52 protein-coding genes and 1 riboswitch (2 of these 53 running past the window's edge) are annotated in these 57,671 nt (G+C 69.9%); of the genes, 36 read left to right on the forward strand and 16 right to left on the reverse strand.

Annotation, left to right across the window (positions count from 1 at the left end; all coding sequences use genetic code 11):
• Window positions 1-708: the 5' portion of a LacI family DNA-binding transcriptional regulator gene (locus tag OG883_RS12275; RefSeq protein ID WP_266539065.1), read on the reverse strand. Its footprint begins 333 nt before the window's first position; only the first 708 of its 1,041 coding nucleotides appear in the window; its start codon is at window positions 706-708; its stop codon lies beyond the left edge, outside the window.
• Window positions 709-889: 181 nt separating this feature from the next.
• On the reverse strand, window positions 890-2,425 hold the full coding sequence (locus OG883_RS12280) for a M1 family metallopeptidase (protein WP_266539068.1): 1,536 nt from the start codon (window positions 2,423-2,425) through the stop codon (window positions 890-892).
• Window positions 2,426-2,615: 190 nt separating this feature from the next.
• On the opposite strand from OG883_RS12280, the gene OG883_RS12285 reads away from it, so the two are divergent.
• The 4 genes from OG883_RS12285 to OG883_RS12300 all read left to right on the forward strand — a co-directional run bounded on the left by OG883_RS12285 (window position 2,616) and on the right by OG883_RS12300 (window position 8,103).
• Window positions 2,616-4,616, forward strand: coding sequence for a Xaa-Pro dipeptidyl-peptidase (locus OG883_RS12285; protein ID WP_266539071.1), 2,001 nt, complete (start codon window positions 2,616-2,618; stop codon window positions 4,614-4,616).
• A complete protein-coding gene (locus tag OG883_RS12290; RefSeq protein ID WP_266539074.1) occupies window positions 4,613-5,911 on the forward strand; it encodes a M14 family metallocarboxypeptidase in 1,299 nt (432 codons plus the stop codon). Before OG883_RS12285 ends, OG883_RS12290 begins: the two co-directional genes overlap by 4 nt.
• Before the next feature lie 126 nt (window positions 5,912-6,037).
• The gene (locus OG883_RS12295; protein WP_266539077.1) at window positions 6,038-7,735 is read left to right on the forward strand and encodes a BCCT family transporter; all 1,698 of its coding nucleotides are present in this window, start codon (window positions 6,038-6,040) and stop codon (window positions 7,733-7,735) included.
• A gap of 77 nt (window positions 7,736-7,812) precedes the next feature.
• Window positions 7,813-8,103 (forward strand): hypothetical protein, encoded by a 291-nt coding sequence (locus OG883_RS12300; protein WP_266539080.1) that lies wholly within the window; start codon window positions 7,813-7,815, stop codon window positions 8,101-8,103.
• Window positions 8,104-8,232: 129 nt separating this feature from the next.
• On the opposite strand, the gene OG883_RS12305 is transcribed toward OG883_RS12300, so the two are convergent.
• Entirely contained in the window at window positions 8,233-9,198 is a 966-nt protein-coding gene (locus tag OG883_RS12305; RefSeq protein WP_266539083.1) for an FAD-dependent oxidoreductase, read from the reverse strand.
• A gap of 118 nt (window positions 9,199-9,316) precedes the next feature.
• Here OG883_RS12305 and OG883_RS12310 point away from each other — a divergent pair, with 118 nt between their 5' ends.
• Window positions 9,317-10,354 (forward strand): oxidoreductase, encoded by a 1,038-nt coding sequence (locus OG883_RS12310; protein ID WP_266539086.1) that lies wholly within the window; start codon window positions 9,317-9,319, stop codon window positions 10,352-10,354.
• A gap of 403 nt (window positions 10,355-10,757) precedes the next feature.
• Complete coding sequence (locus OG883_RS12315; RefSeq protein WP_266539089.1) at window positions 10,758-12,395, forward strand: ABC-F family ATP-binding cassette domain-containing protein; 1,638 nt, start codon at window positions 10,758-10,760, stop codon at window positions 12,393-12,395.
• Window positions 12,396-12,580: 185 nt separating this feature from the next.
• Here OG883_RS12315 and OG883_RS12320 read toward each other — a convergent pair whose 3' ends face one another.
• The 3 genes from OG883_RS12320 to OG883_RS12330 all read right to left on the reverse strand — a co-directional run bounded on the left by OG883_RS12320 (window position 12,581) and on the right by OG883_RS12330 (window position 16,176).
• A complete protein-coding gene (locus OG883_RS12320; RefSeq protein ID WP_266539092.1) occupies window positions 12,581-15,025 on the reverse strand; it encodes a Tex family protein in 2,445 nt (814 codons plus the stop codon).
• 91 nt (window positions 15,026-15,116) lie between these two features.
• On the reverse strand, window positions 15,117-15,251 hold the full coding sequence (locus tag OG883_RS12325; RefSeq protein ID WP_266539095.1) for an LPFR motif small protein: 135 nt from the start codon (window positions 15,249-15,251) through the stop codon (window positions 15,117-15,119).
• A 61-nt stretch (window positions 15,252-15,312) separates the two neighbouring features.
• Window positions 15,313-16,176: a hypothetical protein gene (locus OG883_RS12330; protein WP_266539098.1), complete on the reverse strand. Its 864-nt coding sequence runs from the start codon at window positions 16,174-16,176 to the stop codon at window positions 15,313-15,315.
• Between the two features lie 346 nt (window positions 16,177-16,522).
• Between OG883_RS12330 and OG883_RS12335 the strand changes: the two genes are divergently transcribed.
• Window positions 16,523-17,482: a GlxA family transcriptional regulator gene (locus tag OG883_RS12335; protein WP_266539101.1), complete on the forward strand. Its 960-nt coding sequence runs from the start codon at window positions 16,523-16,525 to the stop codon at window positions 17,480-17,482.
• Window positions 17,483-17,615: 133 nt separating this feature from the next.
• A complete protein-coding gene (locus OG883_RS12340) occupies window positions 17,616-18,251 on the forward strand; it encodes a DJ-1/PfpI family protein (RefSeq protein ID WP_266539104.1) in 636 nt (211 codons plus the stop codon).
• Here OG883_RS12340 and OG883_RS12345 read toward each other — a convergent pair.
• On the reverse strand, window positions 18,238-19,005 hold the full coding sequence (locus OG883_RS12345) for an enoyl-CoA hydratase/isomerase family protein (protein ID WP_266539107.1): 768 nt from the start codon (window positions 19,003-19,005) through the stop codon (window positions 18,238-18,240). The two genes, OG883_RS12340 and OG883_RS12345, sit on opposite strands and share 14 nt — an antisense overlap.
• Before the next feature lie 67 nt (window positions 19,006-19,072).
• On the opposite strand from OG883_RS12345, the gene OG883_RS12350 reads away from it, so the two are divergent.
• Both OG883_RS12350 and OG883_RS12355 read left to right on the forward strand, forming a co-directional pair.
• On the forward strand, window positions 19,073-19,711 hold the full coding sequence (locus tag OG883_RS12350) for an HdeD family acid-resistance protein (protein WP_266539109.1): 639 nt from the start codon (window positions 19,073-19,075) through the stop codon (window positions 19,709-19,711).
• 135 nt (window positions 19,712-19,846) lie between these two features.
• A complete protein-coding gene (locus OG883_RS12355) occupies window positions 19,847-20,317 on the forward strand; it encodes an ATP-binding protein (protein WP_266539112.1) in 471 nt (156 codons plus the stop codon).
• Between the two features lie 82 nt (window positions 20,318-20,399).
• Here the strand turns inward: OG883_RS12355 and idi are convergent, their stop codons facing one another.
• The 4 genes from idi to galE form a co-directional block, all read right to left on the reverse strand.
• A complete protein-coding gene (gene idi, locus OG883_RS12360; RefSeq protein WP_266539115.1) occupies window positions 20,400-20,993 on the reverse strand; it encodes an isopentenyl-diphosphate Delta-isomerase in 594 nt (197 codons plus the stop codon).
• Window positions 20,994-21,129: 136 nt separating this feature from the next.
• Window positions 21,130-22,377, reverse strand: coding sequence for a bifunctional class I SAM-dependent methyltransferase/N-acetyltransferase (locus OG883_RS12365; protein WP_266539117.1), 1,248 nt, complete (start codon window positions 22,375-22,377; stop codon window positions 21,130-21,132).
• A 197-nt stretch (window positions 22,378-22,574) separates the two neighbouring features.
• Window positions 22,575-23,516, reverse strand: a complete 942-nt coding sequence (locus OG883_RS12370; protein ID WP_266539119.1) for a cation diffusion facilitator family transporter — start codon at window positions 23,514-23,516, stop codon at window positions 22,575-22,577.
• Between the two features lie 142 nt (window positions 23,517-23,658).
• The gene (gene galE / locus OG883_RS12375) at window positions 23,659-24,642 is read right to left on the reverse strand and encodes a UDP-glucose 4-epimerase GalE (protein ID WP_266539121.1); all 984 of its coding nucleotides are present in this window, start codon (window positions 24,640-24,642) and stop codon (window positions 23,659-23,661) included.
• Window positions 24,643-24,846: 204 nt separating this feature from the next.
• On the opposite strand from galE, the gene OG883_RS12380 reads away from it, so the two are divergent.
• The 20 genes from OG883_RS12380 (at window position 24,847) to OG883_RS12470 (ending at window position 46,001) form a co-directional block, all read left to right on the forward strand.
• Entirely contained in the window at window positions 24,847-26,772 is a 1,926-nt protein-coding gene (locus OG883_RS12380) for a DUF5941 domain-containing protein (protein WP_266541453.1), read from the forward strand.
• Entirely contained in the window at window positions 26,769-27,515 is a 747-nt protein-coding gene (locus tag OG883_RS12385; protein WP_266539123.1) for a phosphocholine cytidylyltransferase family protein, read from the forward strand. Before OG883_RS12380 ends, OG883_RS12385 begins: the two co-directional genes overlap by 4 nt.
• Complete coding sequence (locus OG883_RS12390) at window positions 27,503-28,564, forward strand: iron-containing alcohol dehydrogenase family protein (protein ID WP_266539125.1); 1,062 nt, start codon at window positions 27,503-27,505, stop codon at window positions 28,562-28,564. Before OG883_RS12385 ends, OG883_RS12390 begins: the two co-directional genes overlap by 13 nt.
• Complete coding sequence (locus OG883_RS12395; protein WP_266539127.1) at window positions 28,542-29,324, forward strand: CDP-alcohol phosphatidyltransferase family protein; 783 nt, start codon at window positions 28,542-28,544, stop codon at window positions 29,322-29,324. Before OG883_RS12390 ends, OG883_RS12395 begins: the two co-directional genes overlap by 23 nt.
• A gap of 20 nt (window positions 29,325-29,344) precedes the next feature.
• The gene (locus tag OG883_RS12400) at window positions 29,345-30,217 is read left to right on the forward strand and encodes a glycosyltransferase family 2 protein (RefSeq protein WP_266541455.1); all 873 of its coding nucleotides are present in this window, start codon (window positions 29,345-29,347) and stop codon (window positions 30,215-30,217) included.
• Between the two features lie 77 nt (window positions 30,218-30,294).
• Window positions 30,295-31,224, forward strand: a complete 930-nt coding sequence (locus tag OG883_RS12405) for an ABC transporter permease (RefSeq protein ID WP_266539129.1) — start codon at window positions 30,295-30,297, stop codon at window positions 31,222-31,224.
• Complete coding sequence (locus OG883_RS12410) at window positions 31,217-32,017, forward strand: ABC transporter ATP-binding protein (RefSeq protein ID WP_266539131.1); 801 nt, start codon at window positions 31,217-31,219, stop codon at window positions 32,015-32,017. The genes OG883_RS12405 and OG883_RS12410 overlap by 8 nt, the downstream gene beginning before the upstream one ends.
• A 386-nt stretch (window positions 32,018-32,403) precedes the next feature.
• On the forward strand, window positions 32,404-33,315 hold the full coding sequence (gene hpnC, locus OG883_RS12415) for a squalene synthase HpnC (protein ID WP_266539133.1): 912 nt from the start codon (window positions 32,404-32,406) through the stop codon (window positions 33,313-33,315).
• Window positions 33,316-33,323: 8 nt separating this feature from the next.
• Entirely contained in the window at window positions 33,324-34,262 is a 939-nt protein-coding gene (gene hpnD, locus OG883_RS12420) for a presqualene diphosphate synthase HpnD (RefSeq protein WP_266539135.1), read from the forward strand.
• Window positions 34,262-34,366, forward strand: coding sequence for a DUF6380 family protein (locus tag OG883_RS46995; RefSeq protein ID WP_353963132.1), 105 nt, complete (start codon window positions 34,262-34,264; stop codon window positions 34,364-34,366). The genes hpnD and OG883_RS46995 overlap by 1 nt, the downstream gene beginning before the upstream one ends.
• Complete coding sequence (hpnE, locus tag OG883_RS12425; protein WP_266539137.1) at window positions 34,363-35,751, forward strand: hydroxysqualene dehydroxylase HpnE; 1,389 nt, start codon at window positions 34,363-34,365, stop codon at window positions 35,749-35,751. Before OG883_RS46995 ends, hpnE begins: the two co-directional genes overlap by 4 nt.
• Before the next feature lie 38 nt (window positions 35,752-35,789).
• Complete coding sequence (locus OG883_RS12430) at window positions 35,790-36,866, forward strand: polyprenyl synthetase family protein (RefSeq protein WP_266541456.1); 1,077 nt, start codon at window positions 35,790-35,792, stop codon at window positions 36,864-36,866.
• 140 nt (window positions 36,867-37,006) lie between these two features.
• Window positions 37,007-39,019, forward strand: a complete 2,013-nt coding sequence (gene shc, locus OG883_RS12435) for a squalene--hopene cyclase (RefSeq protein WP_266539139.1) — start codon at window positions 37,007-37,009, stop codon at window positions 39,017-39,019.
• A complete protein-coding gene (locus OG883_RS12440; RefSeq protein WP_266539141.1) occupies window positions 39,019-39,672 on the forward strand; it encodes a 1-hydroxy-2-methyl-2-butenyl 4-diphosphate reductase in 654 nt (217 codons plus the stop codon). Before shc ends, OG883_RS12440 begins: the two co-directional genes overlap by 1 nt.
• A gap of 5 nt (window positions 39,673-39,677) precedes the next feature.
• Window positions 39,678-40,700, forward strand: coding sequence for an adenosyl-hopene transferase HpnH (gene hpnH / locus OG883_RS12445; protein ID WP_266539143.1), 1,023 nt, complete (start codon window positions 39,678-39,680; stop codon window positions 40,698-40,700).
• 64 nt (window positions 40,701-40,764) lie between these two features.
• Complete coding sequence (gene ispG / locus OG883_RS12450) at window positions 40,765-41,871, forward strand: flavodoxin-dependent (E)-4-hydroxy-3-methylbut-2-enyl-diphosphate synthase (protein ID WP_266541458.1); 1,107 nt, start codon at window positions 40,765-40,767, stop codon at window positions 41,869-41,871.
• A gap of 24 nt (window positions 41,872-41,895) precedes the next feature.
• A complete protein-coding gene (gene dxs / locus OG883_RS12455) occupies window positions 41,896-43,770 on the forward strand; it encodes a 1-deoxy-D-xylulose-5-phosphate synthase (protein WP_266539144.1) in 1,875 nt (624 codons plus the stop codon).
• 3 nt (window positions 43,771-43,773) lie between these two features.
• Window positions 43,774-45,168, forward strand: coding sequence for an aspartate aminotransferase family protein (locus OG883_RS12460; RefSeq protein ID WP_266539146.1), 1,395 nt, complete (start codon window positions 43,774-43,776; stop codon window positions 45,166-45,168).
• Window positions 45,169-45,228: 60 nt separating this feature from the next.
• Window positions 45,229-45,849, forward strand: a complete 621-nt coding sequence (locus OG883_RS12465) for an XRE family transcriptional regulator (RefSeq protein WP_266539147.1) — start codon at window positions 45,229-45,231, stop codon at window positions 45,847-45,849.
• An 8-nt stretch (window positions 45,850-45,857) separates the two neighbouring features.
• On the forward strand, window positions 45,858-46,001 hold the full coding sequence (locus OG883_RS12470) for a DUF6126 family protein (RefSeq protein ID WP_266539149.1): 144 nt from the start codon (window positions 45,858-45,860) through the stop codon (window positions 45,999-46,001).
• Window positions 46,002-46,050: 49 nt separating this feature from the next.
• Here OG883_RS12470 and OG883_RS12475 read toward each other — a convergent pair whose 3' ends face one another.
• Complete coding sequence (locus OG883_RS12475) at window positions 46,051-46,863, reverse strand: tyrosine-protein phosphatase (RefSeq protein ID WP_266539151.1); 813 nt, start codon at window positions 46,861-46,863, stop codon at window positions 46,051-46,053.
• 183 nt (window positions 46,864-47,046) lie between these two features.
• Between OG883_RS12475 and OG883_RS12480 the strand changes: the two genes are divergently transcribed.
• From OG883_RS12480 to OG883_RS12500, 5 genes are all read left to right on the forward strand, one after another.
• Entirely contained in the window at window positions 47,047-49,164 is a 2,118-nt protein-coding gene (locus OG883_RS12480; protein ID WP_266539153.1) for an alpha-galactosidase, read from the forward strand.
• A 60-nt stretch (window positions 49,165-49,224) separates the two neighbouring features.
• Entirely contained in the window at window positions 49,225-50,421 is a 1,197-nt protein-coding gene (locus tag OG883_RS12485; protein WP_266539015.1) for an IS110 family transposase, read from the forward strand.
• A gap of 7 nt (window positions 50,422-50,428) precedes the next feature.
• Entirely contained in the window at window positions 50,429-50,578 is a 150-nt protein-coding gene (locus OG883_RS12490; protein ID WP_266541461.1) for a GH36 C-terminal domain-containing protein, read from the forward strand.
• Window positions 50,579-51,345: 767 nt separating this feature from the next.
• Window positions 51,346-51,501: riboswitch (cyclic di-AMP (ydaO/yuaA leader) on the forward strand.
• A gap of 4 nt (window positions 51,502-51,505) precedes the next feature.
• Complete coding sequence (locus OG883_RS12495) at window positions 51,506-52,489, forward strand: M23 family metallopeptidase (protein ID WP_266539155.1); 984 nt, start codon at window positions 51,506-51,508, stop codon at window positions 52,487-52,489.
• 193 nt (window positions 52,490-52,682) lie between these two features.
• A complete protein-coding gene (locus OG883_RS12500; RefSeq protein WP_266539157.1) occupies window positions 52,683-53,474 on the forward strand; it encodes an SGNH/GDSL hydrolase family protein in 792 nt (263 codons plus the stop codon).
• 98 nt (window positions 53,475-53,572) lie between these two features.
• Here the strand turns inward: OG883_RS12500 and OG883_RS12505 are convergent, their stop codons facing one another.
• From OG883_RS12505 to OG883_RS12520, 4 genes are all read right to left on the reverse strand, one after another.
• Window positions 53,573-54,451 (reverse strand): carbohydrate kinase family protein, encoded by an 879-nt coding sequence (locus tag OG883_RS12505; protein WP_266541465.1) that lies wholly within the window; start codon window positions 54,449-54,451, stop codon window positions 53,573-53,575.
• Window positions 54,452-54,544: 93 nt separating this feature from the next.
• Entirely contained in the window at window positions 54,545-55,165 is a 621-nt protein-coding gene (locus OG883_RS12510; protein ID WP_266539159.1) for a TetR/AcrR family transcriptional regulator, read from the reverse strand.
• A 128-nt stretch (window positions 55,166-55,293) separates the two neighbouring features.
• Window positions 55,294-56,481, reverse strand: coding sequence for a Glu/Leu/Phe/Val dehydrogenase dimerization domain-containing protein (locus OG883_RS12515; RefSeq protein WP_266539161.1), 1,188 nt, complete (start codon window positions 56,479-56,481; stop codon window positions 55,294-55,296).
• A gap of 172 nt (window positions 56,482-56,653) precedes the next feature.
• Window positions 56,654-57,223 (reverse strand): carboxymuconolactone decarboxylase family protein, encoded by a 570-nt coding sequence (locus OG883_RS12520; RefSeq protein WP_266539163.1) that lies wholly within the window; start codon window positions 57,221-57,223, stop codon window positions 56,654-56,656.
• A gap of 269 nt (window positions 57,224-57,492) precedes the next feature.
• Here OG883_RS12520 and OG883_RS12525 point away from each other — a divergent pair, with 269 nt between their 5' ends.
• On the forward strand, window positions 57,493-57,671 hold the beginning of the coding sequence (locus OG883_RS12525; RefSeq protein ID WP_266539165.1) for a PPOX class F420-dependent oxidoreductase. The gene runs 271 nt beyond the window's last position; 179 of the gene's 450 nt are visible here — the first part of the coding sequence; its start codon is at window positions 57,493-57,495; the stop codon falls past the right edge of the window.

A 57,671-nucleotide genomic window follows, 5' to 3' on the forward strand; every position in this document is an offset into this window, starting at 1 on the left:
GCTGTCCGCGGTGAAGGCGCCCTGGCAGACCAGCGCCGGGTCGGCGTCCAGCAGGACGTCGCGGTAGCCGTCGATCCGGTCCAGCGCGGAGGTCTGGTCGCGCGGGCCCGCGATGTGAGCGATGCGCTCGCGCCCGAGGGAGACCAGATGGCGCACGGCCTCACGGGCACCGCCCCGGTTGTCGCAGTCGACATACGGGACGGCGAACTCGGAGGTGGCGCCGGGCCAGCCGGGCCGGCCGCCGAAGACGGTCGGCACCTTGACCCGGCGGATGATGGAGGGCAGTTCGTCGTCGTTGTGGAGCGAGAAGGCCAGTGCGCCGTCGACATGGCCGCCGCCGAGGTAGCGGGCGATCCGGTCGTAGTCGCCGGGCCCCTCCACCCACAGCAGCACCAGCTGGGAGTCGTACGCCGTCAGTTCGCGGCTGATTCCCCGCACCTGCTGCTCGAAGAAGGGGTCCGAGAAGATCCTGAACTCGGGCTCGGCGATGATCACGGCGACCGCGCCGTTGCGCCGCGTGACCAGGGTGCGCGCCGCGTGGTTCGGTATGTATCCGAGCTCCTCCACCGCCTGGCGCACCTTGTCGACCAGCGGCGGACGGACCCCCGCACCACCGTTGACGACCCGGGAGGCCGTGGCCCGGGAGACGCCGGCGCGCGCCGCGACGGCTTCCAGAGTGGGGCGGGCCCCAGTGGTCTGCTCGGGCAAGGCGGGCGCTCCTCGTCTGGTTCGGTCAGCTGCTTCGGACGGCAGCGGGGGAGAACACTGGCGGGACCAGGATATCCGGCTCTCCCGAGCTGCTGAGAGCGCTTCCGGACGCCGGGGGCGGGCGGCCGGGCACGGCGAAGCGCCGCCGCCCCGGGGGGACGACGGCGCTTCCCGTTGCGCGTCAGTGGTCGTCGTGACCGTGATCGTGGATCGTGTTCGTCGCGGCGATCTTCTTCCACGACTTCGGCTGGGCAGGACGGACGGACTGCGCAGGCCTACCGGACTCGGCAGCCTGCGACCGCGCGGTCCGCGCCTTCGCGGCGGCCGGGGCGCCCGGCTTCGACGGCTGGTAGAGCCAGGTGTCCAAGAGCCCGGCCAGCGGCTTGCCCGAGACCTTCTCGGCGTACTTCACGAAGTCGCCGACCTTGGCGTTGCCGTAGGCGTGCTCGGCCGGCCAGCCCTTGAGGATCTGGAAGAAGTCCTCGTCGCCGATCTCGTTGCGCAGTTCCTGCAGAGCCAGCGCACCCCGGTCGTACACGGCGATGTCGAACTGCTTCTCCGGGCCGGGGTCGCCCGGCTTGACCGTCCAGAAGGCGTCGTCGGCCGGGTGCTGGGCGTACACGTAGTCGGCGAGCTCCTGCGCGGTGCCCTCGCCCTCCTTCTCCGACCACAGCCACTGGCTGTAGCGGGCAAAGCCTTCGTTGACCCAGATGTCCTTCCAGCCGTCGACGGAGACGCTGTCGCCGTACCACTGGTGGGCCAGCTCATGGACAACCACGGAGATGTTCGCGCCGTTGGCGAACTGCCGCGGGCTGTAGAACGGCCGGGTCTGCGTCTCCAGCGCGTAACCACTGGTCACATTGGGGACGTACCCGCCGAGCGCATTGAACGGGTACGGGCCGAAGATCTCGGTCAGCCAGTCGGCGACCTCACCGGTCCGCTCGATGCTCGCCCGCGCCGCGCCGTCATTGTCGCCGAGGTCCTTGCTGTAGGCGTTGAGGATCGGCAGCCCGCTCGCGGTCCTGTCCGTCGTGATGTCGAACCTTCCGACGGCAAGAGTGGCCAGGTACGACGCCTGCGGCTTGTTGGAACGCCAGTTGTAGCGCGTCCAGCCGAGCTTCGAACTCTGCGACTGCAGCACGCCGTTGCTGATGGCCTGGGTGCCGTCCGGCACCGAGACCGAGACGTCGTACGTCGCCTTGTCCAGCGGGTGGTCGTTGCTCGGGAACCACCACACCGCGGAGTCCGGCTCCTGGGCGGCGACGCCGCCGTCCGGGGTACGGTGCCAGGCGGTGTACCCGCCGATCTTCAGCTCGGAGGGCTTGCCCGCGTACCGGACGACCACCGAGAGGGCCTTGCCCTTCTGCAGCGGCGCGGCCGGCGTGATCTCCAGCTCATGGTCGCCGCTCGTGGCGACCTTCGCCTTCTTGCCGTTGACCCGTACCTCGCTGACCTTCAGGCCGAAGTCGAGGTTGAAGCGGTTCAGATCCTGCTTGGCGGTGGCGAGGATCGTCGCCGTACCCTCCAGCAGGTCCGTCTTCGGCTGGTACTTGAGCCTCAGGTCGTAGTGGGATACGTCGTATCCGCCGTTTCCACTGGCCGGGTAGTAGGGGTCGCCGAGGCCCGGGGCGCCCGGCGAGGAGTCGGCGGCCGATGCCGGGATCGCCAGCAGCAGAGAGGCCGCGAGCGCGCTCGGGGCGAGGAGTCTGCGGTGCACGGATGCTCCAAATCGTGGGGATGAACGATCTTCTGCGACCCTATTCAGACCCTCTGTTCGGAGTCATGTCCATGGCTCGGTGTTTCACGTGATCGCCATTCGGCCGACATGATGCTCTGTGTCCCATCGGTCGCTTTGGTGCCTCTACTGCCCTCTGTTGCACGGGAGTTGACCGGAGTACCTTCCGCCCATGCCGAAACGTGCGCGGGGCGCCCGCTTGACGTGCAGATCGCTGGTGGTGGCGGCTTCGGCCGCCCTGATGGCCGTGTCCCTGACTCCGACGGGGGCGCAGGGCGCGCCCGTCGGGGAGAGCAGACCCGTCTACTCGGGGGAGAGCAGACCCGTCTACTCGTACGAGAACGCGATCCGCGAGTCCGTCTGGGTGGACACCCGGCTCGACGGCGACGGGGACGGGAAGAGCGACCGGGTCGCCGTCGACATCGTCCGGCCGCGCGAGCCCGCGCAGCAGGGCCGGAAAATCCCCGTGATCATGGATGCCAGCCCCTACTACTCCTGCTGCGGACGCGGCAACGAGAGCCAGAAGAAGACGTACGACGCGCACGGGAATCCTGTCCTGTTCCCGCTCTACTACGACAACTACTTCGTCCCGCGCGGTTACGCCTTCGTCGCGGTCGACCTGGCGGGTACCAACCGCTCCGACGGCTGCGTGGACGTCGGCGGCCGTTTTGACATCCAGTCCGCCAAGGCCGTCGTCGACTGGCTGAACGGCCGCGGCCGCGGCTACACCACCCGCACCGGCGGCGAGCGCGCCGGGGCCGGCTGGAGCACCGGCGACACCGGCATGATCGGTAAGAGCTACGACGGCACGATCGCCAACGGCGTCGCCGCCACCGGAGTCGAGGGGCTGAAGACGATCGTCCCGATCGGCGCCATCTCCTCCTGGTACGACTACTACTTCGCCAAGGGTGCTCCGCTCTACAACTCCGGTCCCGCACGGCTCTCCGACCGTGTCGAGAGTCCGGAAGCCCGCACCCGCTGCCAGGCCGTGCAGCAGCGGCTGGTCGACGGGGCTCCCCGCACCGGTGACCTGACCCGGCTGTGGAGCGAGCGCGACTACGTTCCCGACGCCGACAACGTCGGGGCGAGCGTCTTTGCCGTCCACGGGATGCAGGACCTGAACGTCCGCTCCAAGCACTTCGGTCAGTGGTGGGACGCCCTCGCCGAGGAGGGCGTGGAGCGCAAGATCTGGCTCTCGCAGACCGGGCATGTCGACCCGTTCGACTTCCGGCGCGCCGAGTGGGCCGCAACCCTGCACCGCTGGTTCGACCACTACCTCCTCGGCTACGACAACGGCATCGACCGCGAACCGATGGCCGACATCGAGCGCGCCCCCGACCAGTGGTCCACCGACCGTGTCTGGCCCCTGCCCGCCACCGACACCACCAGCCTCCGCCCCGGCAGGGGCACGGTCGCGGGCGTCGGCACGCTCGCGCTGAAGCCCGCCCGCCCCGGCGTCACCGAGACCTTCACCGACGACCAGCGTCTCGACGAGACCGACTGGGCCGCTCAGAGCGACCGGTCGACCCCGTCCAAGGCCGGGTTCATCACCCCACCGCTGGGCAGCGATCTGCGGCTGTCCGGCTCCTCCAAGGTGACGATCACCGCCACGTCGTCCACCACGAGCGCCCATCTCTCCGCGGTCCTCGTGGATCTCGGGCCCGACACCATCCGTGACTACGCCGCCGCCGGCGAAGGGATCACCACCCTTGCCGATCGCACCTGCTGGGGTGCGAGCACCGGCGGCGACAGCTCCTGCTTCAAGGAGACCCGGGCACACACGGCCGCCGTCGACTACACGATCTTCAGCCGCGGCTGGGCCGATCTGGGCAACCACGCCTCCGACGCCACGGGCCGCCCGCTGACCCCCGGCAGGCCGTACACCATCACCCTCGATCTGCATGCCAGTGACCATGTCGTCCCGGCCGGCCACCGGCTCGCCCTGATCGTCGGCGGCACCGACAGGGACCTCATCGACCCGCCGGCCACCACCCCGGTGCTCACCCTCGATCTGGCCCGTACGGCCGCGAAGCTTCCGGTCGTCGGCGGCGCGCCTGCCTTCGTACGCGCCACCGCCGGGTCCACTGAAGCGACCGACCCCCGCGAGTCCCGTCTCGACGGGGTGGCCGAACCGCGTCCGATCCAGCCGATCCCGGGAGGCAGCACCCGATGAAGCCCCGCATTCCGCTTCGTGTCCGAACCCTCGCCCTCACCCTCTCGGCCGCGGCGCTCGCCGTGCCGCTGGTCAACGCACCCGCCGAGGCGGCGCACACCCCGCTGCCCCGCACCGGCTTCGAGACCAGTAACGGCGCGCGCTGGACCGGCCAGCCCGAGGAGCAGGCGTTTCTCGCGGCCGTGGACCGGGGCAGCAAACGCACCTCGATCGGCAGGATCGGGACGACGAAGCAGGGCCGTCCGCTCCAGCTCGTCCGCATCGGCGCACAGCACGCCTCCCACACCGTGCTGCTGATCTGCAGTCAGCACGGCGACGAGCCGTCCGGCCGCGACGCCTGTCTGAGCACCATCCGCGATCTCGCGTACGCCAAGGACCGGAACACCGAGCGCCTTCTGGCCCGGACCCGGATCCTCGTCGTCCCCACCGCCAACCCGGACGGACGGGCAGCGAACACCCGCGGCAACTCCGACGGGGTCGACATCAACCGCGACCACATCGCGCTGAAGACCGCCGAGGGGCGGGCGACGGCCGCCGTCATCCGGGACCAACGTCCTGATGTCATCTATGACTTGCACGAGTACGGCGCCACCCCGCCGTACTACGACAAGGATCTCTTCGATCTCTGGCCGCGCAACCTCAACACGGACGCGGGTGTCCACCGGGAGTCACAGGCCCTCTCCGGGCAGTACGTCCGTCCGGCCGCGCACCACGGAGGCTTCAGCACAGGTACGTACGGCATCTGGACCGACCCGGTCACCGGCGATCCCATCAAGCAGACCGCGGGCGACGGCCAGGAGCGCATTCTGCGCAACGCATCGGGAGTCAAGAACGCGGTGGGTCTGCTCATCGAGAGCCGCGTCGATCCGCTGACGGAGGAGGAGAGGGCCGATTCCTCGCTGAACAACCGGCGCAGGGTGGGCAGCCAGCTCTCGGCCCTGGGCGGACTGCTCTCCTTCACCGAGGAGCGGCGCGACCGGCTCGAGGCGACGACCACCGCAGCCCGGCTGTCGGGCTTCAGGGACCGGGGCCCGGTCTATCTGGGCGGCGCCGACAACGACCCGGCGACGCCGGAGGAGACCCTGCAGGATCCGCCCTGCGGCTATCGGCTCGATGCGGCCCAGTATGCGGACATAAAGGACGAACTTGCCCTGCATGGTGTGGTGTCGTGGCCGGCCGGGAACGACGGTGCTTTTGTGCCGCTGCGGCAGTCCCAGCGCGAACTGATCCCGCTTCTTCTCGACTCTCGTGCGACATATCACCTGGCACCGGGACAAGCGATCACCGCCTGTTGAAGCAGGTGGCGTGCATCACATGTGGTAGGGGGTAGCGGAGAGCGAAAGCAGGTTCTCCGTACCGCGTGAAAGGTGCCCCTCGTGCCGCAAGACGAACAGCAACCCGGAGACCGGGGGGAACGGCCGGTGACGGCGAATCTCCCCGATCATCCGCAGGAAACCGGGCGCCCCAGGACCGACCGCGTGGTCTTCGGCGTCACCGCCGTCCTGACCCTCGCCTTCGTGGTGTGGGGCTCCGTGGCCACCGACACGCTGGAGGAAGTCTCCAGCTCGATGCTGAGCGGGCTGATCCACAACGGCGGATGGGCTTTCGTTCTCGCCGCCTCCGGCTTTGTGGTCTTCGCTCTCTGGCTCGCGATCAGCCGCTACGGCAAGATCCCGCTCGGGCGGGAGGGCGAGGGCCCCGAGTTCCGCACGGTGTCCTGGGTCGCGATGATGTTCAGCGCGGGCATGGGTATCGGCCTGATGTTCTACGGAGTGAGCGAGCCGCTCGCGCACTTCATCACGCCGCCCCCCGGCACGGACCCCGCCGACGCGGCGGAGGCCATGCAGACGGCCATGGCCACCACCCTCTTCCACTGGACGCTGCACCCGTGGGCGATCTACGCGGTGGTCGGGCTCGCCATCGCCTACAGCACTTTCCGCCGCCGGCGGCGGCAGACGATCAGCTCGGTCTTCGTGCCGCTCATCGGGGAGAAGAAGGCGCACGGCGCTCCCGGCCGGGTGATCGACATCCTCGCGATCTTCGCCACGCTCTTCGGCTCCGCCGCCTCGCTCGGCCTCGGTACCCTCCAGATCGGCAGCGGCTTCCTCGAGCTGGGCTGGATGGAGAAGGTCAGCACCGGGCTGCTGGTGGGCATCATCGCGACACTGACGCTGGCGTTCGTCCTCTCCGCCGTCTCCGGCGTCGAGAGGGGAATCCAGTGGCTGTCCAACATCAATATGGTGCTGGCACTGCTGCTCGTCGTGTTCGTGTTCGTCGCCGGGCCGACCATCATCATCCTCGATCTGCTGCCGACGTCGATCGCCGCCTACTTCGGTGATCTGCCGGAGCTCGCGGGCCGCACCGAGGCGTCGAGCGGCGAGGGTGTCGCCGACTGGCTGGGCAGCTGGACGGTCTTCTACTGGGCCTGGTGGATCTCCTGGACGCCGTTCGTCGGTATGTTCATCGCCCGCATCAGCCGGGGCCGTACGATCCGTCAGTTCGTCGGCGGCGTCATCCTGGTGCCGAGTACCGTCAGCCTGGTCTGGTTCGCGGTCTTCGGCGGTACGGCGATGAAGCTGCAGGAGGGCAAGCGGCTCGGCGAGGAGTCCACGCCCGAGGGGCAGCTGTTCGCCGTGCTTCAGCAGTATCCGATCGCCACCGCGACAAGCCTGCTCGTGATGATCCTCGTCGCCATCTTCTTCGTGTCCGGCGCGGATGCCGCGTCCATCGTGATGGGGACGCTCTCGCAGAAGGGCACCTTCGAACCGGCCAGGCTCGTGGTCATCTTCTGGGGTGCGGTGACCGGCGCCGTCGCGGCCATCATGCTGCTCATCGGCAACGGCAAGGGTGACGCGCTGGCGGGTCTGCAGAATCTGACGATCCTGGTGGCCGCGCCCTTTGTCCTGGTGATGGTGGGCATGTGTGTGGCCCTGATGCGCGATCTGCGCCACGACCCGCTGATCGTGCGGGGCGAGATCGGAGTGGAGGCCGTCGAGTCGGCCGTGATCGCGGGTCATACGAAGTACGACGGCGACTTCGAGATCCGCATCGGGCCGGGTGCGGGGCCAAGTGCGGGGCCGGATGCGGAGGGTGGTCAGAATCCGGTCAAAACTCCTTGATCGAGTCGGTTAAAGTTACTGACTGGTATTGATCAGCCCCGCAACGGGGCTCGCACGACCCGTACTTGGAGACACCCATGCGTCTACGCATCACCACCCTCGCCGTAACTGCCCTGATGGCGGGCGGCTTTGCGCTCGCCTCCGCGCCGGCCCAGGCCGCCCCCGGTGGCACGCAGGCCGTCGCGATGGCCGGCGGTGCCATCACCTGTCACCCCGAGGAGGACCGCGCCCAGGCGCAGAGGACCAAGCAGGCTGCCCAGCGGGCGCGCGTGGCGGGGAGGATCGCGGAGGCCAACCGTCTGAACGCCATCGCCAACGCGTACCTTCAGCGGGCCCAGCAGTGCGAGGACGCTGAGCGCAACATGTAGTCCCCGCTTTCCGTGATGCCGCCCGCCCCGGCCGGACCGGGGCGGGCGGCATCGTCCGGCGCACCCGGGCATACGGCGCCGTTCTTCTTCTCGTTCTCGTTCTGTGCCAGGCCTATGACGGTGTTCGCTCTATGACGCCGCCCGGAGCGCCAGGCGGGCGGCCGTCTCCGCGCAGCCCCAGGCGACCGTGACCCCCGCCCCTCCGTGACCGTAGTTGTGGACCAGCAGGCCGCCGCCGGGCAGCGGCTCCGCCTCGATCCGTACCCCCTGCGCCCTCGACGGGCGCAGCCCCACCCGGTGGCCGAGAATCCGCGCCTTCGCGATCTCCGGACGGATCCGCGCACAGCGGGCCACGATCGCCTCCGCCGTCGCCGGATCGGGCACCAGGTTCCAGTCGTCCTCGTCCGCGGTGCCGCCGAGGATCAGCCGCCCGGGCTGCGGGAAGAAGTACGTCGTCCTGCTCGACCCGTGGTCGACCGAAGTGAACCACTCCTCGATCCCCGGGTTCTCCACCAGCACCAACTGCCCGCGCACGGGCCGTACTCGATCGTCGGGGACGAGATGCCGCGCGTCGATCCCCGTGCAGTTGACCACGACCGGTGCCTCGGCGGCAGCCTCGGCGAAATCGGTCACCGTACGGGTCTCCACCACGCAGCCCGCCGCCTCCAACCGCCGCCGCAGCCAGCCGAGATGAACGGGCATGTCGATCAGCGGGATCCGGGCCCAGAGCCCGCCGTCGTGCCCCGGCGGAAGCTCGTGCGGATACGCGTCGCGCACCCCTTCCACCTGCGCCGACCACGGCCCCAGGTCCGCGGGCCGTTCATTGGCCTGCACGCCCGCGACGAGCCGCACGCCGGTCTGCTCGGGCTGGTCGGCCAGCTTTTCGTACACCCGCAGCGAGGCGATCGACCAGTCGCCGACCAGTTCCTCCGGCTCGATGCGGTACGGCCACCACAGCGCACCCGCCACCGCCGAGGTCGTCTCCCCGGCCGTGTCCCGGGACCAGACCCGCACCCGGGCGCCGCGCTCGGCCAGCACGATGGCGGTCGTCAGCCCGATGACTCCGCCGCCCACCACAATCACATCGGCTCTCATGGCGGGACCGTAGCCGATCGCCGATGTGCCGATCGCCGATGTGCCGATTACCGACTCCCGAATCGCCGATTGCCCAATGCCGTGCTCAGAACGGGTCACAAGTGGGGATACTCAGGACATGTCTGCCGAGTACGCGACCTTCGGGCTGGCGCCGGCGATGCGGGCCGGGGGAGTCCTCGCAGGTGGTGGCTACCAAGTGCACCGGGACTTCATGGACTTCATCGTCGACGGGCGGCCGCTGCTGTTTCAGCTCTCCGACCTCGACGCCGTCTCGCCGCTGGCCTCCGACGTACCACCGGCGATCTTCACCGCCCAGGTGCGCACACTGCTGCTCGACGCGGCGGCGCCGCTGGAGGGCGGCCGCTGTGTGATCTACGGCTGCCCCGAGTGCGAGGACATCCAGTGCGGAGCCGTGACCGCCGTGATCGAGCGCGACGGGGACGACATCGTGTGGCGGGACTTCGCCTGGCAGACGGACGGGAGGGCCGACCTGGAGCGCAACGGCTACCAGGGCATAGGGCCGTTCCGTTTCCGGGGCGTTGAGTACCGGGCCGAGCTGCAACAGCTGCTGCCCGACCCGGACGACAAGGAGTCCGCGGGGCAACGGCGCCGCCGGGTGCTGCTCATCGGCGCGCGCGTGGCCGTGCTCGCCAGGCTCGCCGCGACGCTGCGGACCATCGGCATCGGCGCCGAAATCACCCATGACGCGGCCGGGGTCCCCGCCGACGAGCTGCGGACATACGGCGCGGTCGCCTTCGGGCGCGCGGTCGGGGAGCAGGAACGGGCCGCGGTGCGCACGGCGTTCGAGCGGGCGGGCGCGGAGGTCGCGTACGTGAACGGGCTCGCCCCGATCATTCCGCTGCTGGTCGCACAGATCGAACACGCCCTGGACCGCGCCCCGTCGCAGCTCCGGCGGCTGACCAGGCTGACGGCGGCGGACGGCGTGGCGGGTGTGGAGGTGACCTCCGCGTGCCGGGTGCAGCTGGTCGCGTACCGCCTGGACCGGCTCCACCGCACGCACACACGCGAGCTGTTCGACGGGATGCTGGAGCCGGGTGAGCACCGAATTCCGCTGGACGGGCAGGCGGTGAAGGGGCAGTCCTTCCTTGTGGCACGCACCATGGGGAGCGTGCTGGTCGCGCCGATGATCCACTGACGATGACCCTGGCGAGCCGCGAATCGCCTCGCATGACGCATGGAGAGCCTCCCTGCGCGGCAGGCAGGGCTGTCCGGCGCTGCGAGGCCGGCGGCCGGGTTCCGAGCCGGTTCTTCCGCGCAGCGAACAGGAGCCGCCCTCCGGTGGCTGTCCTCCGCACCGCGAAGCCTGCGACGTTCTCCGGGGGCCGGGCCTTACGTGCTCCCGGGGCCGGGCCTTACGTGCCGCGAGACGCCGGGAGGCGGGGGGCTCGCTCCCGTGTCTCCCTCGCCCTCCTGGGCCGGGCGCCGGGGGCCTGCCCCCGGCTCGGGGAGGGGGCGGGGCGGGGTGGGGAACAGCCCCGCGCAGCGGCCCACCTCCCCGGCACGCCCCGGCCGCCGGCCCGACTAGGATCGGTCTCCTCATGACTGCCACCCTCGTCGCCAAGGATCTCGCCGCCGGACACGGCGACCGCTCGCTCTTCTCCGGGCTCGACCTCGTCGTCGCGCCGGGCGATGTGATCGGGCTCGTCGGTTCCAACGGCGCCGGCAAATCCACCCTGCTGCGTCTGCTCGCCGGCCTCGACCGGCCTGAGCAGGGCGCACTGCGGCTCTCCCCGCCCACTGCCACCGTCGGCCACCTCCCGCAGGAGCCGGAGCGGCGCGCGGGCGAGACCGTACGGGACTTCCTCGCCCGCCGTACGGGCGTCGCCGCCGCCCAGATCGCCATGGACGAGGCGACCCAGGCACTCGTCGACGGTGCGCCGGGCGCCGACGACGCGTACTCCATCAGCCTCGAGCGCTGGCTCGACCTGGGCGGCGCGGATCTCGACGAGCGCGCCGAGGAGGTCGCCGCCTCGCTCGGACTGACCATCGGTCTCGATCAGCCGATGACCGGGCTCTCCGGCGGCCAGGCGGCCCGCGCCGGCCTCGCCTCCCTGCTGCTGTCCCGCTACGACGTCTTCCTGCTCGACGAGCCGACCAACGACCTCGACCTGGACGGCCTCGAACGTCTCGAGACCTTCGTACGGGGCCTGCGTGCCGGTACGGTCGTCGTCAGTCACGACCGCGAGTTCCTCACCCGTACGGTGACCAAGGTCCTCGAACTCGATCTCGCGCAGCAGCAGATCACCCTGTACGGCGGCGGTTACGCGGCGTATCTGGAGGAGCGGGAGACCGCCCGCCGGCACGCCCGCGAGGACTTCGAGGAGTACGCCGACAAGAAGACGGCCCTGGAAGGCCGGGCCCAGATGCAGCGGTCCTGGATGGACAAGGGCGTCAAGAACGCCCGCCGCAAGGCGACCGACAGCGACAAGCTCGGCCGTAAGTTCCGCAGCGAGGCGAGCGAGAAGCAGGCGGCGAAGGCGCGCCAGACCCAGCGGATGATCGAACGGCTCGACACGGTGGAGGAACCCCGCAAGGAGTGGGAACTGCGGATGGAGATCGCCTCCGCGCCCCGCTCCGGCTCGGTCGTCGCCACCCTGCGCAGCGCCGAGGTCCGCCGCGGCGACTTCACCTTCGGCCCGGCCGACCTCCAGATCGACTGGGCGGACCGGGTCGCCATCACCGGCGCGAACGGCGCGGGCAAGTCCACACTGCTGGCCGCCCTGCTGGGCCGGCTCGACCTCGACACGGGTCACGCCTCGCTCGGCTCGGCCGTCGTGGTCGGCGAGGTCGACCAGGCCCGCGGCCTGTTCTACGGCACCGAGACCCTCCTCGACGCCTTCTGCGCGGCCGTCCCGGAGACGGAACCGGCCGAAGTCCGCACTCTGCTGGCCAAGTTCGGGCTGAAGGCGGAGCACGTACTGCGCCCGGCGACCACGCTCTCCCCGGGTGAACGCACCCGCGCCGCGCTGGCACTGCTCCAGGGCCGCGGCGTCAATCTGCTCGTACTCGACGAGCCGACGAACCATCTCGACCTGCCGGCGATCGAACAACTGGAGTCCGCGCTCGACTCGTACACCGGCACCCTGCTGCTGGTCACCCACGACCGCCGCATGCTCGAAGCGGTCCACACCACGCGCCGCATCGAAGTGTCCGACGGAAAGCTCACCGAACACTGACGACGGTGAGTGCGGCCCGGGACGGCGGTCATCCGCGTGTTCCCTTGCTGCCGACGGCACAGGAGTGCCCGGACATACGCGACGCGCGGTCGGGCGGCGGCCCACACCGGTGTGGTGCACCCCCCGGAACACGTGCGGGCGGGCGAGGGACAAACCCCCGCCCGCCCGCGCCGTCGTCCCCGCGCTCAGCCGCGCCTGCCGCCGTTCTTCGGGTCGACCAGGCCCGCGCGGCGCAGTGCGTCCGCCATCGCGCTGTTCGACGGAGCCGCCGCCGGGGCCTGACGGGCTCCGCCACCGCCACCGCCGCCGTTGCCGCCGCGCCGGTCGCGGCCGCCGCCGCCCTGGCGCTGCTGCGGAGGCCGGCCGCCCGCGCCGCCCTGGCCGCCGCGCTCGCGCTTCGGCGTGCTCCCGCCTCCGTCCGCACCCGCACCTGCGCGGTCCGCCGCCTCGTCGTCCAGCCGCAGCGTCAGCGAGATCCGCTTGCGCGGGATGTCGACGTCCAGCACCTTCACCTTCACCACGTCGCCCGGCTTCACCACGTCCCGCGGGTCCTTGACGAAGGTCTTCGACATGGCCGACACATGGACCAGGCCGTCCTGGTGGACACCCACGTCCACGAAGGCCCCGAACGCCGCGACATTGGTCACCACGCCCTCCAGGACCATCCCGGACACCAGATCGCCGATCTTCTCCACGCCCTCCTTGAAGGTGGCCGTCCTGAAGGCAGGACGCGGGTCGCGGCCCGGCTTCTCCAGCTCCCGCAGAATGTCCGTCACCGTCGGCAGACCGAATGTCTCGTCCACGAAGTCCGCCGGCTTCAGCGACCGCAGCACCGGCCCGTTGCCGATCAGCGACGCGACCTGGTCACCCGTGGTCTTCACCATGCGCCGCACCACCGGATACGCCTCCGGGTGCACGCTGGACGCGTCCAGCGGATCGTCGCCGCCCCGGATCCGCAGGAAGCCCGCGCACTGCTCGTACGCCTTCGGGCCGAGCCGCGCCACATCCTTGAGCGCCCTGCGCGAACGGAAGGGACCGTTCGAGTCGCGGTGCGCCACGATGTTCTCGGCCAGACCCGCCCCGATGCCCGACACCCGTGACAGCAGTGGCGCGGACGCGGTGTTGACGTCGACGCCCACGCCGTTCACACAGTCCTCCACGACCGCGTCCAGCGAGCGCGAGAGCTTCACTTCGGACAGATCGTGCTGGTACTGGCCGACTCCGATCGACCTGGGATCGATCTTCACGAGCTCGGCCAGCGGGTCCTGGAGCCGACGGGCGATGGAGACGGCGCCGCGCAGCGACACATCCATGTCGGGCAGCTCCTGAGAGGCGAACGCCGACGCCGAGTACACCGAGGCGCCCGCCTCCGAGACCATCACCTTGGTGAGGTTCAACTCCGGGTGCTTGGCACACAGTTCACCGGCGAGCTTGTCGGTCTCGCGGGACGCCGTGCCGTTACCGATGGCGATCAGATCGACCGCATGCTCCTTGGCCAGCCGCGCCAGCTTCGCGAGCGACTCGTCCCACCTGTTCGCCGGCACGTGAGGGTGGATGACGTCGGTGGCGACGACCTTGCCGGTGGCGTCGACGACGGCGACCTTCACACCCGTACGGAAGCCGGGGTCGAGCCCCAGCGTCGCCCGCGTACCGGCCGGCGCGGCCAGCAGCAGGTCCCGCAGGTTCGCCGCGAAGACCCGTACCGCCTCGTCCTCGGCCGCCGTACGCAGTCGCAGCCGCAGATCGATCCCCAGATGCACCAGGATCCGGGTCCGCCACGCCCAGCGCACCGTGTCCACGAGCCACTTGTCGCCCGGCCGGCCGTGGTCGGCCACCTGGAAGCGGCGGGCGACCATCCCCTCGTACGCGGTGGGCCCGGGCGTCTCGGAGGGCTCCTCCGGCTCCAGCACCAGGTCGAGGACGTCTTCCTTCTCGCCCCGGAGCATGGCGAGCACCCGGTGCGAGGGAAGCGCGGTGAACGGCTCCGCGAAGTCGAAGTAGTCGGCGAACTTCGCGCCCGGCCCCTCTTTGGCGTCGCCTTTGCCCTCCCGCACCTTCGCCACGAGCCGGCCCCGCGTCCACATCCGCTCGCGCAGCTCGCCGATCAGGTCGGCGTCCTCGGAGAAACGCTCCGTCAGGATCGCCCGCGCGCCCTCCAGAGCGGCGGCGGCGTCCGCGACGCCCTTGTCGGCGTCGACGAAGGCCGCCGCGGCGGCGAGCGGCTCCACCGACGGGTCGGCAAGCAGCCCTTCGGCGAGCGGCTCGAGACCGGCCTCGCGGGCGATCTGCGCCTTCGTCCGCCGCTTCGGCTTGAACGGCAGGTAGATGTCCTCCAGCCGCGCCTTGGTGTCGGCGCCCCGGATCTGCGCCTCCAGCGCAGCGTCCAGCTTGCCCTGTTCGCGTACGGACTCCAGGATCGCGGTCCGCCGCTCCTCGAGCTCCCGCAGATACCGCAGCCGCTCCTCGAGCGTGCGCAGCTGCGCGTCGTCGAGCATCTCGGTTGCTTCCTTGCGGTAGCGCGCGATGAACGGCACGGTCGACCCGCCGTCGAGCAGCTCGACGGCCGCCTTCACCTGCCGCTCGCGTACGCCGAGCTCCTCGGCGATCCTGCCTTCGATGGACGTCGTCACGGTTCCCCGACTCGCCTTCTCATGCTGGCTGTGCTGGCTGTGCTTGAGAGTGCATTGTGCCGGGTGGCCGGGGGCCGTGTCGCCCGCCGGCTCAGGCGCGGCGCGTCCGGCGGCCGCCACGCGAGGCTCCGCCGAAGAGCCTGGCCAGTGCCCGGAAGGGCAGGGTGACCACAGTGGCGATCGCCGAGCCGATCTGTCGGAGTACGTCTGCGATGGCGCGGAACAAGGGGTACCTCCAGGGTCGATGTTGTCGCCCGACGGGTAACCCTGGAGAGCCTCGGTAAACGTCAGCCCTTGCCGGTCAGGTCGGCCGGGAACGCTCCCGCACTCACCGCGGTCAGCAGGAAGCCGCGTCCCAGCTCCGTGAGCCGCTCGACGCCCGTGGCCCCCAGATGCTCGTACGGAGCCAGGTCGAGGCGGTCGCTGTGATCCTCCAGCTCCGCCCGGAGTCGTACACCCGCCTCGGTCAACTCGCCCTCGCCGTCCAGGAGCCCACGCGTGCGCAGCCGTTCCGCGGCCGCCTCCCAGTCCGTGCGCCGCCAGCCGCGCGTGGCGAGGATCCAGCGCGGCGCCATGCCCTTGCCGGTCGCGGTGTGGCTCACCAGCGCCTCGATCGGGTCGAGCCCGGCGGAGAGCAGCGCCGTGAGGTGGCCGTCGCCGCGGTGCTCGCGCAGCAGGGTCGCCGCATGCCAGTAGGCGAGATGCGGCTCCTCGGGCACCGGCAGATCGGCGTGGGCGGCATACAGGGGACGGGCGTGCCGGGTGCACGCCTCGGCGGCGCGCAGCGCGAGCCGTGCGGCTTCCGCCAGCTCCCCGGAGGCGATGATGTCCTCGCCGAGCAACCGCCGCAGCGTGGTGTCGGCGGCACGCAGCCGCGCCCGGACTACGGCCTCGGGGGAGGCGATGTCCCACACCGCGGGCAGATGCCGGGCGACCAGCTCGTGGTTGAAGTTGTAGAAGGCCGCGGTGACCGCCCCTGGCCCGACGGCGCCCATCGCGGCGCCGCGCCCTGCGAAGTAGGCGGCGCTCGAGTCCTCGATGCCGAGCTGGGCGAGCTCCTTGGCGAAGTCCGGCGAGAAGTAGACCGTCGAGTGCAGCGGGTTGATGGCGTTGTGGCAGCGGCGTCCCGCGCGCGGGGGCAGAGAGGTCATACCGAGCACGTTACCGACTGGTCGGTACGTCGGGAAGGGTGGGGTGTCGGCATGCCGCGAAAGCCGGAAGTCCGGAGGCCTGGAAGCCGGAGCAGGGCCCGGAGCCCGGGGTCCAGGGCCCGGCGCCCGGCAGATGAAAGCCGGGCAGCAGCCCGGAGAGATGGCGCCGGGAAGGCGGGAGCTCGGAAATCCAGAGCTGGAAACCCCGGTGCCGGAGCCCGGACGTGGGAGCCGCCCGGATGGCGGAGACCACCTCGGAGGCCGGCGGGGAGCATGGAGTTGGATGGCAGGAAAGGTGGGTTCTTTGTCATTGCAGCCAGATCGCCCGGCGCGAAGGATGGCAGTCATGACAGAGCGATCCGTGCTCGTCGTCCTCTTCGACGGCCTGCAGAGCCTTGATGTGACCGGTCCCGTGGAGGTCTTCGCGGGGGCCGGCACGGTCATCGGCCACCCGGCGGCGTACCCGATCCGTACCGCCTCGCTCGACGGCTCGGCCGTCCGGACCTCCAGCGGGCTCACGCTCGTGCCGGACGGCACCCTGGCCGACGCCCCCGTGCCCCACACGCTTCTCGTCCCCGGCGGAGGGGGCACCCGCCGTCCCCACCCCGACCTGATCGACTGGCTCCGCGAGAACGCCCCGCACGCCGAACGTCTGGTCTCCGTCTGCACCGGGGCCCTGCTGCTGGCCGAGGCCGGGCTGCTCGACGGCCACCGGGCGACCACGCACTGGGTGGCGTGCGACCACCTTGCGCGCAACTACCCGGACGTCGACGTCCACCCGGACCCGATCTTCGTACGCGACGGAAAGCTCGCCACCTCCGCCGGGGTGACCGCCGGTATCGATCTCGCTCTCGCCCTGGTCGAGGAGGACCACGGGCGGGACGTCGCCCTCACCATCGCCCGCCATCTGGTCGTCTTCCTGCGGCGTCCGGGAAACCAGGCGCAGTTCAGCGCCCAGCTCGCCGCCCAGACGGCGCAGCGCGCGCCGCTGCGGGAGGTCCAGCAGTGGGTCACCGAGCACCCCGAGGGTGATCTGTCGGTCGAGTCGCTGGCCGGGCGAGCCCGGCTGTCGCCGCGGCATTTCGCCCGCGCCTTCCAGGCAGAGACCGGGACGACACCGGGGCGGTACGTCGAACGCGTACGCCTCGAGCACGCGAGAAGGCTTCTGGAGGACACCCCTGAGGGCATCGAGCAGATATCCCGGGCCTGCGGCTACGGCACACCCGAGGCGATGCGCCGCGCTTTTGTGAAGAGCCTCGGCGCCGCGCCCGCCGAATACCGGCGCCGGTTCCGCGCCCACCCGTGAAGCCGGCTGCGAGCCGGCCGAGCCGATCGAAGCGTCACCAATCGATCAGGCCGATACAAGACGGCCAAAGCTCACATGGTCACGCCGAAGTCCACTGAAATTCAGCGAGAAATCTACAGAAAAGGAACATCTCATGCAGATCGCCATCCTGCTCTTCGACCGCTTCACGGCACTGGACGCCGTAGGCCCCTACGAGATGCTCTGCCGTCTCCCCGACGCCGAGGCGGTCTTCGTCGCCGAGCACACCGGACCGGTCGCCAACGACCGCGGTGAACTCGCACTTGTCGCCTCGAAGACCTTCGCCGAGGTACCCCGCCCGGACATCGTCGTCGTCCCCGGCGGCCCCGGCCAGAGCGAGATGATGGAGAACCAGGCGCTGCTGGCATGGCTGCGCGCCGTGGACGTCACCACCACCTGGACCACCTCGGTCTGCACCGGCTCACTGCTGCTTGCCGCGGCCGGACTGCTCAAGGGCCGCCCGGCCACCTCGCACTGGCTGGCCCTGGACTTCCTCAAGAAGCTGGGTGCCGAGCCCACCGGCGACCGTGTCGTCGTCGACGGGAAGTACATCACTGCCGCAGGTGTCTCCTCCGGCATCGACATGGGGCTCACCCTGGTCGGCAGGATCGCCGGTGACGAGCACGCCCAGGCCGTACAGCTGCTCACGGAGTACGACCCTCAGCCGCCGTACGACGCCGGGTCGCCGGCCAAGGCTCCGGCCGCGCTGGTCGAGGAGTTCCGTACGAAGAGCCGTTTCATCCTCCAGTAGACCAGGTGAACCTGGGTGCGCGGCGTTCCAGGAAGGCGGTGACCCCCTCCGCGGTGTCGCCGCTGCCGCGCGCCTGGTCCGCCCAGTGGGCGTCCCGGTCGGTGCGGCCTGTCGCGAACTCCTTCGCCGCGGCCTGGGTGAGCTGCGAGCGCGAGGCGATGATCCTGGTGAACTCCGCCACCCGCTTGCCCAGTTCGCCCTTCGGCAGCACCTCGTCCACCAGGCCGGTCCGCAGCGCCCGTTCCGTATCGATCAACTCGCCGGAGAAGAGCAGGTACTTGGCGGCGGACGGTCCCACCAGCGAGGCCAGCCGTCGCGTGGACGAGGACGGATAGACGATCCCCAGCTTCGCCGGAGTCACCCCGAAGAGGGCGCCCTCCTCGGCGAACCGAAGATCGCAGGCGGCGGCGAGCTGGCAGCCGCCGCCCACGCAGTATCCGCTGACGGCGGCGAGCGTCGGCTTCGGGAACGCGGCGAGCGCCTCCTCGGCCCGTACGGCAAGGGACTGCGGGTCCTCGCCCGGCTCCCGCAGCGAGGAGATGTCGGCACCGGCGCAGAAGGTGGTGCCCTGCCCGGTCAGTACCAGCGTGCGTACCGCATCGTCGGCAGCCAGCCCCGCGAGCAGCTCGGGCAGTGCCCGCCACATCTCGGCGGTCATGGCATTGTGTTTGGCGGGATGGCTGATGACGACGGTGGCGACACCGTCCGCGACGGTGTGCGCCAGCTGCGGCAGCTGCGGTTCCAACGGATCCATGCGCCGGATGCTATCCGCCGTACCTGAACCTATGATCAAGAAGGGGGTGCGCGGCGAGGAGGCAGGCATGCCCGGTACCACCCCCGAGAGCAGGAAGCTCAGCCGCCGTCTCGGCGGGCTCGCGGTGCTCGGCCTGATTCTTGTACTCGGCGGTCTCGTCGGCCTCGTCTACACCGGCGTCGCGACCCTCACCTCGATGCTGCTCTTCGGCTGGCTGCTCCTGATCGGCGGCGTGGTCGGCCTGCTGCACGCGCTCCAGTCACGCGGCACCAACTTCTTCTGGCTGGCCGTGGTGGTCGCCGCACTGAACCTCGCGGCCGGGGTGGTCGTCATCCGCCACCCGGCGGGAGCGGCGGAGACACTCACGATGTTCGCCGCCCTGCTCTTCCTGACGGGCGGCGTCTTCCGGCTGGTGGGCAGTGTGGTGGTGCGCGGCCCGCAGTTCGGATGGACGCTGGTGCAGGGTGCCTTCGGGCTGTTGCTGGGCATTCTGGTGCTCGTCGACTGGCCGGACAGCAGCCGCTACGTCCTGGGCTGCTTCTTCTCGCTCGCCCTGCTCTTCGACGGCCTCGGCCTGATCGCCATCGGCGTCGGCGGCCGCCGGATTGTCGGCATGGTCACCGAACAGGAGAAGGAGCAGGGAAGGGAGCGGGACAACGAGCAGGAGAAGCGGCCAGGAGGAGATCAGGAACAGTCACACAGCTGATGGTGTCGTACGTACACGGTCAAAAAGCGTCGATAGGCGCTGACTTCTGCTCAGCAGCCCGGTCCGGACCAACTGACTCCCAACACTAATTACTCGATGGTCAGTGGCAGTTGAGCCGAGGGTGGGTGCCGGACTATGGAGAGCCGCGGGAGCATCCCGGCCCGGCCGCTGTCGTACGAAGGCGTCTGGCGATTCACCGCTGCCGCGGTCGACGTGTCCGTCCCGCAGGCCCGGCACGCCGTACGCGATCTGCTGAATCGTCAAGGCGTACCGGCCCAGGACGATCTCGTCCAGGGGCTGCTGCTGATCGTTTCCGAGCTGGTCACCAACGCCGTACGGCACGCGGCCCTGCTCTCGCCCGAGATCGCCGTCGAGGTTGCCATCGGCGCGGAGTGGATCCGGGTGTCCGTGGAGGACAACCACCCCTACCGGCCCAAGGCGCTGGAGACGGACTACGCACAGACGGGCGGCCGCGGCCTGCTGCTCGTGCGCGAGATCACGCTGGAGGCCGGCGGCTCCTGCGACGTCGAGCACACGGCGAGCGGCGGCAAGATCATCTGGGCCGCGCTGCCGCTCACCCGGCCCGGCGCCACCGCCCCGCTCTAGAACGCCGCCGCAGCCGTCCGGCCTCGGCCCCAGCCCCGGCCCGACCGGCAGGGGTTCCACCGGCCGACCGGTCCGACTGGACTCACCAGCCGCCGGACGGCCCCGTGAGCTCCTTGATCGCGGGCCGTGCCGCGTCCAGCACCGTCATGAACCACGCGGAGAACGGTGCCTCGGCATGCCGGTCGGCCAGCTCCTCGGGCGTCACGAAAGCCGTCTCGCCGACCTCCTCCGGGTCCGGCCGCAGCGGAGCCTGCACCATCCCCACGAAGAGGTGGTTGAACTCCTGCTCCACCAGACCCGAGTCCGGGTCCGGGTGGTTGTAGCGGACCGTGCCCGCCTCGGCGAGCAGCGAAGGCGAGATCCCCAGCTCCTCGTGCGTACGCCGGGCGGCGGCGGCGAAGGGCGCCTCGCCCGGGTAGGGGTGCCCGCAGCAGGTGTTCGACCAGACACCGGGGGAGTGGTACTTGCCCAGCGCGCGGCGCTGCAGCAGCAGCCGCCCCCGCTCGTCGAACAGGAACACGGAGAACGCCCGGTGCAGCTGCCCGGGCGCCTGGTGGGCGGAGAGCTTCTCCGCCGTGCCGATGGTATTGCCGTGCTCGTCGACCAGTTCGAGCAGGATCGCTTGAGGTGTGCCGTTCGACGAGCTGTTCGCCGCGGTGGCTGGTGAGGTCGGCATAACCATCCTTCGCATCGGTCCTCGACCCTGAGGGGCCTGCCCAGTCTGCCGTACAAAAGCGGCTTGTCCGCACTTCGGCAGTCCGGGCATGTCCGCCCCCGCCGCGTCCGGTCCGCGGCGGGGGCGGATTCTCACATCAGATGCCGAAGGCGGCCGGATAGCGGATCGTGCCCTGCGGCACGTCCTCGCAACCGTCGAGAACGAGAGCCATCATGGCCTCGTCCGGCACCTCGAAAGTTGGCCTGATTCCGTACCGTGAGGCCGGTTCGAAGCCGAACTTCGGGTAGTAGCCGGGGTGCCCGAGGACGAGGACGAGCCTCTCCCCGCGCATCCTGGCCGCATCCAGCACGGCCCGGACGACCGCCTGCCCCGCGCCCTGCCGCTGGTGCTCGGGCGAGGTCGCTACCGGAGCCAGCGCCAGCGCGGACGTGTCACCGACCCGGCACCTGGTGAGCAGTGCGTACGCCGCGACCGAGCCGTCCGGCGCCTCGGCGACGTACGACATCCCGGGCAGCCACGCCTCGCCGTCCAGGCGCAGCGCGTCCACCAGGCCCGCCTCCTCGGCGGTCGGGAAGGCCGCCGAGTTGACGGCGCGCACGGCCGGGACGTCGGCCGCCGACTCCGGCCTGGTGCGCCAGCGCGGATCGGCGGGACGCAGCACGTACCCGGAGTAGCCGTACTCCGTGCCGTGCTCACGGCGCATGGCGATCTCCGCCCGGGTGGCGTCGAGCGCCTGCGCCATGCCGGGAGCGGCGGCATCCGCGGCGTCGGCCCGCTCGCCGAGCGGGCGGTAGTACTCGTCCCAGTCGCTCTCGGGCTGCCGGTGCAGGCCGAGGACGGTGTAGCCCGCGGCCACGGCCGCCGAGGTGTTCTCGCGGTTGGTACGCAGCGCATAGTGCTGGTCCCAGAAGTCGCGGGCCTGGGCCGAGGGGTCCTCGGCCGTCCACTCGCACTCGGTCAGGACCAGCGAGCCGCCCGGAGCGAGCAGCCGCCGCCACTCCCGCAGGCCGGTGTCGAAGCCGATGCTGTAGACGGAGCTCTCCGCCCAGACGAGGTCGAACGAGCCGTCGGGGAAGGGGAGTTCGGCCATATCGGCCTGGACGGTACGGATCGTGTCACCGAGCCCGAGAGCCTCGGCGGACTGCCGCAGCTCGTCGAGGAACGGCTCGTGCAGATCGACGGCGGTCACCTGTGCACCGGCCTCGGCGGCCAGCAGCAGGGCGGACCGGCCGGGGCCGCAGCCCAGATCGAGCACGCGCGGACAGGCCGGCAGCGGCCCCGCGAGGGACAGCAGCCGACGGGTGGTGGCGTCGGAGCCGGGACCCTGCCGCGGAAGACCGTGGTGCAGGGCGAAGAAGGCGTCATGCAGAGCGTTGTCGGACAACGTGGGAACCCTTGAGTGTGGGGGCTCCGGCCGACGAACGAGATCAGGTCGAAGAAACGAGATCAGGTCAGCCGAGAGCCCGGAAGCTGGGGATGGACCGTGTGCTGCGCGGGGCAGCCTCCACTGCGGCGGTCATCAACCCAGCTCCTCTCAAGCGCGGCGAGACTCCAAGGTCTCTGCGGGAACCCTAACAGGCGTCAGTGACACAGCCTCGCCTCGTGCTCGGCATGACCTACGGGCTCCAACTGGAAGGTGCAGTGCTCGACATCGAAGTGATCGCCGAGGCAGCCCTGCAGTTCGTGCAGCATCTTCTCGTGGCCGACCGCGTCCAGGACGTCCTGGCTCACCACCACATGTGCCGACAGCACCGGCATCCCGGAAGTGATGGTCCAGGCATGCAGATCGTGCACGTCCTCCACGCCGGGCAGGGCCACTATGTGCGCCCGGACCTCGCCCATGTCCACGCCCTTGGGGGCCGCCTCCAGCAGGACGTTGAGGGTCTCGCGCAGCAGCTTCCACGTACGCGGCACGATCATCAGGCCGATCACCAGGGACGCGATGGGGTCGGCCGGCTGCCAGCCGGTGGCGACGATGATTCCCGCCGAGACCAGAACCGTGAGCGAACCCAGCGTGTCCGCCAGCACCTCCAGATACGCCCCGCGCACATTGAGGCTCTCCTTCTGGCCGCGCACCAGCAGGGAGAGCGAGACCATGTTCGCGACGAGACCGATCAGGGCGAAGACGATGGTCAGCCCGCCCTTCGTCTCGGCCGGGGTGATGAACCGCTGCACAGCCTCGAACAGCAGATAGCCGCCGACCACGATCAGCAGCAGGCAGTTGGCGAGCGCGGCGAGGATCTCGGCCCGCGCAAAGCCGAAGGTGCGGTTCCGTCCGGCCGGCCGGTTGGCGAAGTGGATGGCCAGCAGTGCCATCGCAAGACCCACCGCGTCCGTCGCCATGTGGGCGGCGTCGGCGATCAGGGCGAGAGAGTCGGAGAGGACGCCGCCGACGATCTCCAGGACCATCACGCCCAGCGTGATGGTCAGTGCGATGCGCAGCCGCCCCTGGTAGGCCGCGGCCGCGGTGCCTGTCGGCGGCGGCCCGCCGTGCGTGTGCCCGTGGTCGTGCCCAGCCCCCATGAGGACGCCTCCTGGTCGTCGGACGTGATCTGCCGAGACCTCAGTCAACTACGGGTGGGGGGTATCGAGCAACACGGGACTGAACACCGTTGTCATCTGCTCTGACCTGCGGAAATGACCGCAGGTCAGAGCGCTGGCAAGATCACTCGGCGGCTGCCTCGGGGTGGTGCAGGCGCCAGCCGTCCCAGGCCGACACGACCATCTCGCGCACCTCGCGCGAAGCCGTCCAGCCCAGTTGCTTGGTGATCAGTTCGACCGAGGCGACCGCCCTCGCGGCATCGCCGGGACGGCGCGGCTCGACCACCGGCTCCCCGGCCCAGCCCGTGATCTCGCCCACCAGATCGGCGAGCTCGCGCACCGAGACGCCGACCCCGCGCCCGATGTTGACGGTCAGATCCCCGGGGCCCTCCTGGTCGTCCAGCGCGCGGGCAACCGCGAGATGGGCATCGGCCAGATCCGCGACATGGATGTAGTCACGGATGCAGGTGCCGTCCGGGGTCGGGTAGTCGGCACCGAAGATGCGGGGGGACGCACCGCGGGTGATCCGGTCGAAGAACATCGGGATGATGTTGAACACGCCGGTGTCGGCCAGCTCCGGCTGTGCGGCGCCCGCCACATTGAAGTAGCGCAGACAGGCCGTGGACAGGGAGTGTGCCCGGCCGGTGGCCCGTACCAGCCACTCACCGGTGAGCTTTGTCTCGCCGTACGGATTGATCGGCTCGCACGGGGCGCTCTCGGGAATCAGATCCATCTCCGGTACGCCGTACACGGCGGCCGAGGAGGAGAAGAGGAACCGCTGCACACCGGCCGCCACGACCGCCTCGAGCAGCACGGTCAGCCCCTGCACGTTCTCGCGGTAGTAGCGCAGCGGCTGCTCGACGGACTCCCCGACCTGCTTCTTCGCCGCGAGATGTACGACACCGGTGACGGCGTGCTCGGCGAGGGCGCGGTCGAGCACCTCGCGGTCCAGCACCGACCCGCGCACCAGCGGAACCTCGGCGGGCAGCCGCCCGGCAATGCCCGACGAGAGGTCGTCGAGGACGACGACCCGCTCTCCTGCCGCTGTCATGGTTCGCGTCACATGCGCGCCGATATATCCCGCTCCACCCGTGATCAACCAAGTCATAACGGCCACCCTAGGCCCTGCGAGCCCGCGGTTTGTGGGGCGAGGCATTGATCGACGATGATGATCTCGGCGGGCCTCCGGGGCGTAAACAACCGGTGAAATCCCGCTTCCGTTCATCCGATAGCCTCTGCCGACATGCCGCCGCCCGTGCACCGGGTCGAGCCGCCGCACACCAGCAATGCCAGCTCCAAGGAGTGAGTTCGTCTGTCGACCGCCATCCTCACCGGTCCGCCAGTACCCGGATCGTCGCTCGAGGGCGATCTGCGGTCGCTGGGCTTTGACGTACGGGTCGCCGCCGGACCCGATGACACTGCCGCACTGATCGCCGCCGTACCGGGCGCCGACCGGGTGGCCGTCGTCGACCCCCGGTTCGTCGGGCACATCCACGCCCTGCGCCTGGCGCTGACGGACCCCCGCTTCCCGGCGGCCGCGGTCCCCGGCGCCCTGACGGTGCAGCCCGACGCCCGGACTGCGCTGACCCGCGCCATGCCGGCCGCGGCGGGCGAGGGCACCCCGTCCGGGGCCGCATCCGCGGCTTCCGGTGCCACCGCCGATGCGGCGGGCGGCGCGGCCGACGACGGCGACACCCTGTCGGCCGTCCAGGCCGCGGTGTGGCCCGGAACCCTCCCCGGCGCGGACACCGGGACGCAGGTGCTGCCCGACGCGCTCGCGGACGCTCTCGACGCCGACGGCACCGCTGTGCACCGGCCCGAGCTGGGGTCGCTCGTCGCGACCGTGCCCGGTGACCCCCAGGCCCGCAACGAGGCCCGTCAGGCCGTCAGCGCGGTCGACGACGAAGCCGTACGGCTGCGCTCCGCGGTCAAGGCCCGCGACGGCTTCTTCACCACCTTCTGCATCAGCCCGTACTCGCGTTACCTCGCCCGCTGGTGCGCGCGCCGCGGACTGACCCCGAACCAGGTCACCACCGCCTCGCTGCTCACCGCGCTGATCGCGGCCGGCAGCGCGGCCACCGGCACCCGGGGCGGCTATGTCGCGGCCGGCCTGCTGCTGCTCTTCTCCTTCGTCCTGGACTGCACCGACGGGCAGCTCGCCCGCTACTCGCTGCAGTACTCCACGATGGGCGCCTGGCTGGACGCGACCTTCGACCGTGCCAAGGAGTACGCCTACTACGCGGGCCTCGCCCTCGGCGCAGCCCGCAGCGGCGACGACGTATGGGCGCTCGCGCTCGGCGCGATGATCCTCCAGACCTGCCGGCACGTCGTCGACTTCTCCTTCAACGAGGCGAACCACGACGCGACCGCGAACACGAGCCCCACCGCCGCGCTCTCCGACAAACTCGACAGCGTCGGCTGGACGGTCTGGGTGCGCCGGATGATAGTGCTGCCGATCGGCGAACGCTGGGCGATGATCGCGGTGCTCACCGCCGTGACCACCCCCCGGATCGTCTTCTACGCGCTCCTGACCGGCTGCGCACTCGCCGCCTTCTACACCACGGCCGGCCGCGTCCTGCGCTCCCTCACCCGCAGGGCACGGCGCACCGACCGTGCCGCACAGGCGCTCGCGGACCTTGCCGACTCCGGCCCGCTTGCCGAGAGCGTCGCACGTGCCCTCAGGAAGAAAGCCCCGGGGCTCCCCGGGCTCATACCTCTCGCCGCCGCCGTGGCCGGCGCCGCCGCCCTCGTGGTCACGGCCGCCTTCACCGACTACGGCACCGTCTGGACGGCGCTCGCCGCCGCGGTGTACGTCGTCACCTCGGGCATCGCCGTCGCCCGCCCCCTCAAGGGCGCCCTCGACTGGCTCGTCCCGCCGGTGTTCCGGGCCGCCGAATACGGCACCGTCCTGGTGCTCGCGGCTCACGCCGAGGTGAACGGGGCATTGCCCGCAGCCTTCGGGCTGGTGGCCGCTGTCGCCTACCATCACTACGACACGGTGTACCGCATACGCGGCGGTACGGGGGCGCCGCCACGCTGGCTGGTGCGGGCGATCGGCGGACACGAAGGACGGATCCTGGCAGTCGCGCTGCTCGCTGTCCTGCTCAACAACTCGGACTTCACCATCGCGCTGGCGGCCCTTGCTGTGGCCGTCGCACTCGTGGTGCTCGTCGAGAGCATCCGCTTCTGGGTGTCCTCCGGAGCACCCGCCGTACATGACGAAGGAGAACCCGCATGATCGGCCTCGTACTGGCAGCCGGTGCCGGAAGGCGCCTGCGCCCCTACACCGACACGCTCCCGAAGGCCCTCGTGCCCGTCGACGGCGATACCACCGTCCTCGACCTCACCCTGGGTAACTTCGCGGAGATCGGGCTCACCGAGGCCGCCATCGTCGTCGGCTACCGCAAGGAGGCCGTCTACGCGCGCAAGGCGGAGCTGGAGTCCACCTACGGCCTCAAGCTCACCCTCGTCGACAACGACAAGGCCGAGGAGTGGAACAACGCGTACTCCCTGTGGTGCGCCCGTGAGGTCCTCAAGCAGGGCGTCATCCTCGCCAACGGCGACACCGTGCACCCGGTCTCCGTCGAGAAGACCCTGCTCGCCGCCCGCGGCAACGGCCAGAAGATCATCCTTGCCCTCGACACGGTGAAGCATCTCGCCGACGAGGAGATGAAGGTCATCACCGAGGGCGACCGCGGCTTGGGAGGCGTGAAGCGCATCACCAAGCTGATGGACCCGGCCACCGCCACCGGCGAGTACATCGGTGTCACCCTCATCGAGCCCGAGGCCGCGGAGGAGCTCGCCGACGCGCTGAAGACCACCTTCGAGCGCGATCCCGACCTCTACTACGAGGACGGCTACCAGGAGCTCGTGAACCGCGGCTTCACCGTGGACGTGGCCCCCATCGGCGATGTCACCTGGGTCGAGATCGACAACCATGACGACCTCGCGAAGGGCCGTGAGATCGCGTGCCAGTACTGACCCGGCTCATCCCGTCGCCGGTCGTCGTCGACATCGCCCGCGGTGCCCTGGACGATCTGGCCGGCCTCCTGGCCGACCAGCGGATCTCCTCCTCCGGCAAGCTGGCGATCGCTATCAGCGGCGGCTCCGGCCAGGCGCTGCGCGAGAAGCTCTCCCCGGTGCTCCCGGGCGCCGCGTGGTACGAGGTCGCCGACGGCACCATCGACTCCGCGGTCAAGCTCGCCGACGACATAAAGGGCAAGCGGTACGACGCCGTGGTCGGCCTCGGCGGCGGCAAGATCATCGACGTGGCGAAGTACGCCGCGGCCCGGGTCGGCCTGCCGATGGTGGCTGTTGCGACGAATCTCTCGCACGACGGCATCTGCTCCCCGGTGTCCATCCTGGACAACGACAACGGCCGCGGCTCCTACGGCGTCCCCACGCCCATCGCCATGGTCATCGACCTCGATGTGATCCGCGACGCACCGGTCCGGTTCATCCGTTCCGGCATCGGCGACGCGATCTCCAACATCTCGGCGATCGCGGACTGGGAGCTTTCCCACCGGATCAACGGCGAGCAGGTCGACGGACTGGCCGCCGCCATGGCCCGTACCGCCGGCGAGGCCGTTCTGCGCCACCCCGGCGGGGTCGGCGACGACGAGTTCCTCACCGTGCTCTCCGAGTCGCTCGTGCTGTCCGGCATCGCGATGTCGATCAGCGGAGACACCCGGCCCTCGTCCGGTGCCTGTCATGAGATCAGTCACGCCTTCGACCTGCTCCACCCCAAGCGCAGTGCGCTCCACGGTGAGCAGGTCGGCCTGGGCGCCGCCTTCGCGATGCATCTGCGCGGCGCCCGCGAGGAGTCGGGCCTCTTCGCCGACGTACTGCGCAGACACGGCCTGCCGGTGCTCCCCGAGGAAATCGGGTTCAGCATCGACGAGTTCGTCAACGCAGTGGAGTACGCACCGCAGACCCGCCCGGGACGCTTCACGATCCTGGAGCACCTCGACCTGTCCGCAGACCACATCAGGGACGCTTACGCCGACTATGTCAAGACCATCAGTAGCTGAACTCCGTCCGGTCGTTCACCCCGACGGTGTCAAGGACCGGCGCAGCGGAGAGCACTGGGCCGGGCGCATGTACATGCGAGAGATCTCGCTGCACATCGACCCGTACCTGGTGAACACCAAGATCACCCCCAACCAGCTCACCTACCTCATGGTCGTGGTGGGCGTGCTGGGCGGCGCGGCCCTGCTGATCCCGGGACTGACCGGCGCGATCCTCGCGGTGGTGCTCTTCCAGATCTACCTCCTGCTCGACTGCGTCGACGGAGAGGTCGCCCGCTGGCGCGGCCAGACCTCGATCACCGGCGTCTATCTCGACCGGATCGGCCACTACCTCTGCGAGGCGGCCCTGCTGGTCGGCTTCGGCATCCGCGGCGCCGATGTCTTCCACCAGGAGGGCACCACCAACTGGCTGTGGGCCTTCCTCGGTACGGTCGCCGCGCTCGGCGCGATCCTGATCAAGGCCGAGACCGACCTGGTCGACGTGGCCCGTCAGCGCAGCGGTCTGCCCGCCGTCAAGGACGAGGCATCCGTGCCCCGGTCCTCCGGTCTGGCGCTGGCCCGCCGTGCCGCGGCCGCGCTGAAGTTCCACCGGCTCGTCGGCGGGATCGAGGCCAGCCTCTTCATCCTGGTCGTGGCGATCATCGACACGATCCAGGGCGACCTGTTCTTCACCCGCCTCGGTATCGCGGTCCTCGCCGGCATCGCGGTCGTCCAGACGCTGCTGCACCTGGTCTCCATCCTGGCGTCGAGCAGGCTCAAATGAGTACGCAGACGAGCAGGCCGATGAAGCTGGGTGCCGTCGTCATCACGATGGGCAACCGGCCGGACGATCTGCGTGCCCTCCTGGACTCGGTCGCCAAGCAGGACGGCGACCCGATCGAGGTGGTCGTCGTCGGCAACGGCACCCCGGTGACCGGTGTCCCCGAGGGCGTACGGACCGTGGACCTGCCCGAGAACCTGGGCATCCCCGGTGGCCGAAACGTCGGCATCGAGGCCTTCGGCCCGTCCGGCTCGGCCGTCGACGCCCTGCTCTTCCTCGACGACGACGGTCTGCTGCCGAACTCCGACACCGCCACGCTGGTGCGCGAGGCCTTCGACGCCGACCCGGGGCTGGGCATCGTCAGCTTCCGGATCGCCGACCCGGAGACCGGGCTCACCCAGCGCCGCCACGTCCCGCGGCTGCGCGCCTCCGACCCCATGCGCTCCTCGCGGGTGACGACCTTCCTCGGCGGCGCCAATGCCGTACGGACCAAGGTCCTCGCCGAGGTCGGCTCGCTGCCGGACGAGTTCTTCTACGCCCATGAGGAGACCGACCTAGCCTGGCGGGCACTGGACGCCGGATGGGCGATCGACTACCGCTCGGACATGGTGCTGTTCCACCCGACACTGCCCCCGTCCCGGCACGCGGTCTACCACCGCATGGTGGCCCGCAACCGGGTCTGGGTCGCGCGCCGGAATCTGCCCGCGCCGCTGATCCCCGTCTACCTGGGGGTCTGGGTGCTCCTCACGCTCGCCCGGCGACCTACGATGCCCGCGCTGAAGGCCTGGTTCGGAGGTTTCAAGGAGGGTATGCGCACACCTTGTGGACCCCGCCGCCCCATGAGGTGGCGTACGGTATGGCGGCTTACCCGGCTGGGCCGACCTCCTGTCATCTGACAAGCTCGGCTCTGAGAGCATCGGGCCTGAACCAGCGCCCGAACTGCCGCGCATCTTGAACACGAAAGTTTCAACTTGTGAGTGACACAACCCACGACGGTGCCATCGCGATGAGCCCTACGCCATCCGCTGACGACGGCCTGTCCCCGGCGGAGCTCGCCGCCAAGTACGGCCTGTCGGTGAGTGGTGCCCGACCGGGGCTTGTCCAGTACGTCCGGCAGCTCTGGGGCCGCCGCCACTTCATCCTGGCCTTCTCGCAGGCCAAGCTGACGGCCCAGTACAGCCAGGCCAAGCTCGGCCAGCTGTGGCAGGTGGCGACCCCCCTGCTCAACGCGCTCGTCTACTTCCTGATCTTCGGGTTGATCCTCGAGGCCAGCAAGGGAATGCCGACGCACATCTACATCCCGTTCCTGGTGACGGGTGTGTTCGTCTTCACCTTCACCCAGAGCTCGGTGATGGCGGGTGTCCGGGCGATCTCGAACAACCTCGGGCTGGTGCGCGCGCTGCACTTCCCGCGGGCCTCGCTGCCGATCTCCTTCGCGCTGCAGCAGCTCCAGCAACTGCTGTTCTCCATGATCGTGCTGGTGGTGATCGTGGTCGCCTTCGGCAGCTACCCCACCTGGTCCTGGCTGCTCATCGTGCCCGCGCTCGCGCTGCAGTTCGTGTTCAACACCGGCCTGGCCCTGATCATGGCGCGACTGGGCTCCAAGACTCCGGACCTTGCACAGCTGATGCCCTTCATCATGCGTACGTGGCTGTACGCGTCGGGCGTCATGTTCTCCATCCCGGTGATGCTGGCGGACAAGCCGGCCTGGATCGCCGATGTACTCATGTACAACCCGGCGGCCATCTACATGGACCTCATCCGCTTTGCCCTGATCGACGGCTACGGCGCCGAGAACCTGCCGTCGCACGTCTGGGGTGCCGGCCTGATCTGGGCGGCCCTGATCGGCTGCGCAGGCTTTGTGTACTTCTGGAAGGCTGAGGAGCGGTACGGCCGTGGCTGACGAAAAGAACGACCGAAACGCCGGTGACGCCCGCATCCCCACGGTCATCGCCGACGATGTGCACATCGTCTACCGGGTCAACGCCGGCAGCGGCGGCAAGGGCAGCGCGACCGCGGCCCTGAGCCGGATACTGCGCCGGGACAAGGGCGAGTCGCGGGGTGTGCGCAAGGTGCACGCGGTCCGGGGCGTCACCTTCACGGCGTACCGCGGCGAGGCGATCGGCCTGATCGGGACCAACGGCTCCGGCAAGTCGACCCTGCTGCGGGCCATCGCGGGCCTGCTGCCCGCGGAGAGCGGCAAGGTCTACACCGACGGCCAGCCCTCCCTGCTGGGTGTGAACGCCGCGCTCATGAACGATCTGACGGGCGAGCGCAACGTCATACTCGGCGGCCTGGCCATGGGAATGTCGCGCGAGGAGATCCGCGAGCGCTACCAGCAGATCGTCGACTTCTCGGGAATCAACGAGAAGGGCGACTTCATCACCCTTCCGATGCGTACGTACTCCTCCGGCATGGCGGCCAGGCTCCGGTTCTCCATCGCCGCCGCCAAGGACCACGACGTCCTGATGATCGACGAGGCGCTCGCGACCGGTGACCGGAGGTTCCAGATCCGCTCCGAGCAGCGCATCCGTGAGCTGCGCAAGGAGGCCGGCACGGTCTTCCTGGTCAGCCACAGCAACAAGTCGATCAGGGACACCTGTGACCGCGTCCTGTGGCTGGAGAAGGGCGAACTCCTGATGGACGGCCCGACGGACGAGGTCATCAAGGCGTACGAGAAGGAGACCGGCAAGTAGTCCGCCCGGCAGCACGGCCCGACGGCCCCCGCCGCAGCAACCCGGCGGGGGTCGTCCGCGTCCTGGAAGGTGTCGGGCCAAGGTCACATCCCGCGACTGCGGGGACGGTTGGCCGGAACAGCGGCGTTCTTGTAATGCGCGCAACACCCCGACGTATCACCGGGCGTTGTACAACGTAAGCTGTACCGGTGCTGAATTGCGGCAAGTGGGGCGATACCCCCTGGGTATCCCGTACACCGGACGGGCCACCGGCAGCCGGGAGGACCGGCGGCGTGTCCGAAATAGGATGTATTCGGTCGGCAGTGTAGAACGGGAGATGTGACGGCAATGACGGGAAATCTCCAGCTCCGCGAGGCTTTCGCCGTCCCCGTGCCGGGCAGCACGCAGTGACGGGCACCCGGCAGGCGCGCGCCGAGACCTCCGCGCGCGCCACACTCGACAAGGCATCCGGTGAGAACTTCCCGGTGGCCCCGTTCTTCCTGCCACGCGCCTGGCGCGACGACCTGATGGCGGTGTACGGCTACGCCCGCCTCGTCGACGACATCGGTGACGGCGACCTCGCGCCCGGCGGCGCCGACGCCCGGCACCTCGGCGTCGACCCCGTGTACGGCGACGATCCCTCCGTCCTGCTCGACGCCTTCGAGGCCGATCTGCGGCGCGTCTTCGATGGCACGCCGCGGCACCCCCTGCTGCGGACCCTCCGGCCGACCGTGCGCCGCCGCTCGCTCACCCCGGCCCCCTTCCTCGGCCTGATCGAGGCCAACCGCCAGGACCAGCACGTACGCCGCTACGAGACCTACGACGATCTCCTCTCCTACTGCGAGCTGTCCGCCAACCCCGTCGGCCGACTGGTGCTGCAGATCACCGGGACGGCCAGCCCCGAGCGCGTGCGCCGCTCCGACGCCGTCTGTACGGCGCTCCAGATCATCGAGCACCTCCAGGACGTGGCCGAGGACCTGGAGCGCGACCGGATCTATCTCCCCGCCGAGGACATGCTGCGGTTCCATGTCACCGAGTCCGACCTGGCCGCCCGGACCGGGGGCGCATCGGTGCGCGCACTGGTCGCGTACGAAGCCGAACGCGCCCGCGAGCTGCTGAATGAAGGCACGCCGCTGGTGGGTAGCGTCCACGGCAGGCTGCGGCTGCTGCTCGCCGGTTTTGTGGCCGGAGGGCGCGCCGCCCTCCACGCGATCGCGGCCGCCGGACACGACGTACTACCCGGACCGCCCAAGCGCACCAAGGCGAATCTGCTGCGTGAAGTGGGAGCTGTCTTGCGAAGAGCGCGTAGAGAGGGGTGAGCCGGACGATGGAGGGACCGACCCAGGTGTCCGCACCGGTGCAGGCCGCGTACAGCTACTGCGAGGCCATCACCGGGCAGCAGGCGCGTAACTTCGCGTACGGGATCCGGCTGCTGCCGACCGACAAGCGGCAGGCCATGTCGGCGCTGTACGCCTTCTCGCGGCGCGTCGACGACATCGGCGACGGCACCCTCGCCCCGACGGCCAAGCGTGACCGGCTCGAGGCGACGCGGCACCTTCTCGAGCGGATCAGCCAGGGCGCGGTCGACGAGGACGACACCGACCCGGTCGCCGTGGCGCTCGCGGACGCGGCGCGCCGCTTCCCGCTGCCGCTCGGCGGGCTCGACGAGCTCATCGACGGCGTCCTGATGGACGTACGCGGCGAGACGTACGAGACCTGGGGCGAGCTCAAGGCGTACTGCCGGTGTGTCGCGGGTGCGATCGGGCGGCTCTCGCTCGGCGTGTTCGGCACCCAGCCCGGCGCGCGGGGCGCCGAGCGCGCCGCCGAGTACGCCGACACGCTGGGACTGGCGCTCCAGCTCACCAACATCCTCAGGGACGTCCGCGAGGACGCCGGCAACGGACGTACCTACCTGCCCGCCGACGACCTCGCCAAGTTCGGCTGCTCCGCGGGCTTCCACAGCGCCACCCCGCCGCCCGGATCCGACTTCGCGGGCCTGGTGCACTTCGAGGTCAGGCGCGCCCGCACGCTCTTTGCCGAGGGCTACCGGCTGTTGCCCATGCTCGACCGGCGCAGCGGTGCCTGCGTCGCCGCGATGGCCGGCATCTACCGGCGTCTCCTGGACCGCATCGAGCGCGAACCCGAGGCGGTGCTGCGCGGCCGCGTGTCCCTGCCGGGGCGTGAGAAGGCGTACGTCGCCGTGCGCGGCCTGTCCGGACTCGACGCCCGGCACGTCACCCGGCAGACACTCAGGGGACGTTCCTGATGCGGGCGCACACGCACCAGCAGGCGTACGCGCACCCGTGGTGCGCAACCGTCCGCCACGGCGCCGCGTCCCTCACTGCAACGGCCCGAGGGGAGGTCGCATGACGGACGACGACGACATGCGTTCCCGGCACGCGGTGGTGGTCGGCGGAGGACTCGCCGGCGTCACCGCGGCGCTGCAACTCGCCGACGCGGGAGTCCGCGTCACCCTGGTCGAAGGCCGCCCGCGCCTGGGCGGCCTTGCCTTCTCCTTCCGCCGCGGCGACCTCACCGTCGACAACGGGCAGCATGTGTACCTGCGCTGCTGTACCGCCTACCGCTGGTTCCTCGACCGGGTCGAGGGCGCGCATCTCGCCCCGCTCCAGAACCGCCTGGACGTACCCGTCCTCGACGTGGCCCCCGCGAGTGGACCGCGTCTCGGACGGCTGCGCCGCACCGCACTGCCCGTACCGCTGCACCTTGCCGCCGGCCTGGCCGGCTACCCGCACCTCTCGCTCGCCGAGCGGGCGGGCGTCGGGCGCGCCGCACTCGCCCTCAAGCGGCTCGACCCGGCCGACCCGGCCCTCGACGGCATCGACTTCGGTACCTGGCTGGGCCGCCACGGTCAGTCGCCGCGCACCATCGACGCGCTGTGGGACCTGGTCGGCGTGGCGACCCTGAACGCCACCGCGCCGAACGCCTCCATGGGTCTCGCCGCGATGGTCTTCAAGACCGGGCTGCTCTCCGAGCCCGGTGCCGCCGACATCGGCTGGGCGCACGTGCCCCTCGGTGAACTGCACGACACGCTGGCCCGCAAGGCCCTCGACTCCGCCGGCGTACGCACCGAGCTGTCCACCCGCGTCAGGAGCATCTCCCGCGCCGAGCACGGGCGTTGGTATGTGGAGGTGGACGGCGAGCGGCTCGACGCGGACAGTGTCGTCCTGGCCGTACCGCAGCGCGAGACCCACACGCTGCTGCCCGAAGGCGCGCTCGAGGACCCCGACCGGCTGCTCGACATCGGTACCGCGCCGATCCTCAACATCCATGTCCTGTACGACCGCAAGGTGCTGCGCCGTCCCTTCTTCGCCGCGCTCGGCACCCCCGTCCAGTGGGTCTTCGACCGCACCGATGCCTCGGGACTGAAGGACGGCCAGTATCTGGCGCTGTCCCAGTCCGCGGCACAGGACGAGATCGACACGCCTGTCGCCGATTTGCGCGAGCGCTATCTGCCCGAGCTGGAGCGGCTGCTGCCCGCCGCGCGCGCCGCTCGGGTACGCGACTTCTTCGTCACCCGGGAGCGGACGGCGACCTTCGCCCCCGCCCCCGGAGTCGGCCGGCTGCGACCGGGTGCGCGCACCCGGGCCCCCGGCCTGTACCTTGCGGGCTCGTGGACCGCCACCGGGTGGCCCGCAACCATGGAGAGCGCCGTACGCAGCGGCTTCAGCGCCGCGGGCGCGGCACTCTCCGCGCTCGGCCGCCACCATGAACATCCGCTCAAGGAGGCGGCGTGAGCCTCAGTACTGGAACAAGAGGAGAGACCGTGCCGACTGTGCCCTCGGCGAACCCGGCTGATGACCTCGCAGCCGGCGGAGAGAGCCTGGACATCCTGGCGCTGCTGGAACGCGGGCGGACCATGTCCACCCCGGTGCTGCGCGCCGCCGTGAACCGGCTCGCGCCGCCCATGGACACCGTCGCCGCCTACCACTTCGGCTGGATCGACGCACAAGGACGGCCCGCCGACGGGGACGGTGGCAAGGCCGTACGTCCCGCGCTCGCGCTGCTCTCCGCCGAGGCGGCCGGAGCTGCGCCGGAGGTGGGCGTCCCCGGCGCAGTCGCCGTCGAGCTGGTGCACAACTTCTCACTGCTGCACGACGACCTGATGGACGGCGACGAGCAGCGCCGCCACCGCGACACCGTCTGGAAGGTCCACGGGCCCGCCCAGGCGATCCTCGTCGGCGACGCGCTCTTCGCCCTCGCCAACGAGGTCCTGCTGGAACTCGGCACCGTCGACGCGGGGCGTGCCACACGCCGGCTGACCACTGCCTCGCGCAAGCTGATCGACGGCCAGGCCCAGGACATCTCCTACGAGCACCGCGAGCGGGTCACCGTCGAGGAGTGCCTGGAGATGGAGGGCAACAAGACCGGCGCGCTGCTGGCCTGTGCCGTCTCCATCGGCGCCGTGCTCGGCGGGGCGGACGACAGGACGGCCGACACGCTGGAGGCCTACGGCTACCACCTCGGTCTCGCCTTCCAGGCCGTCGACGATCTGCTCGGCATCTGGGGCGACCCGGAGGCCACCGGCAAGCAGACCTGGAGCGATCTGCGCCAGCGCAAGAAGTCCCTGCCGGTCGTCGCCGCGCTCGCCGCCGGCGGACCGGCCTCGCAGCGCCTCGGGGAGCTGCTCGCGGCCGACGCCAAGAGCAATGACTTCGACAGCTTCTCCGAGGAGGAGTTCGCCACCAGGGCGGCCCTGATCGAGGAGGCGGGCGGCCGCGAATGGACCTCCCAGGAGGCCCGCAGGCAGCACGCCGTCGCGATCGAGGCGCTGGACCGCGTCGACATGCCGGATCGGGTGCGAGCGCAGCTCGTCGCGCTCGCGGACTTCGTCGTCGTACGAAAGAGATGATCGCCATCACCCGTATACGCGTGTCTTCTGGGGGCTAGCCCCCAGGCCCCCAAGCAGTCGCCGGTCGGCGCACGGGAAACCGGGCGCCGGCCGACGGAGACCCCAGCACAGCAGAGAACCACTGCAACGAAGGGGAAGCCATGACAGCGACGACCGACGGAAGCAGCGGGCCCCTGGGGGCCGGCGCGGCCGTGGCCGGTGAAACCACCGATACGCGCACTGCCGAGCGCCCTGCCGCGGGCGACATCCTCGAGGCCGCCGGGCGGGCCGCGGAACGCTCCGTCGCGCATCTGCTGGGCAGACAGGACGCCCAGGGCTGGTGGAAGGGCGACCTCGAGACCAATGTGACGATGGACGCGGAGGACCTGCTCCTCCGTCAGTTCCTCGGCATCCGGGACACGCGGACCACCGAAGCGGCCGGACGCTTCATCCGGGGCGAGCAGCGCGAGGACGGCACCTGGGCCACCTTCTACGGCGGGCCCGGCGAACTCTCCGCCACCATTGAGGCGTACGTGGCGCTGCGGCTGGCCGGCGACCGGCCGGACGATCCGCACATGGCGCGCGCCTCCGCCTGGATCCGCGGCCGCGGCGGCATCGCGGAGAGCCGGGTCTTCACCCGGATCTGGCTCGCGCTCTTCGGCTGGTGGAAGTGGGACGACCTCCCCGAGCTGCCGCCCGAGCTGATCTTTCTGCCGAAGTGGTTCCCGCTGAACATCTACGACTTCGGCTGCTGGGCGCGGCAGACCATCGTGCCCCTCACCGTCGTCTCCGCGAAGCGGCCCGTACGGCCCGCTCCCTTCGCCCTCGACGAACTGCACACCGACGCCCGTCGGCCGAACCCTCCCAAGCCTCTTGCTTCCGCCGGGAGTTGGGACGGTTTCTTCCAGCGCACCGACAAGGTGCTGCACGCGTACCACAGGCTCGCGCCGCGCAGGCTGCGGCGCGTCGCGATGAACGCCGCCGCCCGCTGGATCATCGAGCGTCAGGAGAACGACGGCTGCTGGGGCGGAATCCAGCCGCCGGCCGTGTACTCCGTGATCGCCCTGCATCTGCTCGGCTACGACCTTGAGCACCCCGTCATGCGGGCCGGTCTTGAGTCACTCGACCGGTTCGCCTTATGGCGCGAGGACGGCGCGCGGATGATCGAGGCCTGTCAGTCGCCCGTCTGGGACACCTGCCTGGCCACCATCGCCCTCGCCGACGCGGGGCTGCCCGCCGACCATCCGGCGCTGGTGAAGGCCGCCGACTGGATGCTGGGGGAGGAGATCGTACGACCTGGCGACTGGTCCGTACGCAGGCCCGGACTGGCCCCTGGCGGCTGGGCGTTCGAGTTCCACAACGACAACTACCCGGACATCGACGATACGGCCGAAGTCATTCTCGCCCTGAGGAGGGTGCGGCACCCCGACCCCGCGGCCGTCGATTCGGCGATCGAGCGGGGCACCCGCTGGAGTCTCGGCATGCAGTCCAGGAACGGCGCCTGGGCCGCGTTCGACGCCGACAACACCAGCCCGTTCCCCAACCGGCTGCCGTTCTGCGACTTCGGCGAGGTCATCGACCCGCCGTCGGCGGACGTCACCGCGCATGTCGTGGAGATGCTGGCCTACGAGGGCAAGGCCCACCACCCCCGTACCCGGAGCGGCATCGAGTGGCTGCTCGCCGAACAGGAGGCGAACGGCGCCTGGTTCGGGCGCTGGGGCGTCAACCATGTCTACGGCACCGGGTCGGTGGTGCCCGCGCTGACCGCGGCCGGGCTGCCGGTTTCGCACCCCGCGATCCGCCGGGCGGTCCACTGGCTCGAATCCGTCCAGAACGACGACGGAGGCTGGGGCGAGGACCTGCGCTCCTACCGCGACGAGCAGTGGATCGGCCGTGGCGCCTCCACCGCCTCCCAGACCGGCTGGGCGCTGCTCGCGCTGCTGGCGGCGGGGGAGCGGGAGAGCAAGCCGGTGGAGCGTGGAGTGGCCTGGCTCGCCGAGACCCAGCGGGCGGACGGCTCCTGGGACGAGCCGTACTTCACCGGCACCGGCTTCCCCTGGGACTTCTCCATCAACTACCACCTCTACCGGCAGGTCTTCCCGCTCACGGCGCTGGGGCGGTATCTGCACGGGGAGCCGTTCGCCGACCGCACGGACACCGGCAAGGGGGGCTGATGGAAGGATCCTCTCAGCCGTCCGGCTCCGCCGCGCCGCTCCTGATCGCCTGTGCGCTCGGCATCGAGAAGCTCGCCCTGCGCAGCGGCGACCGCAGCGGAGCCCGCGGCACGGTGAGCGTGCTGCGCACCGGCATGGGGCCGCACAGCGCGGAACGTGCCGTCCGGGACGCACTGGGTGAGGAGGCGCTGCGGGATGCGGCGGTCGTCGCGTCCGGCTTCTGCGCGGGGCTGGCCCCCGGGATGCACCCCGGGGACCTGGTCGTCGCGGACGAGACCCGCCACGCCGACGGCTCCACGGCCTGTACGCAGACGGAACTGCTGGTCGGGGCGGTGACCCGGGCGGCGCCGGGGCGCACGGTGCACACCGGTCCGCTGATGGGATCCGACCACGTCGTACGCGGGCACGAGCGGGCCGAGCTCGCCGCCACCGGGGCGATCGCGGTGGACATGGAGTCCGCGGCCACGCTGCGTACCGCCGTGGGCGTTGGGCCCCGCCCGGTTGCGGCCGTCCGGGTGGTCGTGGACGCTCCAGAGCATGAGCTGGTCCGTATTGGGACGGTACGCGGTGGAATATCGGCTTTCCGCGTTCTTCGTGCCGTCCTTCCTGCTTTCTTCGAATGGCACCGTTCTTTGCTGCTCCCCAGGAGGTGAGCTAGATGGCCATGCCGCTCCGCCAGACCATCAGGGTCGGGACGTACCTCTTTGAACAGAAGCTCCGCAAGCGTGAGAAGTTTCCGCTCATCGTCGAGCTGGAACCGCTCTTCGCCTGCAATCTGAAGTGCGAGGGCTGCGGGAAGATCCAGCATCCGGCCGGAGTTCTCAAGCAGCGCATGCCGGTCGCGCAGGCGGTCGGGGCGGTACTGGAATCCGGGGCGCCGATGGTCTCCATCGCCGGTGGCGAGCCGCTGATGCATCCGCAGATCGCTGAAATTGTGCGGCAGCTGGTGGCAAAGAAGAAGTACGTATTCCTCTGCACCAATGCCATGCTGCTGCGCAAGAAGATCGAGGAATTCACCCCTTCCCGCTTCTTCGCATTTGCTGTGCACATCGACGGCCTGCGGGAGCGGCACGATGAATCGGTGGCCAAGGAAGGGGTGTTCGACGAGGCGGTGGAGGCGATCAAGGAGGCCAAGCGGCGCGGCTTCCGGGTCACCACCAATTCGACCTTCTTCAACACGGACACCCCGCAGACCGTCATCGAGGTCCTCAACTACCTCAATGACGATCTGAAGGTGGACGAGATGATGATCTCGCCCGCCTACGCCTATGAGAAGGCGCCCGACCAGGAGCACTTCCTGGGCGTCGAGCAGACCCGCGAGCTCTTCAGGAAGTCCTTCGCCGGAGGAAACCGGCGGCGGTGGCGGCTCAATCACTCGCCGCTCTTCCTCGACTTCCTCGAGGGCAAGGTGGACTTCCCGTGCACGGCGTGGGCAATCCCCAACTACTCGCTCTTCGGCTGGCAGCGCCCCTGCTATCTGATGAGCGACGGGTACGTTCCCACCTACCGGGAGCTCATCGACGACACCGACTGGAGCAAGTACGGCCGCGGCAAGGACCCACGCTGCGCCAACTGCATGGCGCACTGTGGCTACGAGCCCACCGCCGTCCTCGCCACCATGGGCTCCCTCAAGGAGTCGCTGCGGGCGGCGCGCGATACGGCCTCGGGAAGCCGCGGGTGACGTTGTGAGCGCCGGCGAGCCTGTCGCACTGGGGCTCCCCGGGCTGCCTGCCCGGCCGATCGCGATGCGCCGCACCTCGCGGCGCATCGAGGTCGGCTCGGTGGCTGTGGGCGGGGATGCCCCCGTGTCGGTGCAGTCGATGACGACGACCAGGACTTCCGATGTCGGGGCGACGCTGCAGCAGATCGCCGAGCTGACGGCGTCGGGCTGTCAGATCGTGCGGGTGGCCTGTCCCACTCAGGACGACGCGGACGCGCTGGCGACGATCGCGCGCAAGTCGCAGATCCCGGTGATCGCGGATATTCACTTCCAGCCGAAGTACGTCTTCGCGGCGATCGACGCGGGCTGTGCGGCGGTCCGGGTCAATCCGGGCAATATCAAGCAGTTCGACGACAAGGTCAAGGAGATCGCCAGGGCGGCCTCCGCGGCCGGCACCCCGATCCGTATCGGCGTCAACGCCGGTTCGCTGGACGCGCGGCTGCTGAGGAAGTACGGCAAGGCCACCCCGGAGGCGCTGGTGGAGTCCGCGCTGTGGGAGGCGTCCCTCTTCGAGGAGCACGGTTTCCGTGACATCAAGATCTCGGTCAAGCACAACGATCCGGTCGTGATGGTCAACGCCTACCGCCAGCTGGCCGCGCAGAGCGACTACCCCCTGCACCTCGGCGTCACCGAGGCCGGTCCCGCCTTCCAGGGCACCATCAAGTCCGCGGTCGCCTTCGGTGCGCTGCTGAGCGAGGGCATCGGCGACACGATCCGTGTCTCGCTCTCCGCGCCGCCCGTCGAGGAGGTCAAGGTCGGCCTCCAGATCCTGGAGTCGCTCAACCTCAAGCAGCGCCGCCTGGAGATCGTCTCCTGCCCCTCCTGCGGCCGCGCCCAGGTCGACGTCTACAAGCTCGCCGACCAGGTCAGTGCCGGTCTGGAGGGCATGGAGGTGCCGCTGCGCGTCGCGGTCATGGGCTGTGTCGTCAACGGCCCGGGCGAGGCGAGGGAAGCGGACCTCGGTGTGGCGTCGGGCAACGGCAAGGGGCAGATCTTCGTGAAGGGCGAGGTCATCAAGACCGTTCCCGAGTCGAAGATCGTCGAGATCCTCATCGAAGAGGCGATGAAGATCGCGGAATCCATGGAGGACGCAGGGGCCGCCTCCGGGCCGCCCGCCGTCACCGTGAGCTGAACAGTATGCGAAGGGGGTCCGACCGTGACGATTCTTGAGAACATCCGGGGGCCGCGCGATCTCAAGGCGCTGACCGAAGCAGAACTCGAAGAACTTGCCCAGGACATCAGAGAGTTCCTGGTCCACGCGGTGGCCAGGACCGGGGGCCACCTGGGTCCCAATCTCGGCGTGGTCGAGCTGACCGTGGCCCTGCACCGGGTCTTCGACTCGCCCGCCGACCGCATCCTCTGGGACACGGGGCACCAGAGTTACGTACACAAACTGCTCACCGGCCGGCAGGACTTCTCCAAGCTGCGCGGCAAGGGCGGTCTGTCCGGCTATCCGTCCCGCGAGGAGTCCGAGCACGACGTCATCGAGAACTCCCACGCCTCCACCGTGCTCGGCTGGGCCGACGGTCTTGCCAAGGCACACCAGGTGCTGGGCCGCAGCGACCATGTGGTCGCGGTCATCGGGGACGGAGCGCTCACCGGCGGCATGGCGTGGGAAGCGCTCAACAACATCGCGGCGGCGAAGGACCGTCCGCTGATCATCGTCGTGAACGACAACGAACGGTCCTACGGGCCGACGATCGGCGGGCTTGCCAACCACCTCGCCACGCTCCGTACGACCGACGGCTACGAGCGGGTCCTGGCATGGGGCAAGGACCTCCTGACGCACACGCCCGTCATCGGGCGGCCGCTGTACGAATCGCTGCACGGCGCCAAGAAGGGCTTCAAGGACGCCTTCGCGCCCCAGGGGATGTTCGAGGATCTGGGCCTGAAATACGTCGGGCCGATCGACGGCCACGACATCGGTGCCGTCGAGTCGGCACTGCGCCGCGCGAAACGCTTCCACGGGCCCGTCCTGATCCACTGCCTCACCCAGAAGGGGCGCGGCTACCAGCCGGCGCTTCAGGACGAGGCCGACCGATTCCACACCGTCGGGGTGATGGACCCGCTCACCTGCGAGCCGCTGACACCCTCCGACGGCCCCTCCTGGACCTCGGTGTTCGGGGACGAGATCGCCCGGATCGGTGCCGAGCGGCCGGACGTCGTGGCGATCACGGCCGCGATGCTGCACCCCGTCGGGCTGACCGCGTTCGCCGAACGCTTCCCGGACCGGGTGTGGGACGTCGGGATCGCCGAGCAGCACGCCACCGTCTCCGCGGCCGGGCTCGCCACCGGCGGGCTGCATCCGGTCGTCGCCGTGTACGCCACCTTCCTCAACCGCGCCTTCGACCAGCTGCTGATGGATGTCGCCCTGCACAGGTGCGGAGTGACCTTCGTACTGGACCGGGCCGGGGTCACCGGGGTCGACGGACCCTCCCACAACGGCATGTGGGACATGTCGATACTGCAGGTCGTCCCGGGGCTGCGGATCGCGGCACCGCGCGACGCCGACCGGCTGCGCCAGGAGCTGCGCGAGGCCGTCGAGGTGGAAGACGCGCCGACCGTGCTGCGCTTCCCGAAGGAGTCGGTGGGCGCTCCGGTCGAGGCGATCGGCCGGATCGGCGGAATGGACGTACTGCACCGGGCGGACGACGCCGAGGTGCTGTTGGTGTCGGTGGGCGCGCTGGCCTCCGTCTGCCTGCAGGCGGTCGATCTCCTCCAGGGGCGCGGCATCCGCTGCACGGTCGTGGACCCCCGCTGGGTCAAGCCCGTCGACGAACAGCTCCCGCCGCTCGCCGCACAGCACCGGCTGGTGGCGGTGGTGGAGGACAACAGCCGCAGCGGCGGCGTCGGTTCGGCCGTCGGACAGGCACTGCGCGACGCCGGAGTGGACGTGCCGCTGCGGACCTTCGGCATCCCCGAGCAGTTCCTCGCGCACGCCAAACGCGGTGAGGTGCTGGCCGACATCGGCCTCACCCCGGTGGAGATCGCGGGACGGATCAGTGCCGCCATGGCAGTCAAGGAGAGCTGAGGAATGACCGTGCCGCCCAAGGGCTTCGACCTGGCAAGGCTCCTCGCGGAGCGCGGGGCCGAGCGCTATGAGCTGCATACGCGACATCTCAACCACCAGCTGCCGCGCATGCTGCACACCATCGGATTCGACAAGGTCTACGAACGTGCCGAGGGCGCGCACTTCTGGGACGCCGAGGGCAACGACTACCTCGACATGCTGGCCGGCTTCGGGGTGATGGGGCTCGGCCGGCACCACCCCGTCGTACGCAAGGCACTGCACGACGTCCTCGACGCCTCGCTCGCGGACCTGACGCGCTTCGACTGCCAGCCGCTGCCGGGGCTGCTGGCGGAGAAGCTGCTCGCGTACAGTCCGCACCTGGACCGGGTGTTCTTCGGGAACAGCGGCACGGAGGCGGTCGAGACCGCGCTGAAATTTGCCCGGTACGCGACCGGGAAGCCGAGGATCCTGTACTGCTCGCACGCCTTCCACGGGCTCACCGCCGGATCCCTCTCGGTCAACGGGGAGTCGGGCTTCCGGGACGGATTCGCGCCGCTGCTGCCCGACACGGCGATCGAGCTCGGTGATCTGGCCGCGCTGGAGCGGGAGCTGACGCGCGGCGATGTGGCGGGCTTTGTCGTGGAGCCCATCCAGGGCAAGGGCGTACAGGCGACACCGCCCGGATTCCTGTACGCGGCACAGGAGTTGCTGCACCGGCACCAGGCGCTGCTGATCGCCGACGAGGTGCAGACCGGCCTCGGCAGGACCGGCGACTTCTACGCGTACCAGTACGAGGTGGGGGTCGAGCCCGACCTCGTCTGTGTCGCGAAGGCACTTTCGGGCGGCTACGTACCGGTCGGTGCGACCCTCGGCAAGGACTGGATCTTCAAGAAGGTCTACTCGTCGATGGACCGGGTGCTGGTGCACTCGGCCAGCTTCGGCTCCAACGCCCAGGCGATGGCCGCCGGACTCGCGGTGCTCTCGGTGCTGGAGGACGAGCATGTCGTCGCGAACGCGCGGGTGACGGGCGAGCTGCTGAGGTCACGGCTGGCCGCGCTCGTCGACCGCTATGAGCTGCTGCATGAGGTACGGGGGCGCGGCCTCATGATCGGCATCGAGTTCGGCCGACCGGACTCGATCAAGCTGCGCAGCCGCTGGACCATGCTGCAGGCGGCCCGCAAGGGTCTGTTCGCGCAGATGGTGGTGGTGCCGCTGCTCCAGAAGCACCGCATTCTCACCCAGGTCTCCGGCGACCATATGGAAGTGATCAAGCTGATTCCGCCGCTGACCATCGGCGAGCGGGATGTGGAGCGGTTCGTGGAGGCGTTTACGGCCGTGATGGACGATGCCCACGGTGGTGGCGGGCTGATGTGGGACTTCGGCAAGACACTGGTCAGGCAGGCCGTCGCGAATCGCTGAGACTTTTGCCTCTGGGGCAAAAAGTTTGCCCCAGAGGGAAAATCCTGGCGCAATGGGTTCATGCAGAGCCACCACGGGGAGCAATCCCCCGACCCCGGATCTCCTGACGGAGGGTCGGCCACCACGCTGCCCGAGGTCGCGCCACGTCTGCGCGATCTGCGCCGCCGCCGAGGCCTCACGCTGGAAGCCGCGGCCCAGCGGGCGGGGCTCTCCCCCGCCCATCTCTCGCGGCTCGAGACGGGCCACCGCCAGCCGTCGCTGCCGATGCTGCTCGCACTCGCCAGGACCTACGGTACGACCGTCGCCGAGCTGCTCGGTGAGCAGGCGCCCGAGCGCCGGCCCGTCATCCGGGCCGGAAGCCGGGAGCCGGCCGCGGCCGACGGCTGGACCTACCACCAGGCCGGTGGACCCGGGCGGGCGATGCAGGCGCTGCGGCTGGTGGTTCCGTACGGCGCCCAGGGCGATGTGGTGCGGGTGCATCCCGGCGAGGAGTGGCTGTATGTCCTCGCCGGACGGCTGCAGCTCACCTTGGGGGAGACGGTGCACGAGCTGTCCCCCGGAGACAGCGCGCACTTCGACTCACAGACCCCGCACCGCATCGCGGCGGCCACGCGCGACGGGGCCGAGCTGCTGTTCGTTCACACGCTGCTGCAGAGCCCCGACCTCCACCCGCACACCTGAGATCAGAAATGAGGACTGCTGTGTCCGAACACGACGAGGAGAAGAAGTTTCCCCGGGGGCTGGTCATCCGGCTCTTCGCCTATCTGGTGGCGGGCCATCTGTTCGCCGGGTTTCTCTATCTGCTGTTCCTGCTGGGCGGCCAGAACCAGTAGCCGTCCAGCGCCCCGCTCACGCCTGTCTCACGCCTCTCTCACGCTGGTCTCACACCTCGTCGAGAAGGCGCTCGCGCAGCCGCTCGCGGGTCTGCGGGCTGACCTTCAGGCCCTCGGTGAGGTAGCGCTCGGTGGTGCCCCAGGTCTGTTCGATCGTCTCGAAGGCCGCGGCCAGGTACTCGGCACGCGCGTCGAAGAGCGGGCTCAGCAACTCCATCACTTCGGGTGACATCCCCGCCGGGGAGTTGTCGTTGCGGCGGACCACGTAACGGCGGTGCGGGTCATTGGACTTGAGATAGTCCGCCTCGATGGCGTCGCGCTCGACGCCGACCGCGAGCAGGGACACCGCGATGGAAAGCCCCGCGCGGTCCTTGCCGGCCGCGCAGTGCATCAGCGCCGGGACGCTGTCCTCGGCGAGGGCGTGCAGGACGCTGCTGTGCTCGGCGGTGCGGTGCTTGATGATCGTCCGGTACGACGCCGACATCCGGCCGGCCCCCTTGCCGTCCGACAGTATCGACTTCAGCTGGTCGAGATCGCCGTCCCGGACCATCTTCCAGAACTCGGCGCCCTCCGCCGGATCGGTGAGCGGCAGGTTCACATTCCGTACGCCGGGCAGCTCGACGTCGGGCCCTTCCAGCTTCTGGTCGGCGGCATTGCGGAAGTCGAAGATGGTGTGCAGGCCGAGGGCGGCGAGGAACGTGGCGTCGCTCTCGGTCGCGTGCGCGAGATGGCCACTGCGGAAGAGCCTGCCGTACCGCACCCGCCGGCCGTCCGCAGTCGGCAGACCGCCCACGTCACGGAAGTTGCGAACTCCGGTCAGCTCGGGCTCTGTCGACGGGACCTGCGGCAGCTGCTGCGTCACGAGGGCTCCTGAAGAAGGACGGCCGCCGGCGCTGCTCGCCGACGATGGCGTGTTCTCGACGATACGACATCGATTCGTACGGCAATCATCTCGGCCACTGCCCGCAAGGGCGTTGTCCCCGCGGCGGTTGACGGCGGATGATGTGCGGGCCTGTGCGGATCTGTGAGAATCTGAGAGGTCGGGATGATTGAGAGCGTTGGCAACGGTCGTATGTGGGTTCTCTCCGGATCCGCAAGCAGTTATGCCTTTTGTCTTACAGGTGCCGACGAGCTACTGCATCTTCACTGGGGTCCACGGATCCGCGGGGTTGACGCGGAGGCGCTCGCGGCCCAGGGCCCGCCGCCCTACTGGCCGTTCGAGTCGCAGCTCGACGGGCACGAGGAGTATCCGGTCGAGGGCGGGCCGCGCTTTGTCAGGCCGTCCCTGTCCGTCCGTACGGAGACGGTCCGCGGCACCGAGTGGACCTTCGGCGACGCCGTGGTGGACGGCGACGAGCTGCGGCTCCGCTTCACCGACGCCGCGCACGGCCTCGGCCTCACCCTGCACCACCGGATGCGCGCCGACGCCGATGTCATCGAGCGCTGGGTCACCGTCGCCCATGAAGGGGACGGTCCCGCCCTGGAGCTGCTGCGCGCCGATGCCGCCGCATGGACGCTGCCCCGGCGCGATCGCTGGCGGCTGAGCCAGCTGCACGGCCGGTGGGCGGCCGAGTCCCTGCTCGTACGGTCGGAGCTGACCTACGGCGAGAAGGTGCTGAGCAGCCGTCGCGGGCACACCGGACACCAGCATCTGCCCTGGGTCGCGCTGGACCCGGACGGAGCCACGGAGGAGCGGGGCGAGGTCTACGGCTGCGCCCTGGGCTGGTCCGGATCGTGGCGGATCGCCGTACAGCAGCTGCCCGACGGACTGGTGCAGATCACCGGCGGAGCCGGCTACGACGACTCCGGGCTGCTGCGCCTCGCGCCCGGTGAGTCGTACACCTCACCCGTCTTTGCCGGGCTGTGGAGCGAAGGAGGCTTCGGCGGGGCCAGCCGGGCCTGGCACGCCTGGCAGCTGGCCCATGTGATCCCGGACGCCCGGGCCGGGCGGCCGGTGCTCTACAATTCCTGGGAGGCCACCGGCTTCGACATCTCCGAGGAGCAGCAGCGGGAACTCGCCCGGCGGGCCGCGGCCATGGGCGTCGAGCTCTTCGTGGTGGACGACGCCTGGTTCGGGCAGCGGACCAGCGACCGAGCCGGACTCGGCGACTGGACCCCCAGTGCCGAGCGTTTCCCGCGCGGCCTCACGCCGCTCGTCGGCGAAGTGCACGCGCTGGGGATGCAGTTCGGGATCTGGGTCGAGCCGGAGATGGTCAACGCCGACAGTGAGCTGTACCGCGCCCACCCGGACTGGGTGCAGCACCATCCGGGGCGGGCGCGGACCGAGTTCCGCAACCAGCTCGTGCTGAACCTTGCCCGCGAGGACGTACAGGTCTACCTCTGGGAGCAGTTGGACGGGCTGCTGAGCAGCGCGCCCATCGACTATGTGAAATGGGACTTCAACCGCTGCTTCACGGACGCCGGCTGGCCCGGCGAGGAGTATCCGCAGAAGCTGTGGGTCGCGCATGTGCATGGGCTGTACGCGCTGCTGGACCGGCTGCGGGCCGCGCATCCCGGTGTCGCCTTCGAATCCTGCTCGGGCGGCGGCGGCCGGATCGACCTCGGGATCCTCTCCCGGACCGACCAGGTGTGGACCTCCGACAACACCGATCCGCTGGACCGGCTCGCCATCCAGGACGGCTTCACGCAGCTGCACCCGGCCCGGGTCATGGCGGCATGGGTCACCGACAGTCCCAACCTCCAGCTCAATGGCCGCGTCAGCACCCTGCGATTCCGCTTTGTCAGCGCGATGGCAGGAGTGCTCGGGGTCGGCGGCGATCTTGCGGAGTGGAGCGAGGAGGAGCTCGCCGAGGCGCGCGGCTGGGTGGATCTCTACAAGAAGATCAGGCCCCTCGTTCAGCACGGCGAGCTGCACCGGCTGCGGGCGCCCGAGGGCGGGCTCAGTGCCGTGCAGTACCTGCTCGGGGACGAGACCGTGGTTCTGGCCTGGCTCCAGGCGCAGCACTACGGAGAGCAGCCGCCGAGGCTCAGGCTGCTCTACCTTCTTGATCGGGTTGGTCCTCCCATTCGTAGGGTGAGGACACCCAGGGGTGTCGGGTGTGGCTATCAGGCTGCTGCCGACGGTGGCTTCCCTCGCTTCGCCGCCCGGCGCCCCACGACGACTCGGCCGCCGATTAGGAAGTGCGAACAAGTCGCTGAGTAGAGCAATGCCGGCGAGGTCGTCCGTGGTACGAACCGTACGAATACGCATGGCAGGAGCGCGATGAGCCGGATATGGGTGGGCATCGACAGCGGCAAGGGCCATCATCACGGCCTTGCGATGGACGCCGACAGCAAGACATTGCTCTCGCGGCGGGTCGCCAACGACGAGCCCGAGCTGCTGAAGCTGATCGGTGACGTCCTCGACCTGGCCGACGGCCGTCAGGTCACCTGGGCCATCGACATGACCGGGGGCGAGCCCGCGCTGCTGCTGGCCCTGCTGGTCAGCCACGGCCAGGAGGTCCTCTACATCCCCGGCCGCCTGGTCAACCGGGCCTCCGACGGCTACCGCGGTGAGGGCAAGACCGATGCCCGCGACGCCTACGTGATCGCCGACCAGGCCAGGATGCGCCGCGACCTGCGGCCCATCCGCCCCGGCGACGAAGCCGCCATCGAGCTCAAGCTGCTGACTGGACGCCGTGCCGACCTTGTCGAGGACCGCACCCGCGTGGTCAACCGCCTTCGCGGCACCCTGATGAGCATGTTCCCGGCCCTGGAACGGGCCCTGGACGTGACCAACGCCGGACCGCTCAAGCTGCTGACGGGCTACCAGACCCCGGCCGCGATCCGCCGCACCGGCACCTCGCGGCTGACCAAGTGGCTGGCCAACCGCAAGGTCCGTAACGCGAGGGCCCTGGCCGAGGCGGCGGTCGGGGCCGCCGAGCGCCAGCACACCTCGATCCCAGGGGAGAAGACCATCGCCAGGCTGGTCCACACCCTGGCCGAGGAGGTGATGACCCTCAACGAGCAGATCTCCGAGATGGACAAGCTCATCGAGGGCCGGTTTCGCGAGCACGAACTCGCCGACATAGTCCAAAGTGTTCCGGGCATCGGCACCGTGCTCGGTGCGGAGTTCCTCGCCGCCATCGGCGGCAGCCTCGACGAGTTCGACTCCCCGGACGCCCTGGCGGCCTTCGCCGGTGTCGCTCCCGCGCCGCGTGACTCGGGCAAGGTCAGCGGCAATCTCCACCGGCCCATGGCATACCACCGGCGATTGCAGCGGGTGTTCTACACCTCCGCGCTGGTCAGCATCCGATGCGATCCCAACTCCCGGAAGTTCTACGACCGCAAACGCGCCGAGGGGAAGAAACACGTCCAGGCCGTGCTCGCCCTCGCCCGCCGACGCGTCAACGTCCTATGGGCCCTGATCCGCGACCGACGGTGCTACCAGGTCGCACCCCCAGTGACACCGGCTGCTTGACAACAACATTAGGAAGCGCGGAATCGATCCCTCGGCGGCGTACGAATGCCTGGACACCAAAGCCGTCCACCGCGGAGCCGTACTGCTGCACCACGGACTGCACACCGGGCTGAAAGGTGACATGGACGCCACCGTGATCCGGCTGCGGCGCCGCTGACCGGGCCCGGGCCGTCACCGGCATTCTTCGCAGCAGGGAACCGGGCGTATCCCGCTCCAAGGAATTGCGGCGACTTCCGCGTCCGGCGCCCACCGAGATTTTCCCGGCGCCGATGAGCAATCCGGTCGCCACCGGCCCCGGTGGTCGGCATGTACGCGGAAAACGCCCGGCTGGATTTGCCCTCGGCGATACCGCATTCGCCACGACGGCCAGAAGGCTTCCGCGGGTCGTCCCGAGGACGGCCGTACAGGCTCGTCGCGACGGTGACCGACGTCACCCGCGGGCTGCTGCCGCCGGCTGCCCGACAGGGAGGCAGTGAAGGGTGATTCGTGGCGGTTTGTCCGATTTTGAGGTCGGGGTCCTTGCCCGTACGGAGGGGAGGTCATGGTCGAACCGGATGACCGCCCCGGTGAATTCCTGCGGTCATAGCAGGTATTGAGGCTTCGGGTGGCAAGTGGGGGTGAACGTCATTAAATGATGCTTCTGTCCGTATTGGACGATTCGACATAACGTGCCCCATCTACAAGGGAGATGGGGCCTGGCTCGTGAGCAGGATCATATCCGTGACGGTGTGTGGTGATTCTGTGGAGGCGAATTCCGTTGTCAGGGGGAAAGTTGGGCTGCTGAGTCCACGGAGGGTGACCGGAATTCTGCGGACATGTCACAGGGATCATTGGCCCGCGAATGTGATGGCTTGTACCCGCCCGACCGACTCGCTTACGGTCACCGTCAATCCGGACGGACCGCCTCATCCTGCCGCCGACCGGAATTCGAACCCACCCACGTGTGGCAGGAGCGGGGGACCCAGGTAGTACGCCGATTCCGGAGTTCCGGAGCGGCTTGGGGTGAAGTCGTGCAGCAGCGCGACCGGGCATCTCCAGCCCGAACCCGACAGCTCACCTCGCCGGCGCCGGAGAGGAATGCGCCATGCCCGCAAAGGGTAAGCACCGCCGTCCCAAGTCCAACCCGATCACCCGCGGATTCGTCGCCGCAGGTACGGGTGGCGCCGCCATCGCACTTCCGCTCATCGGTGCCACCGGCGCCCACGCGGCAGGCAGCACGACGCCCGCCGCCGCGCCGGAGAAGGCCGTGACCGCCTCCTCCTTCTCCTCCGCCTCCAGTGCCGCCGCGGCACCCGCGGCGCAGAAGAACGCCGCCCCCACCGTCTACTCCGTCGTCTCCGGCGACTTCCTGTCGAAGATCGCCGACGAGCACGACGTCCGCGGCGGCTGGCAGAAGCTGTACCAGGACAACCGTGAGGTCGTCGGTGACGACCCCTCGCTGATCCACCCCGGCCTCAAGATCACGATCGGTGCGAAGTCGAAGGCCAAGGCCCCGGAGAGGGCCGAGCCGAAGGCCGAATCGAAGCCCGAGTCGAAGCCCGAGCCGAAGCCCCGTTCGGAGAAGAAGGCCAAGTCCTCGCCCAACTCCGCCGCGGACTCGGCCTCGTCGTCCGCGCCGCAGCCCTCGTCCAATGACTCCGGCAGCGGTGCCGCGCGCGGCTCAGGCTTCACCGCCCCCGTCGACGGCGCGAGCATCAGCACCGCCTACCGTGCCTCCGGCGCCATGTGGTCCAGCGGCTATCACACCGGTGTCGACTTCGCCGCGGCCTCCGGCACCAGCGTCAAGTCCGTCGGTGCGGGCACCGTGGTCTCCGCCGGCTGGGGTGGCTCCTACGGCAACGAGGTCGTCATCCAGCACAGCGACGGCAGCTACTCGCAGTACGCCCACCTCTCCTCCCTCTCTGTCTCCTCCGGCGAGAGCGTGACCGGCGGCCAGCAGATCGGCCTCTCCGGCTCCACCGGAAACTCCAGCGGCCCGCACCTGCACTTCGAGATCCGCACCGGTCCCAGCTACGGATCGGACGTCGACCCGCTTGCCTACCTGCGCCAGCACGGCGTGTCCATCTGACGTCTGCTCACCTCTCTGACGTCTGGTCACCGCTCTGCGCTGACGACTTCTCCCCTCGCGCCGCCGTCCCGTGGTGCGAGGGGAGTCGTCGTATTCCGGGTTGGTCGAAACTTGACCGGTGGTATAGATCACCCCTCGTCAACCCCTCCTTACGGTCGCGTAGGTCACATCCATAAGGGAAAGATGTGGTCTTGTGGCAGACGATTCGAGAACAGGGAAAAATGGCATATTCGGGTCGTACGCGGCGATTGGTGACAGTTTCACCGAAGGTGTCGGAGACCCGGGCCCCGATGGGATGTACGTCGGCTGGGCGGACCGTTTCGCGGTCCTGCTCGACGACCGCATGCCGGAGCACACCTTCAGGTACGCCAATCTCGCGGTACGCGGCCGTCTTCTCGACCAGATCGTCGAGGAACAGGTCCCCAGGGCAAGGGAACTCGCCCCGGATCTGGTGACGTTCTGCGCGGGCGGCAACGACATCATCCGGCCCGGCAGCGACCCCGACGACGTCGCGGAGCGCTTCGAACGGGCGGTCGCCGACCTCGCCGGTGCGGTCGGCACCGTCATGGTGACCACCGGCTTCGACACGCGCGGAGTGCCGGTCCTGCGCCATCTGCGCGGCAAGATCGCGACATTTACCGCGCATGTACGGTCCATCGCCGACCGCTACGACTGCCCCGTCCTCGATCTGTGGTCGCTCAAGTCCGTGCAGGACAGGCGTGCTTGGGACAGCGACCGGCTGCATCTGTCACCCGAGGGCCACACTCGGATCGCGCTGCGCGCCGCCCAGGTACTCGGGCTCGACGTGCCGGCCGACCCCGACCAGCCGTGGCCGCCCCAGCCGCCGCGCGGCGCGCTCGACGTGCGTCGCGACGACATCCAGTGGGCGCGCGAACATCTCGTGCCGTGGATCGGGCGCCGGCTGCGCGGCGAGAGCTCCGGCGACCATGTCGAGGCCAAGCGCCCGAACCTGCTGCCCCTGTGACAGCCGGCGTGCGGGGTGCGGCAGACCTGTCCCGCTGACCGGGCGCACGGCCCGGCCCCGGGGCGGTCGAAGCGGAGCGAGGCGTACGAACCAGCGCGTCAGGCCCCGGCGGCCGACAACAGCTCGGCCTGGCCGATCGGCGTACTGCCCTCTCCCGTACAGGCATACGCACCCGCCACCGCGCCGAGGCGGGCGCTCTCCTCCAGGCCGAGGCCGGACAGCCTGCCGTACAGAAAGCCGCAGACGTAGGCGTCGCCCGCGCCGTTGGAGTCGACCACCGGGGCCGGCGGAGCGGTCGCCGGGATGGGGCGCGGGGTGCTGCTGCCGTCGCGGGTGAGGAGATACGAGCCGCCCGCGCCCGCCGTCGCCACCACCGCCTGCGCCCGCCCCTCGCGCAGGATCTCCCGCATCACCGACGCTATGCGCTCGCCCGCGCCCGCCGCGCTGAGGAAGACCAGGTCCGAGCGGAGCGCGAACTCCCGGTGGTGGTCGGCCAGTCCGTCCCAGTCGTGCAGATCGGTGGAGACCGGGACGCCCAGCGCCTCGATGTCGTCGTAGAGGAACCGGGTGAAGTTCGTGATCGAGAGATGTACGTGGCGGGTACGCCGCAGATGAGGGAGATAGAAGTCCCGCGGCATCCGCAGGTCCGCGGGATCGCGGGCGTCGTAGAAGGACATCCGGCGCCCCGAGGAGTCGACGAGATTGACCGCGCGCCGCGTCCCGGCCGGGGAGATGAGCGGCTCGAAGTCCACGCCGCCCGCGGCGAGATGCTCACGGACCTGCCGACCGGGCCAGTCGTCGCCGATGTAGTCGAGGAAGGTGACATTCAGCCCGAGGGCCCGGCAGCCCAGGGCCACGTTGCCACCGGTGTGGCCGGGCCATTCGCGGATCGGGCCCACCCCGACGGAGTCGGCGAGCGGAACCGGCAGGGAGTCGACCCGGACGACCGAGTCCACCCCACTGCCCCCGATGACCAGCACCCCGTGAGGGAGATGGTCCGTCTGCTGATGTTGCGGCTGCTGAGACACAGTTACCCAGTATGGGGGTGCGGGTGGGATCCCGGGGGCCGTTCAGCGTGCGGCAGCGGTGAGCGCGGCGCGGTCGAGGCCGAGTTCGCGGGCGAGCGCGTCGTCGGTCCACTCCAGCATCGCGGCGCGCGACAGTGACCCCGCGTACGAAGTCATCTGCACGGCCAGCCCGTCCAGAAAGGCCGTCAGCCGCCAGGCAACGGACGCCGGATCCTCGCAGCGGAACTCACCCGCCGCCGCGCCCTCCGCGATGACCTCGGTCAGCGCGGCCTTCCACTGCTGGTCGAGATCGCGGGCGACCTCCCGCAGGGCCGGCTCGCGCAGCGCGGCCGCCCAGCCCTCGATCCACAGCCGCCAGCCTTTGGCATGCCCCGTCGGCGCGTACCAGCGGACCGCGGTACGCAGTCGGCGCAGGGCGGAGGTGCGGCGGCCCAGCAGTTTGCGCAGATGTGCGAGGTCGCCGTCGGCGGCGTAGGTGAACGCGGCCGCGACGAGCTTCTCCTTGGTCGAAAAGTGGTAGAGCACCAGGGCGTTGCTCACCCCGAGGGCCGACGCGACGTCGGCGATCCGCACGGCGGCCACACCTCGGGCCTCGATCTGTTCGACGGCAGCGCTCAAAAGCTCCTCACGCCGCTCCGCCACGCTCAACCGCACTCTTGTCACGTCGTCACCCTACACAGCGATCTTGGATACCGGCCCTCTGCTGGGCGAGACGCAGGAAGGGGCCGCCCGGGCGGAAGTTCAGCAGGTCCGTTCCCGGGTCTTCACCCCGTGGACGTCGCACGACGCCGTCATCGGTACCAGCCGAACCGCTCGGTGATGGCCGGAAGACGGTCGGCGACGATCGCGTGTGCGGCGGCCCGCGGAGTCGTCCCGTCCGCCTCCGCGCGGGCCAGCATCTGACCGATCAGCGCGCGCATGGAACGACGGGTGTACGTGAACGCCTCGTCCGCGTCGGCGCCGATGTCCCCGAACAGGGTCCACCACCACCACGCGTTCGTACCGGAGTTGACGACGACGTCCGGCAGGACGGTGGTGCCGCGACGGGCGAGCAACTTTTCCGCCTCCGGCAGGACCGGCATGTTGGCCGCCTCGACGATCCAACGGGCCGTGATCTGCGCCTGATTGACGGTGTCCACGGCGTACGAGACGGCAGCCGGCACCAGCACCTCCGCGTCGACCGACAGCCAGGCGTCGCCCGCGAGCTCCACATCGTCGTGCCGCAGGGCGGCGCGGTCGACGGTCCCGTACGAGTCACGGGCCGCGAGCAGCGCATCGACATCGAGCCCGGCCGGGTTCGCGACAGTGCCCTTGACATCGGCGACGGCGACGATCTTGAGTCCGGCGCGGGCGAGGAACCGGGCGGTCGCCCCGCCCATCGTGCCAAGGCCCTGGACGGAGACCCGCGTTCCCTCGTACGCCATTTCCGCCCGGTCGAGCGCCACCAGGACCGACTCGGCGACGCCGCAGCCGCCGACGAGCTCGTCGAGCCCGATGCCGTCCACCTCGACGGCGAAGGCGTCCGCGAGCCGTCGGCGCGCTGCCGCCTCGTCGTCGAGCAGCGGGTAGACCGCCTGGACGGGCGAGGCCAGACCGGCTTCGGCGGCAGCCCTGTCGACGATGTCCTGGGAGAGGCCGAGGTCTTCGCCGGTGGTCCACATGGTCTCGACGTACGGGCGCACGGCACGCAGGAAGCGGACCAGGATCCCGTACGCCCGCGGGTCCTGCGGGTCGCAGTCGATACCGCCCTTGGCGCCGCCGAGCGGGATGTACCGGACCGACGGGTCCTCCGCGTTGTAGTGGAGGGCCTCCTTCATGGTCATCCCGCGCGCGAGGCCCGCCACCTCCTCCAGCGTGCAGCCCTCGCGCATCCGCAGCCCGCCGCTGGCGACCCCGCGCACAAGGCGGTCGATGACCAAGTGGCCCTGGCGGTCGGTGACGTGGTCGGTCCAGGTGAGCGAGATCAGGGGAGTGGTCATCGGCGATCTCCTCGGGAACGGTGATCACGGGCACGCCGGCTCCGGGCGCGCCGACCACCGGGTGACTGAATCGCCAGTCAGTATCGGGAGTTGCCTCACCTGCTGTCAACATGATCGTCAACAGAGCGCTCCGCACCGGGAGGGCCCGACGGGCCGGGGCGGGGCCCGCGTGTCAGCGCACGGCGGCGCGCGGACCGTCCGGGATCTCGCAGTGGTCCTTGAAGCCCTGGCTGGTCAGTCCGAGCGCGGTGTTCATCCGTGAGCGCAGGTTCTCCACCGCCACCATTGCGGTCAGCTCGACGAACGCGGGCTCGCCGAGCGCCGTGAGCAGCCGCTCCGCCAGCTCGTCCTCGACCTGGGGCGGGTTCGCGGTCATCGCCTCCGCGTACTCCATGACATCGCGCTCCAGAGAGGTGTAGCTGTCGCTGTCGCGCCACACCGGCACATCGTGCAGCTTTCGGGTGTCCATACCGCGCCGACCGCTCTCCCAGTGGCCGAAGTCCATGCACCAGCTGCACCCGATCGACGCCGCCGTGGTCATCACGGCCAGTGTCTTGAGATCGGCGTCGAGCTGGTTCCACCTGGCCAGCGACTGCTCGAAACGGAGATCGCTCCAGAGCACCCGGGGGTTGTGGGCCAGCGCCCGGGCCGGGTCGAGGACCTTGCCGTACGTGCGCTTCGAATACCACTCCGTGGCGCGGAACAGGAGCGAACGGCGTGGAGTGAGCGAGATGCGGGCCATGACGGGCCTCCTCGGGGCGTGATCGTTCTGCTGTCATGCGTACGACGGTGTGCTGTCACGCGTACGACGGATGGCGCCCTGTGGGATGTGACATCGGGGAGACACGAATGTCCGGGGACACCGGAGCACCCGGTACGCCGGTAGGCCAGGACACCGGAGCATCCGGAGTGCCGGGACATCGAAGCCCCCGGACCCCGGACCCCGGGAGCACCGGGAACATCGGGAGCACCCGCAGGAACACCGGGGCGGGGGCAGACGTTGCTGTGGTCATGACGGAGAACGCAGACCGGGCCGCGCAACAGGACGCCCTGCTGAAACTGCTCGCCGAGTACGACGGAGGGGTGCTGGTCACCCTCAAGAGGGACGGCAGGCCCCAGCTGTCCAATGTGAACCACGTGTACTACCCGGACGAGCGGACCATCCGGGTGTCGATCACCGACGACCGGGC

The sequence above is a fragment of the Streptomyces sp. NBC_01142 genome, from assembly GCF_026341125.1.
Classification (GTDB): Bacteria; Actinomycetota; Actinomycetes; order Streptomycetales; family Streptomycetaceae; genus Streptomyces.

Bases quoted from the DNA above. Each gene is read 5' to 3' on its own strand.
- OG883_RS12285 (WP_266539071.1), top strand. From the start codon at position 2,616: ATGCCGAAACGTGCGCGGGGCGCCCGCTTGACGTGCAGATCGCTGGTG.
- OG883_RS12290 (WP_266539074.1), top strand. From the start codon at position 4,613: ATGAAGCCCCGCATTCCGCTTCGTGTCCGAACCCTCGCCCTCACCCTC.
- OG883_RS12300 (WP_266539080.1), top strand. From the start codon at position 7,813: ATGCGTCTACGCATCACCACCCTCGCCGTAACTGCCCTGATGGCGGGC.
- OG883_RS12305 (WP_266539083.1), bottom strand. From the start codon at position 9,198: ATGAGAGCCGATGTGATTGTGGTGGGCGGCGGAGTCATCGGGCTGACG.
- OG883_RS12310 (WP_266539086.1), top strand. From the start codon at position 9,317: ATGTCTGCCGAGTACGCGACCTTCGGGCTGGCGCCGGCGATGCGGGCC.
- OG883_RS12315 (WP_266539089.1), top strand. From the start codon at position 10,758: ATGACTGCCACCCTCGTCGCCAAGGATCTCGCCGCCGGACACGGCGAC.
- OG883_RS12330 (WP_266539098.1), bottom strand. From the start codon at position 16,176: ATGACCTCTCTGCCCCCGCGCGCGGGACGCCGCTGCCACAACGCCATC.
- OG883_RS12335 (WP_266539101.1), top strand. From the start codon at position 16,523: ATGACAGAGCGATCCGTGCTCGTCGTCCTCTTCGACGGCCTGCAGAGC.
- OG883_RS12340 (WP_266539104.1), top strand. From the start codon at position 17,616: ATGCAGATCGCCATCCTGCTCTTCGACCGCTTCACGGCACTGGACGCC.
- OG883_RS12345 (WP_266539107.1), bottom strand. From the start codon at position 19,005: ATGGATCCGTTGGAACCGCAGCTGCCGCAGCTGGCGCACACCGTCGCG.
- OG883_RS12350 (WP_266539109.1), top strand. From the start codon at position 19,073: ATGCCCGGTACCACCCCCGAGAGCAGGAAGCTCAGCCGCCGTCTCGGC.
- OG883_RS12355 (WP_266539112.1), top strand. From the start codon at position 19,847: ATGGAGAGCCGCGGGAGCATCCCGGCCCGGCCGCTGTCGTACGAAGGC.
- idi (WP_266539115.1), bottom strand. From the start codon at position 20,993: ATGCCGACCTCACCAGCCACCGCGGCGAACAGCTCGTCGAACGGCACA.
- OG883_RS12370 (WP_266539119.1), bottom strand. From the start codon at position 23,516: ATGGGGGCTGGGCACGACCACGGGCACACGCACGGCGGGCCGCCGCCG.
- galE (WP_266539121.1), bottom strand. From the start codon at position 24,642: ATGACTTGGTTGATCACGGGTGGAGCGGGATATATCGGCGCGCATGTG.
- OG883_RS12385 (WP_266539123.1), top strand. From the start codon at position 26,769: ATGATCGGCCTCGTACTGGCAGCCGGTGCCGGAAGGCGCCTGCGCCCC.
- OG883_RS12395 (WP_266539127.1), top strand. From the start codon at position 28,542: ATGTCAAGACCATCAGTAGCTGAACTCCGTCCGGTCGTTCACCCCGAC.
- OG883_RS12400 (WP_266541455.1), top strand. From the start codon at position 29,345: ATGAAGCTGGGTGCCGTCGTCATCACGATGGGCAACCGGCCGGACGAT.
- hpnD (WP_266539135.1), top strand. From the start codon at position 33,324: ATGGAGGGACCGACCCAGGTGTCCGCACCGGTGCAGGCCGCGTACAGC.
- OG883_RS46995 (WP_353963132.1), top strand. From the start codon at position 34,262: ATGCGGGCGCACACGCACCAGCAGGCGTACGCGCACCCGTGGTGCGCA.
- hpnE (WP_266539137.1), top strand. From the start codon at position 34,363: ATGACGGACGACGACGACATGCGTTCCCGGCACGCGGTGGTGGTCGGC.
- shc (WP_266539139.1), top strand. From the start codon at position 37,007: ATGACAGCGACGACCGACGGAAGCAGCGGGCCCCTGGGGGCCGGCGCG.
- OG883_RS12440 (WP_266539141.1), top strand. From the start codon at position 39,019: ATGGAAGGATCCTCTCAGCCGTCCGGCTCCGCCGCGCCGCTCCTGATC.
- hpnH (WP_266539143.1), top strand. From the start codon at position 39,678: ATGGCCATGCCGCTCCGCCAGACCATCAGGGTCGGGACGTACCTCTTT.
- ispG (WP_266541458.1), top strand. From the start codon at position 40,765: ATGCGCCGCACCTCGCGGCGCATCGAGGTCGGCTCGGTGGCTGTGGGC.
- OG883_RS12460 (WP_266539146.1), top strand. From the start codon at position 43,774: ATGACCGTGCCGCCCAAGGGCTTCGACCTGGCAAGGCTCCTCGCGGAG.
- OG883_RS12465 (WP_266539147.1), top strand. From the start codon at position 45,229: ATGCAGAGCCACCACGGGGAGCAATCCCCCGACCCCGGATCTCCTGAC.
- OG883_RS12470 (WP_266539149.1), top strand. From the start codon at position 45,858: ATGAGGACTGCTGTGTCCGAACACGACGAGGAGAAGAAGTTTCCCCGG.
- OG883_RS12480 (WP_266539153.1), top strand. From the start codon at position 47,047: ATGATTGAGAGCGTTGGCAACGGTCGTATGTGGGTTCTCTCCGGATCC.
- OG883_RS12485 (WP_266539015.1), top strand. From the start codon at position 49,225: ATGAGCCGGATATGGGTGGGCATCGACAGCGGCAAGGGCCATCATCAC.
- OG883_RS12495 (WP_266539155.1), top strand. From the start codon at position 51,506: ATGCCCGCAAAGGGTAAGCACCGCCGTCCCAAGTCCAACCCGATCACC.
- OG883_RS12515 (WP_266539161.1), bottom strand. From the start codon at position 56,481: ATGACCACTCCCCTGATCTCGCTCACCTGGACCGACCACGTCACCGAC.
- OG883_RS12520 (WP_266539163.1), bottom strand. From the start codon at position 57,223: ATGGCCCGCATCTCGCTCACTCCACGCCGTTCGCTCCTGTTCCGCGCC.